The 57,671-nt window shown below is 31.8% G+C and carries 55 protein-coding genes and 6 pseudogenes (2 of these 61 cut by a window edge); 48 read left to right on the top strand and 13 right to left on the bottom strand.

What is annotated here, in order from left to right; genetic code table 11:
- The 9 genes from DET63_RS18040 to DET63_RS18000 all read left to right on the top strand — a co-directional run.
- Positions 1-957 carry the 3' portion of a DegT/DnrJ/EryC1/StrS family aminotransferase gene (locus DET63_RS18040; protein WP_113937382.1) on the top strand. The gene continues 201 nt to the left of window position 1, outside the view, so the window shows 957 of its 1,158 coding nt (coding positions 202-1,158); its start codon lies off the left edge, out of view; its stop codon occupies positions 955-957.
- A gap of 6 nt (positions 958-963) precedes the next feature.
- Complete coding sequence (locus DET63_RS18035; protein ID WP_016096897.1) at positions 964-1,887, top strand: NAD-dependent epimerase/dehydratase family protein; 924 nt, start codon at positions 964-966, stop codon at positions 1,885-1,887.
- Positions 1,862-3,103 carry an aminotransferase class V-fold PLP-dependent enzyme gene (locus DET63_RS18030; RefSeq protein ID WP_113937381.1) on the top strand — a complete coding sequence of 414 codons (1,242 nt, stop codon included), beginning with the start codon at positions 1,862-1,864 and terminating at the stop codon, positions 3,101-3,103. Before DET63_RS18035 ends, DET63_RS18030 begins: the two co-directional genes overlap by 26 nt.
- Positions 3,104-3,114: 11 nt before the next feature.
- The gene (locus DET63_RS18025) at positions 3,115-3,996 is read left to right on the top strand and encodes a peptidoglycan bridge formation glycyltransferase FemA/FemB family protein (RefSeq protein ID WP_113937380.1); all 882 of its coding nucleotides are present in this window, start codon (positions 3,115-3,117) and stop codon (positions 3,994-3,996) included.
- A 3-nt stretch (positions 3,997-3,999) separates the two neighbouring features.
- Positions 4,000-4,689: a WbqC family protein gene (locus tag DET63_RS18020; protein ID WP_085313268.1), complete on the top strand. Its 690-nt coding sequence runs from the start codon at positions 4,000-4,002 to the stop codon at positions 4,687-4,689.
- A gap of 6 nt (positions 4,690-4,695) precedes the next feature.
- Complete coding sequence (locus DET63_RS18015) at positions 4,696-5,373, top strand: PIG-L deacetylase family protein (RefSeq protein ID WP_002068796.1); 678 nt, start codon at positions 4,696-4,698, stop codon at positions 5,371-5,373.
- Positions 5,374-5,384: 11 nt separating this feature from the next.
- On the top strand, positions 5,385-6,320 hold the full coding sequence (locus DET63_RS18010; protein WP_016096893.1) for an apurinic/apyrimidinic endonuclease family protein: 936 nt from the start codon (positions 5,385-5,387) through the stop codon (positions 6,318-6,320).
- A gap of 131 nt (positions 6,321-6,451) precedes the next feature.
- A complete protein-coding gene (locus DET63_RS18005) occupies positions 6,452-7,825 on the top strand; it encodes a M28 family metallopeptidase (protein ID WP_012259914.1) in 1,374 nt (457 codons plus the stop codon).
- Positions 7,826-8,345: 520 nt separating this feature from the next.
- The gene (locus DET63_RS18000) at positions 8,346-9,620 is read left to right on the top strand and encodes an MDR family MFS transporter (protein ID WP_085313271.1); all 1,275 of its coding nucleotides are present in this window, start codon (positions 8,346-8,348) and stop codon (positions 9,618-9,620) included.
- A gap of 179 nt (positions 9,621-9,799) precedes the next feature.
- Here DET63_RS18000 and DET63_RS17995 read toward each other — a convergent pair whose 3' ends face one another.
- A complete protein-coding gene (locus DET63_RS17995; RefSeq protein WP_113937379.1) occupies positions 9,800-10,267 on the bottom strand; it encodes an RsfA family transcriptional regulator in 468 nt (155 codons plus the stop codon).
- A gap of 424 nt (positions 10,268-10,691) precedes the next feature.
- Between DET63_RS17995 and DET63_RS17990 the strand changes: the two are divergent.
- The 3 genes and pseudogenes from DET63_RS17990 to DET63_RS17975 form a co-directional block, all read left to right on the top strand.
- A pseudogene (locus tag DET63_RS17990) lies at positions 10,692-11,210 on the top strand (peptidase S8); the annotation flags it as partial.
- 204 nt (positions 11,211-11,414) lie between these two features.
- Positions 11,415-12,536: an IS200/IS605 family element RNA-guided endonuclease TnpB gene (tnpB, locus tag DET63_RS17980; protein ID WP_113937377.1), complete on the top strand. Its 1,122-nt coding sequence runs from the start codon at positions 11,415-11,417 to the stop codon at positions 12,534-12,536.
- Between the two features lie 76 nt (positions 12,537-12,612).
- Positions 12,613-12,990 (top strand): annotated as a pseudogene (locus DET63_RS17975) (peptidase S8); the annotation flags it as partial.
- 281 nt (positions 12,991-13,271) lie between these two features.
- On the opposite strand, the gene DET63_RS17970 reads toward DET63_RS17975, so the two are convergent.
- A complete protein-coding gene (locus DET63_RS17970; RefSeq protein ID WP_113937376.1) occupies positions 13,272-13,490 on the bottom strand; it encodes a hypothetical protein in 219 nt (72 codons plus the stop codon).
- A gap of 1,134 nt (positions 13,491-14,624) precedes the next feature.
- On the opposite strand from DET63_RS17970, the gene DET63_RS17960 reads away from it, so the two are divergent.
- The 12 genes from DET63_RS17960 to DET63_RS17900 all read left to right on the top strand — a co-directional run bounded on the left by DET63_RS17960 (position 14,625) and on the right by DET63_RS17900 (position 28,250).
- Entirely contained in the window at positions 14,625-14,777 is a 153-nt protein-coding gene (locus DET63_RS17960) for a type A lantibiotic (RefSeq protein WP_113937375.1), read from the top strand.
- 280 nt (positions 14,778-15,057) lie between these two features.
- On the top strand, positions 15,058-15,213 hold the full coding sequence (locus tag DET63_RS17955) for a type A lantibiotic (protein ID WP_113937374.1): 156 nt from the start codon (positions 15,058-15,060) through the stop codon (positions 15,211-15,213).
- Between the two features lie 123 nt (positions 15,214-15,336).
- Positions 15,337-16,311 carry a S8 family peptidase gene (locus DET63_RS17950; protein WP_113937373.1) on the top strand — a complete coding sequence of 325 codons (975 nt, stop codon included), beginning with the start codon at positions 15,337-15,339 and terminating at the stop codon, positions 16,309-16,311.
- Positions 16,312-16,323: 12 nt separating this feature from the next.
- Complete coding sequence (locus tag DET63_RS17945) at positions 16,324-19,395, top strand: lantibiotic dehydratase (RefSeq protein ID WP_113937372.1); 3,072 nt, start codon at positions 16,324-16,326, stop codon at positions 19,393-19,395.
- Positions 19,396-19,406: 11 nt separating this feature from the next.
- Positions 19,407-20,723 (top strand): lanthionine synthetase C family protein, encoded by a 1,317-nt coding sequence (locus DET63_RS17940; RefSeq protein WP_113937371.1) that lies wholly within the window; start codon positions 19,407-19,409, stop codon positions 20,721-20,723.
- Between the two features lie 35 nt (positions 20,724-20,758).
- Positions 20,759-21,310: a DUF5823 family protein gene (locus DET63_RS17935; RefSeq protein WP_113937370.1), complete on the top strand. Its 552-nt coding sequence runs from the start codon at positions 20,759-20,761 to the stop codon at positions 21,308-21,310.
- A complete protein-coding gene (locus DET63_RS17930) occupies positions 21,300-23,006 on the top strand; it encodes an ABC transporter ATP-binding protein (RefSeq protein WP_113937369.1) in 1,707 nt (568 codons plus the stop codon). The genes DET63_RS17935 and DET63_RS17930 overlap by 11 nt, the downstream gene beginning before the upstream one ends.
- A gap of 610 nt (positions 23,007-23,616) precedes the next feature.
- Positions 23,617-24,024: a type VII toxin-antitoxin system MntA family adenylyltransferase antitoxin gene (gene mntA / locus DET63_RS17925; RefSeq protein ID WP_098777881.1), complete on the top strand. Its 408-nt coding sequence runs from the start codon at positions 23,617-23,619 to the stop codon at positions 24,022-24,024.
- Positions 24,014-24,427 carry a type VII toxin-antitoxin system HepT family RNase toxin gene (hepT, locus tag DET63_RS17920; RefSeq protein ID WP_016093854.1) on the top strand — a complete coding sequence of 138 codons (414 nt, stop codon included), beginning with the start codon at positions 24,014-24,016 and terminating at the stop codon, positions 24,425-24,427. The genes mntA and hepT overlap by 11 nt, the downstream gene beginning before the upstream one ends.
- 405 nt (positions 24,428-24,832) lie before the next feature.
- Positions 24,833-25,243, top strand: coding sequence for a hypothetical protein (locus DET63_RS17915; protein ID WP_113937368.1), 411 nt, complete (start codon positions 24,833-24,835; stop codon positions 25,241-25,243).
- 874 nt (positions 25,244-26,117) lie between these two features.
- Positions 26,118-27,875 carry a methyl-accepting chemotaxis protein gene (locus DET63_RS17905; protein ID WP_113937367.1) on the top strand — a complete coding sequence of 586 codons (1,758 nt, stop codon included), beginning with the start codon at positions 26,118-26,120 and terminating at the stop codon, positions 27,873-27,875.
- A gap of 159 nt (positions 27,876-28,034) precedes the next feature.
- Positions 28,035-28,250, top strand: coding sequence for an alpha/beta-type small acid-soluble spore protein (locus DET63_RS17900; protein WP_001167047.1), 216 nt, complete (start codon positions 28,035-28,037; stop codon positions 28,248-28,250).
- Positions 28,251-28,325: 75 nt separating this feature from the next.
- Here DET63_RS17900 and DET63_RS17895 read toward each other — a convergent pair whose 3' ends face one another.
- Both DET63_RS17895 and DET63_RS17890 read right to left on the bottom strand, forming a co-directional pair.
- The gene (locus DET63_RS17895; RefSeq protein ID WP_098717920.1) at positions 28,326-28,739 is read right to left on the bottom strand and encodes a hypothetical protein; all 414 of its coding nucleotides are present in this window, start codon (positions 28,737-28,739) and stop codon (positions 28,326-28,328) included.
- A gap of 744 nt (positions 28,740-29,483) precedes the next feature.
- On the bottom strand, positions 29,484-29,945 hold the full coding sequence (locus DET63_RS17890) for a hypothetical protein (protein WP_113937366.1): 462 nt from the start codon (positions 29,943-29,945) through the stop codon (positions 29,484-29,486).
- Positions 29,946-30,949: 1,004 nt separating this feature from the next.
- On the opposite strand from DET63_RS17890, the gene DET63_RS17885 reads away from it, so the two are divergent.
- On the top strand, positions 30,950-31,276 hold the full coding sequence (locus tag DET63_RS17885) for an ArsR/SmtB family transcription factor (RefSeq protein ID WP_113937365.1): 327 nt from the start codon (positions 30,950-30,952) through the stop codon (positions 31,274-31,276).
- Between the two features lie 1,027 nt (positions 31,277-32,303).
- Positions 32,304-32,729 (top strand): DUF4879 domain-containing protein, encoded by a 426-nt coding sequence (locus tag DET63_RS17875; RefSeq protein WP_002017095.1) that lies wholly within the window; start codon positions 32,304-32,306, stop codon positions 32,727-32,729.
- Between the two features lie 100 nt (positions 32,730-32,829).
- Here the strand turns inward: DET63_RS17875 and DET63_RS17870 are convergent, their stop codons facing one another.
- Both DET63_RS17870 and DET63_RS17865 read right to left on the bottom strand, forming a co-directional pair.
- Positions 32,830-32,943 (bottom strand): YjcZ family sporulation protein, encoded by a 114-nt coding sequence (locus DET63_RS17870; RefSeq protein WP_113937363.1) that lies wholly within the window; start codon positions 32,941-32,943, stop codon positions 32,830-32,832.
- A gap of 549 nt (positions 32,944-33,492) precedes the next feature.
- Positions 33,493-33,603 (bottom strand): YjcZ family sporulation protein, encoded by a 111-nt coding sequence (locus DET63_RS17865; protein WP_113937362.1) that lies wholly within the window; start codon positions 33,601-33,603, stop codon positions 33,493-33,495.
- Between the two features lie 247 nt (positions 33,604-33,850).
- On the opposite strand from DET63_RS17865, the gene DET63_RS30710 reads away from it, so the two are divergent.
- On the top strand, positions 33,851-33,985 hold the full coding sequence (locus tag DET63_RS30710; RefSeq protein WP_002016520.1) for a hypothetical protein: 135 nt from the start codon (positions 33,851-33,853) through the stop codon (positions 33,983-33,985).
- Between the two features lie 217 nt (positions 33,986-34,202).
- Here DET63_RS30710 and DET63_RS17860 read toward each other — a convergent pair whose 3' ends face one another.
- Positions 34,203-34,667, bottom strand: a complete 465-nt coding sequence (locus tag DET63_RS17860) for a hypothetical protein (RefSeq protein ID WP_016093847.1) — start codon at positions 34,665-34,667, stop codon at positions 34,203-34,205.
- Positions 34,668-34,810: 143 nt separating this feature from the next.
- Positions 34,811-35,374: an excalibur calcium-binding domain-containing protein gene (locus DET63_RS17855; RefSeq protein ID WP_078205658.1), complete on the bottom strand. Its 564-nt coding sequence runs from the start codon at positions 35,372-35,374 to the stop codon at positions 34,811-34,813.
- Between the two features lie 800 nt (positions 35,375-36,174).
- On the opposite strand from DET63_RS17855, the gene DET63_RS30300 reads away from it, so the two are divergent.
- The 4 genes and pseudogenes from DET63_RS30300 (at position 36,175) to DET63_RS17840 (ending at position 37,372) form a co-directional block, all read left to right on the top strand.
- Entirely contained in the window at positions 36,175-36,333 is a 159-nt protein-coding gene (locus DET63_RS30300) for a hypothetical protein (protein WP_181777931.1), read from the top strand.
- On the top strand, positions 36,324-36,518 hold the full coding sequence (locus DET63_RS17850; protein ID WP_113937361.1) for a hypothetical protein: 195 nt from the start codon (positions 36,324-36,326) through the stop codon (positions 36,516-36,518). Before DET63_RS30300 ends, DET63_RS17850 begins: the two co-directional genes overlap by 10 nt.
- Positions 36,515-36,728, top strand: a pseudogene (locus DET63_RS17845) (hypothetical protein). Before DET63_RS17850 ends, DET63_RS17845 begins: the two are co-directional and overlap by 4 nt.
- Positions 36,729-37,036: 308 nt before the next feature.
- Complete coding sequence (locus tag DET63_RS17840; RefSeq protein ID WP_016093844.1) at positions 37,037-37,372, top strand: hypothetical protein; 336 nt, start codon at positions 37,037-37,039, stop codon at positions 37,370-37,372.
- 152 nt (positions 37,373-37,524) lie between these two features.
- Here the strand turns inward: DET63_RS17840 and DET63_RS17835 are convergent, their stop codons facing one another.
- The gene (locus DET63_RS17835) at positions 37,525-37,740 is read right to left on the bottom strand and encodes a spore germination protein (RefSeq protein ID WP_113937359.1); all 216 of its coding nucleotides are present in this window, start codon (positions 37,738-37,740) and stop codon (positions 37,525-37,527) included.
- Between the two features lie 253 nt (positions 37,741-37,993).
- On the opposite strand from DET63_RS17835, the gene DET63_RS17830 reads away from it, so the two are divergent.
- The 10 genes and pseudogenes from DET63_RS17830 to DET63_RS17785 all read left to right on the top strand — a co-directional run.
- Positions 37,994-38,116 (top strand): DUF3983 domain-containing protein, encoded by a 123-nt coding sequence (locus tag DET63_RS17830; protein WP_087943100.1) that lies wholly within the window; start codon positions 37,994-37,996, stop codon positions 38,114-38,116.
- Between the two features lie 309 nt (positions 38,117-38,425).
- Positions 38,426-38,692: pseudogene (locus DET63_RS30705) on the top strand (ArpU family transcriptional regulator); the annotation flags it as partial.
- A gap of 243 nt (positions 38,693-38,935) precedes the next feature.
- On the top strand, positions 38,936-40,306 hold the full coding sequence (locus DET63_RS17820) for a lytic polysaccharide monooxygenase (protein ID WP_113937358.1): 1,371 nt from the start codon (positions 38,936-38,938) through the stop codon (positions 40,304-40,306).
- Between the two features lie 578 nt (positions 40,307-40,884).
- Positions 40,885-41,631 carry a zeta toxin family protein gene (locus DET63_RS17815; RefSeq protein WP_113937357.1) on the top strand — a complete coding sequence of 249 codons (747 nt, stop codon included), beginning with the start codon at positions 40,885-40,887 and terminating at the stop codon, positions 41,629-41,631.
- 566 nt (positions 41,632-42,197) lie between these two features.
- Positions 42,198-43,121, top strand: a complete 924-nt coding sequence (locus DET63_RS17810) for an HNH endonuclease (protein ID WP_113937356.1) — start codon at positions 42,198-42,200, stop codon at positions 43,119-43,121.
- A 57-nt stretch (positions 43,122-43,178) separates the two neighbouring features.
- Positions 43,179-43,541 (top strand): hypothetical protein, encoded by a 363-nt coding sequence (locus tag DET63_RS17805; protein WP_016096864.1) that lies wholly within the window; start codon positions 43,179-43,181, stop codon positions 43,539-43,541.
- 68 nt (positions 43,542-43,609) lie between these two features.
- Positions 43,610-43,939 (top strand): nucleotide pyrophosphohydrolase, encoded by a 330-nt coding sequence (locus tag DET63_RS17800; protein WP_113937355.1) that lies wholly within the window; start codon positions 43,610-43,612, stop codon positions 43,937-43,939.
- A gap of 145 nt (positions 43,940-44,084) precedes the next feature.
- Positions 44,085-45,767 carry a DUF2075 domain-containing protein gene (locus DET63_RS17795; protein ID WP_113937354.1) on the top strand — a complete coding sequence of 561 codons (1,683 nt, stop codon included), beginning with the start codon at positions 44,085-44,087 and terminating at the stop codon, positions 45,765-45,767.
- Between the two features lie 296 nt (positions 45,768-46,063).
- The gene (locus tag DET63_RS17790; protein ID WP_235661800.1) at positions 46,064-46,342 is read left to right on the top strand and encodes a hypothetical protein; all 279 of its coding nucleotides are present in this window, start codon (positions 46,064-46,066) and stop codon (positions 46,340-46,342) included.
- A gap of 211 nt (positions 46,343-46,553) precedes the next feature.
- Positions 46,554-46,948: pseudogene (locus DET63_RS17785) on the top strand (IS3 family transposase); the annotation flags it as partial.
- Between the two features lie 83 nt (positions 46,949-47,031).
- Here DET63_RS17785 and DET63_RS17780 read toward each other — a convergent pair.
- Positions 47,032-47,436: a DUF3221 domain-containing protein gene (locus tag DET63_RS17780; RefSeq protein ID WP_113937353.1), complete on the bottom strand. Its 405-nt coding sequence runs from the start codon at positions 47,434-47,436 to the stop codon at positions 47,032-47,034.
- A 1,200-nt stretch (positions 47,437-48,636) separates the two neighbouring features.
- Between DET63_RS17780 and DET63_RS17775 the strand changes: the two genes are divergently transcribed.
- From DET63_RS17775 to DET63_RS17760, 4 genes are all read left to right on the top strand, one after another.
- Positions 48,637-49,257: a DsbA family protein gene (locus DET63_RS17775; protein WP_113937352.1), complete on the top strand. Its 621-nt coding sequence runs from the start codon at positions 48,637-48,639 to the stop codon at positions 49,255-49,257.
- Positions 49,258-49,542: 285 nt separating this feature from the next.
- On the top strand, positions 49,543-50,364 hold the full coding sequence (locus DET63_RS17770) for an MBL fold metallo-hydrolase (protein ID WP_113937351.1): 822 nt from the start codon (positions 49,543-49,545) through the stop codon (positions 50,362-50,364).
- Between the two features lie 4 nt (positions 50,365-50,368).
- A complete protein-coding gene (locus DET63_RS17765; protein ID WP_085313303.1) occupies positions 50,369-50,761 on the top strand; it encodes a nuclear transport factor 2 family protein in 393 nt (130 codons plus the stop codon).
- 154 nt (positions 50,762-50,915) lie between these two features.
- Positions 50,916-51,443: a nuclear transport factor 2 family protein gene (locus tag DET63_RS17760; protein ID WP_113937350.1), complete on the top strand. Its 528-nt coding sequence runs from the start codon at positions 50,916-50,918 to the stop codon at positions 51,441-51,443.
- 538 nt (positions 51,444-51,981) lie between these two features.
- On the opposite strand, the pseudogene DET63_RS17750 reads toward DET63_RS17760, so the two are convergent.
- Both DET63_RS17750 and DET63_RS17745 read right to left on the bottom strand, forming a co-directional pair.
- A pseudogene (locus DET63_RS17750) lies at positions 51,982-52,209 on the bottom strand (IS4 family transposase); the annotation flags it as partial.
- A gap of 55 nt (positions 52,210-52,264) precedes the next feature.
- Positions 52,265-52,834, bottom strand: coding sequence for a TetR/AcrR family transcriptional regulator (locus DET63_RS17745; RefSeq protein WP_113937349.1), 570 nt, complete (start codon positions 52,832-52,834; stop codon positions 52,265-52,267).
- A gap of 400 nt (positions 52,835-53,234) precedes the next feature.
- Between DET63_RS17745 and asnB the strand changes: the two genes are divergently transcribed.
- Positions 53,235-55,061, top strand: coding sequence for an asparagine synthase (glutamine-hydrolyzing) (gene asnB / locus DET63_RS17740; protein WP_113937348.1), 1,827 nt, complete (start codon positions 53,235-53,237; stop codon positions 55,059-55,061).
- 168 nt (positions 55,062-55,229) lie between these two features.
- Here the strand turns inward: asnB and DET63_RS17735 are convergent, their stop codons facing one another.
- Positions 55,230-55,679 carry a MarR family winged helix-turn-helix transcriptional regulator gene (locus tag DET63_RS17735; protein WP_000798525.1) on the bottom strand — a complete coding sequence of 150 codons (450 nt, stop codon included), beginning with the start codon at positions 55,677-55,679 and terminating at the stop codon, positions 55,230-55,232.
- 258 nt (positions 55,680-55,937) lie between these two features.
- On the opposite strand from DET63_RS17735, the gene DET63_RS17730 reads away from it, so the two are divergent.
- Positions 55,938-57,212 carry an alpha/beta hydrolase gene (locus DET63_RS17730; RefSeq protein ID WP_113937347.1) on the top strand — a complete coding sequence of 425 codons (1,275 nt, stop codon included), beginning with the start codon at positions 55,938-55,940 and terminating at the stop codon, positions 57,210-57,212.
- Between the two features lie 385 nt (positions 57,213-57,597).
- Positions 57,598-57,671, top strand: the start of a protein-coding gene (aiiA, locus tag DET63_RS17725; protein WP_113937346.1) for a quorum-quenching N-acyl homoserine lactonase AiiA. It continues 679 nt past the right edge of the window; 74 of the gene's 753 nt are visible here — the first part of the coding sequence; it begins with the start codon at positions 57,598-57,600; its stop codon lies beyond the right edge, outside the window.

The following is a 57,671-nucleotide window of genomic DNA, read 5'->3' as shown; positions in this document are numbered from 1 at the left end:
TTGGGGATTGGATTAGAAGATGAAGTAATAGTTCCAAGTTTTACTTTTTGTTCAAGTGTAAACGTTATTATGCATGTAGGTGCAAAACCAGTATTTGTAGACATAGATGAAGAGGATTTATGTCTTGACCTCCATGATGTTAAAAGAAAAATCACTAAAAAAACTAAAGCCATTATTGCAGTTCATTTTGCTGGATACCCAGCCAAATTAAAAGAACTTCAAAAGATATGTAAAGAACACGGCTTATTTCTGATAGAGGATGCGGCTCATGCATTAGGAACTAAGTATGATGATACTTTGATTGGTACACATGGAGATATTATTTGTTTTAGTTTTTATGCTACTAAAAATATAACAACAGGTGAAGGTGGAGCGTTAGTCACTAAAAATGAGGAGATTGCTGAAAAAGCTAGATTATATGGTTGGCATGGCATCACCAAGAATGCATGGAATCGTTATGGCGAAAAAGGAAGTTGGCGTTATGATGTTCTATTACCTGGATTTAAGTATAACATGATGGATCTACAAGCTAGCTTAGGTATTAGTCAGTTAAAAAGAGCTGATAAAATGATTGAAAAACGAAAGAGAATAGCGGAAATATACCAGGAAGAATTAAAAGAAATCCAAGAGTATATAACATTACCTAACTATGTAAACAATCCAAGTATAAAACATGCATGGCATTTATTTGTTATAAAGATTAATCCTAATTCTCCTATCAGTAGAGATCAGATGATTCAAGAAATGAAAAAGAGAAATATTGGGCTGAGTGTTCACTTTATTCCCGTTCATATGCATCCATATTATCAAGAGAGATTTAATGTACATTTACCCAAAACAGAAGAAGTATTTGATCAAATTATTTCATTACCATTGTATAGTGCACTTACAGAAAATGAGGTTGAACATATCGTTACATCTTTAAAAAGTTTATACCAATTAAAGGTAGGGAGGTAAATATTTATGAAGATAGGAGTTATTGGTGGCGGTGGATTTATTGGTAAACATGTTACAAAGGAGTTAATAGCAAGAGGTTATGAAGTAATTATATTTGATAAATTTAAACCAAGTATTGATGTTCCTTTTGAAGAAATTGATATCTTAGATATTGCGACATTAAGAGAAAAGCTTATTAATGTGGATGGGGTCATACATTTAGCTGCATTAGTAGGTGTTGATAATTGCCGTTCAAATGAAGAAGATGTAGTCAGGGTGAATTTTGAAGGCACGAAAAATATTGTAGAAGTTTGTATAGAAAATGGAATAGATAAGTTATTATTTTCTTCTAGTTCCGAGGTGTATGGGGATGGTGTGAGTGTTCCGTTTAAAGAAAATGATGTCAAAATTCCCAAATCAGCTTATGGAAAAGCTAAATTAATGTCAGAAGATTTTTTGAAAGAATATGCTAATAATAGTTTTAAAGTCAGAGTGGTACGTTATTTTAATGTATACGGTTCACAACAAAATGATAACTTTGTGATTTCTAAGTTTTTAAAACAAACTCATAACGGCGAAAATATTACTATTTATGGGGACGGACAGCAAATTAGATGCTTTAGTTATATTAGCGATATTGTTAACGGAACTATATTAGCATTTGAATATGAAGGAGAGAATTTTGCTGATTTTAATATAGGAAATAACAAGCCTATATCTATGGAGGAATTAGCGGGAAAAATCAATGAGTTAATGGGAAACAAAAGTGAAATTGAATTTCTTAATTTAGGAGATGAGGGAGTAAGAGATTCTAACATAGAAATATTTAGAAGAATCCCTTCGATAGAAAAAGCTCAATTATTATTAAACTATCAACCAGTTATTTCATTAAATAAAGGGTTAGAGATAATAATAGAGGAGAAATATGGAAACACAGTATCTATATCCTAAAAACCCCAAAAAAATTAAGTATCCAATATATCCTTCTTTTTGGAGTATATTTGATCATATATATTTTTTGAAAAGTATATATAGATCCAATCATTCTAATCTAAAAGAGAGTTTACAAACTCTCTACCCTAATTCCGAAATTATATTAACTAATAGTGGTTCGTCGGCATTAGTAGCAGGGTTAAAGTATCTAAAGATAAAAAAAGAGGATGAAGTAATTTTATCAAATTTTAATTGTCCTAATGTAATAGAGGCTGTATTAACAGTAGGAGCAAAACCTGTATTAATTGATTTGACTACTGATTACTCACTTTCTCTTAATAAAATAAAAAAATACTCAAATGAAAATACAAGAGCAATTATTCTTACACATGTGTATGGATGTCATGAAGATTTAGAGGTTATTAATTGGGCCAGAGACAATGATATTTATATAATTGATGATGCAGCACAAGCAATGTTCTCTTATCAAAACGAAAAATTAATTGGTAGTTTAGGTGACATTGGAATTTTAAGTTTTGGGGGAACTAAACCCATCCCAAGTATAGGGGGAGGAGCATTACTTCTTAATCGTACGGTAAATGACTTGTGTGATATGGATGAAGAAAAGAAAGAAGAAGTGCTTTTAGATTATAAAAACCACCTGAAAACGCAATTAGCTTTAAGAATTAAGAAGAGTAGGCTACTGAGTTTATTTACTGATTATTGGGAAAAGTCAGGGATTATTCCTTCTTATAATGATAGCAAATTGGATTCTTTGCCAGAGGAAACGGAAGTTATATATCCAAAAACAATGTCCACATTACGCTCATTGCTAATTGATAAACACTTAAAGAGAACGAAAAAGATTTTAGAAATTAATATATGTAATGCCAGTTTGTGTTATACGATGCTGCAATCAATTGAAGAAAAGTACGGGGTAAAGATTATATTTTCAGCTCAGAATGTTTATTTGAACTATTTCACTATTATTTTCAAAGAACCCTCTGATAGATATGAGTGTTCCGTATATTTGGCGGAAAAAGGAATACAAACTTGTTGGAATTATCTACCTTTAGGTGAAATCCCTATCTTTTCCAATTATGCCACAGAGTCAAAAAATATAGAATTTTTATGGTCTAGAGTATTATCAATACCTTTTAAATATCCTTTAAGGAAAAAAGACCTTAAGTATATATGTAGTCAAATTCTAATATATTTAGAGAAAAAGAAGTAAAAGGTGATTATATGGAAATCGAAATATGTACTGATGCCCAATATTGGGATACTTGTATGGAAGAATATAATGGTTCCGTATTCCATTGTTATGAATGGGGAAAATTAATGGAATTATTACCTGGTGTTCAATTTTTTCCAGTATTAATAAAAACAAGGGGTACAGTAGTTTTATCTCCTATATATGTACAGGATGGTAGGGTGCTGGGAAGTTTAATTGGTTATGGAGGCCCTGTAATCATTGGCCAAGATAAAATAGATTTTGCATTTTATGAATCGATAATAAATAGGAAGTTTGAAAATAAAATTCAAAAGCTTTTATTACCTATAACAATAAATCCTTTTCAAAGTTATAGTGATGAAAAGTGGGAGTATAAAGAAACTTATATGTTAGATCTACCAAATAATTTTGAGGATTTATGGACATCGTGTTCAGGAAAAGCTAGGACAAGTGTTAGATATGCCCGTAAACAGAGTGTTGAAATTCGGCCTATAGCCTTAGAAGAATTAGATGAATTTTACAATTTATATCAGGAACATAATAACAGTATAGGAGCGAGTTATTCATTTAGTAGAGAGTTTTTTTATTATTTATTTATAAATTTAAAAGAAAGAATCCTTTTCTTAGGAGCATTCTTAGAAGAAGAACTAATTAGTTCCAGTATATTTATAATGGATAAACAAGTTTTATATTACTGGATTAATATTAATAATATCAAAGGGAAAAATACACAATCTTCATACTTACTACTAAATGTTGCGTTTGAATTAGCAATTCATAATAAATTAAAGTATGCGGATTTAGGCTATTCACATAATAAAGGGATTGCTAGACCTAAGATATACTGGGGAGCAGCTTTGAAAAAATGTTTTTGTTTAAAAGAGAGGATTTAAACTATGATTATTAGTGGCCACCAACCAAGCTATTTACCTTGGTATGGTTTTTTTGAAAAAATTCATAAATCGGATGTGTTTGTATTTCATGATATAGCACAATTTGAAAAGAAAGGTTTTTTAAATAGAAATCGTATTAAAACTTCCCAAGGAGTATCCTGGTTAACGGTTCCGATGCAAATGAAAAATTATAAAGAAATCCCATTGAATAAGTTAAAGATAGATAATACACAAGATTGGGAGAGAAAGCATTGGAAGACAATAAGAATTAATTACTCTAATGCGCCCTATTTCAATGTATACAAGGATTATCTAGAGGGTTTTTATTCAGAAAAATGGGACAATCTTAACAGTCTAAATATGAATTTTATTCATTTTATTATTCGAGAATTAAATATTGATACGGAATTATATTATGCATCAGAGATAGAGGGTATTACAGGGAAAAAAAGTGATTTTGTACTAGAGCTTTGTCAAAAGTTTAATGCCAGTACTTATTATTCTGGAAGTTTAGGTCAAGATTATTTAATAGAAAGTGATTTTGAGCATGAAAATATAGAAATCATGTACCAAAGGATAAGAGAGTATTCTTATCCACAGTTATTTGGTGAGTTTATACCGCATTTATCTATGCTAGATGTTTTGTTAAATTGTGGTCCAGAGGAAACAGAAAAATTAATTAAAGGAGTTTAAAATCATATGAATGTACTAGTATTTGCTGCACACCCGGATGATGAAATTATTGGTGTTGGTGGAACAATAGCAAAACACGTGGAACAAGGTGATGATGTACATGTTGTAATCCTTGCAGAGGGGAAATCTTCGAGATCTAAAGAATACAGAGAACTAGATTTAGAGGTTAAGAGCCTGTCTTATAAAGAAACGGAGGGGGCATGTACTACACTTGGTGTAACAAGTTTTGCGAGGTTAGATTTTCCTGATAATCGTCTTGATACATTGCCATTACTAGATGTTGTAAAAGAAATTGAAGAGCACATTAATAAAATAAACCCTACGATTATTTATACTCAATATGGTGGAGATATAAATATCGATCATACTGTTGTTTATAGAGCAGTGATGACAGCTACACGACCTCTACCAAATAGTAATGTTAAATGGGTGTTTGCATATGAAACCTTATCTTCTACTGAGTGGAATTATAATGAGAAAGATAAGTTTCTTCCTAATTATTTCGTAAATATTGAAGAACATTTGGAGACAAAATTAAATGCGATGAAACATTATGAATCGGAGTTAAGGGAATTTCCTCACCCACGTTCAATAGAAGCAATGAAGCACAATGCTTTTGTATGGGGAGCAAAGTCAGGATATAAAGCGGCTGAAGCATTTATGTTAGTAAGAGGAACATGGTAGGTGAAGAGAATATGCTAATACCACAGGTACCATTCTTTGGATTAGATAGCAAACAAATTGATTTAAAATGGGTTGAACAAGGTTATGGATTAGAAGCAAATATTTTTGATGGAGAATCTTTACATGATAAGTCATATACAACAAAGTTTTCAGATGTACTTTCTTTTGTTCAAACACTTAATCCATCTTTATTAACCTTGCATTTTCCAACTGATAATGCAGACTATTTAAATAGTGAATTTATAAAAAAACAGTTATATGAGTTTATTAATCTTGCTATAAAATATAACGCAGCAGGTATAACAGTTCATGCTAATCAATTTATGAACATAGCAGAATTTCAAAAGTATAATCTTATTGATAATAGAAAAAGAATTATAGAGTTCTTTAAAATGATAGATGAGGAAATAAAAGGAACCAATATATGGATAGGTGTTGAAAACTTACCCATCATTGGAAACTTAGGTGATGACTTTGATCCTATATTTGTATACCCAGAAGATTTTAATGACTTGGTAAATTTAGATTTATCTAATGTTGGAATAACGTGGGATATATGCCATTGGTCTATCACTTATCTTACACGTCTAGGTATTTCTAAATTATTAAGACAAGAGGAAATTGAGTATAAAGACTTTCATAAGTATATAAATTTAATGAATCATATCAAACATTTACATTTTAGTTCTTTTAAACATTTGACGATTCCTTATAGTGAGGTACGCTGCTTTGAGGGAGAAAGTCCGACTAATGGTTCTATTAATGAAAATTTATTACATGAAACTTTATTAAAAGTAAAGAATCAAGTTTCAAGTAGAAATATAGGAATTGTATTCGAAGTACAGGAGACTGATTACACAAATAGAGTGAAATCATGGGAGACTCTTAATTGGTTCCAAAAGAATATTACTGGCATACAAGCAAACTCGAATTTTTTAAAGATATAAAAAGAGTTACTGCTTTAATATCATATCAAGTAATTTAAGTTAGAGATGATTTTAGTAAACCTTTTCTTCTAAATAAGTATGTTAGAAGGGAAGGTTTTACTATTAATGTTTTCTAATAAAAGGGAGGACAAATGAAAAAATTAGCTATTACAAAAAAAATCATTGTAAGTTTTGGAATTCTATTGCTTTTCTTTTTTAGTAATCCATATGGAGAACCAGTAAAAGTAAATGCTATGGTTAATAATAATCTGTATTCTCCTGTGACAGAACAAGTTCGTGCTAGTCGTGCCATTGAACATATACGTTTTCTTTCTGAAAAAATTGGTCCAAGGCCAAGTGGGACTATGCAAGAACATAGAGCAGCTAAATACATTGGAGATACATTGCAGAAATTAGGGTATGAGGTTGAATATCAAGCACTTCCTGTACCTGATCAATATATTGGAAGTATTTCTTTTAGTATGTATGGGGAAAAAGATTGGCAGGTTGGGGCAGCATCTAATGCATTTATATCTAAAAATCCGGTGGTTGGCTCGGTAGTTTTTATAGGAAAAGAGACCAATATTAATAGTTTATCTGAGTCAATCCATGGGAAAATAGTATTATTAGAACAAGCCGATACTATTGAAAAATATAATGAACAGGTTGAGCATGTAGCGATAAAGGGAGCAAAAGGTGTGTTGTTATATAGTACGATTGGGGATAGAGGGAACTATGGAGAAGCTTTTAATCCAATTTTAAAAAAGGAACAATCGATACCTGTATTTGGACTTGCCTATAATCAGGGGATTAGAATGAAAGAAAAGTTATTACATAATCAAAATGTAGTCAGTTTAAAGGCAAAGCAAGAAGTAAATTTGCGCTCATTAAATGTTATTGCGAAAAAAAAGCCTAAACATACGACAGGTGATGAGGAAGTAGCAATAATGAGTGCTCATTATGATAGTGTTATCGGGGCACCTGGAGCAAACGATAATGCTTCTGGAGTAGGGCTTTTATTAGAGTTGGCTTACAATTTTAAGGATATAGAGACTAATAAAGAAATTCAATTTATTGCTTTTGGAGCGGAAGAAAATGAATCTTTAGGAGCTTATCATTATGTTAATCAGTTATCTGCTAAAGACAAAACACGTATTCGAGGAGTGTTTAATGCAGATATGATTGCAACAAGTTATCATCAGGCTAAGGATTTATATGCAATGACGTTAGATGGCTCTCAAAATGAAGTAACAAATACTGCTGTAGCTACTAGTAAAGAATTGAGGAAATCGGTTGTGTTAACTGGAAAGTTTGATTCTAGTGATCATGTACCATTTAATCAAGCTGGAATTCCCTCTGCTTTATTTATATGGATGGATGTAGAGAGTTGGGATCCTCTTATTTATCATGTTGAAAGGGTTTTCCATACACCTCAAGATACCGTTTTAGAGAACATCTCGGCTCAACGTATGCAAGATGCACTGGAGATTATTGGTACGAGTTTATATTATTTTATCAAAAGATAAGTATTTTTATGAATTGGTAGCTTATTTTGCTAAATTTAGATTTTGGTAAAAGTGTTATAAAGCTCTTTACTTGACACTCCCACCCCTAAAGGGGCCAGCTGACTAACGTCAGTGGGATTCTTGCTACCAAAGGCGAAGTCCATTTCTGGTATCGCTGACGTGCAAGATTGCGGTGTGCCATCACCACTCCCACAACAGACCATATAGGTTCGTGGGCTACGGTACTGTGACCATACCATACAGATTATTGGTTCTCAAATGTTTTTACGTCTTTTGCATGACGACTTAATACATTTTACGGAGTAGAAGAATTTGCTACCCCAACCTCATATGTATTCTGTTTTCAGAGAACAGTCGTTTTAGAGTCTTTTGCATGACTATAAATAAAGTATACCATGTTTTGCTATGCAAAAACGCTGCTTTCATCCCACGTCTAAAGACGGACTAAAGTCCTGCGTGGGCTTTCACACTTCATAAATTTTGTAATAAAAAATATACAGTGAGCATAGGTGAGATATATATGAGAAGTACATGGAAAGAGTTCAAGGGGATGGACCTTAATGTATGGATTCGCTTTATTGGAGAAGCTTTAAATGGTATTGCAATGATGATGTTAATGCCATTTTTCGCATTATATTTAAAGGATAAAGTAGATTCTTTGCTTGAGGTAGGTGTGATCATAGCTTTATCTCCAATTGCAGCAAGTATAGGCTCGTTAATTGGAGGACATATAGCAGATACTTATGGCCGGAAACCAACTATGGTACTCTCTATGGCTAGTAATGGGTTATTAATGCTGTTTTTTTTGTTCATAGATGGTTTTATAGCATATGCAATCTTATCTATCGGTTTAGGGTTATGTAACTCTTTTTTTGAACCAGCCGCATCTGCGATGGTTACGGATGTAACAGAACCAGAAAAAAGAACTGAGGCATATGGATTACTTAGAATGGCTCATAATATAGGAGCAGCGATAGGTCCTATAATTGGCGCAGCAGTTGTAGTTGTATCAAAAGATGTCATCTTTTTGATTACTTCTGGAACCATGCTGTTTTATACAATATTAATGGTACTGTTTTTAAAGGAAACAAAACCTAAAAATGTCATGATACATGAAGAAACACCTGGAAATTCAATAAGATCCACATTAAGAGTTGTTATAAGGGATAGGATATTACTTTTCTATATAGTTACAGGAATCATTATATTTATGGGATTCTCGCAATCGGAAGGTATGTTACCGCTTCATTTTAGTAATGAGAAGACAATGATTTTTGGGAATAGTAATCCATTTCCATATTTAATGACGTTAAATGGCCTATTAGTTGTTTTTTTTCAATTTCCCATTTCAAAATGGTTAACTCACAAATCGATTGGGAAATCAATGCTATATGGCGCAATTCTTTTTGGTATTGGTCTTTTGGCAATAGGATGGTTACCAAAGTGGTTTCAAGTAATAAACACAAACGATTTAGTTATTTTAGTTTCATTATTAATAGCTTATACAGTTTATACTTTAGGAGAAATGATTATGTCACCTGTCCAAATGACTTTCGTTGCTAATTTAGCTCCAGAACATTTGAGGGGTACTTATATGGGAGCCGCTAATCTGCAGTGGATTACAGGTAATATATTAGGGCCTCTTTTAGGCGGTTTATTACTGGAGCATCTTCTAGGGCATATATTATTTACAATCTTAGGTGTGGGATGTGTTATGTCTGGATTTGTTTATTTATTATTAGATAAACTTGTTGAGAATAGAAGTAAACAGATACCTATAAAACAAACATCTTAATTTTAAAAGTGTTATCAAGTTGAAAAAAATTTCTATTTTATGAATTAAGTAAAGCGCACGTTTATTAACAATAAACGTGCGCTTTGCTTATTATCATTTATAGTGTATTGAAATTAATTCATACATAGTAACTTTGACAGGCTACGGTTTTAATATGATAAAAATTAATTTGATTCTTCTTAGTCGACTACAATCAGATTTCTTGTCTTATCGATATGGTTAATTAACATACGATACTCTTCTTCGTATGTAGTTAACCGTTGGAGAAGGGATTTATTCTCTGCCGTTAAATATTCAATTTGCTGTTGTAAATCGTTCACTTCACTCACTGCTTTATAATTTTGTAGAAAGATAATAATGTCATCTAATGTAATAGATAAAGAGTTTGTTTCTTTTGTTTGTTGGATGGGGGACTTGTTATTTCCAGTTTTTTGATTTTGTTTAGCCTGTTGTATTTCTTCTTCGTATTGTTTTCGTAAGCATGAGTTCCAACGAAATCCGCAAGCAGCAGGTGTCCTAGCTAATTGCTTAGCTACCTCTTTAAATGCAGCTAATTGTGTTCCACCGTCACGAATATTTTGAAGTACTATTGTTGCGAGAAGTGAATCGTTATCGTTAGTCCAGGAATCTTGTCTTGAAATTACCATTTTTCAATCCCCCTTATATGCCTTTAATTACATATATGCAATTACTTAAAATGATAGAAGTCCAATTTCTCTTAAAATGTAAAGGTTTTATACTTAAATAAGAGATCGGTTTAATATGAGGAGAATAAGACTCAAATTAAAATAATTAGGAGTAAGTTGATAGAAGTATACCCTCTTTAAAATGCGAAATTGCATAAAAAATAAGGTTGACTATTTATTATAGTTGTAACTATACTGGTTACAGTTATGTAACTAAAGTAATAGATTTGAAGGTATGAACTAGTTGTATTAATGATATATAAGTGAATATAAAAAATGAATGGAGTTGAAAATATAACCCTAAATATAAGACGCTTGTATAAAAAAGAAGTTAGGTAATCTATAGTTTTTTATAATCATATATAAATTAAAAGAGGTGCACGATTTGAAAATTTTTAAGGGAATTCTAGTTTCTTCAATTGCATTAACAGCATTTAATGGGGTGGGTGGACTACTCCCAAGTGAAAAATCAGAAGTTGCCTACGCAGCTAGTTACGATTATTCAAATAAGCAATTGAATTCTATTGTACATAAGCAAGTTACTAAACAATTAATTTTGAAATTTAAAAATGAAGCAAATTTGCCATATCAGGATGGGATAGAAAAATTCATTAAAGAAGAAAAACAAGACCCTGAATTAATTGGAATTTTAGCCGAATATCAAAATGTAACTATAAATCGACTTTTTAGTTCTTTAAATCCTAAAGAAATTAAAAATCTAGGTAAAGAAATAAAAGACTCTGATCATATTTCTTCTAATTTGCTAAACTATTATATTGTAGAAACCCAAGGTGATATTGATGTACAAGCATTGCTTGTACAATTTGAGAAATCATCTCTTGTTGAAACGGCATATTTACAGGAAGAAGAAGCTCCATCTGAAGAGTGTTTATCCAATTTATCATTTTAGCCAAGAAGACTCCTTCCTCAAGGAACGTGAAGGGCCACAGCCTAGTGAGTAGGTGGGAGATGAATGGGATGGCAAGAGCCATCTTAATTGTTCGCCAGGTAGTAAAGTGTTACTTGACAAATTGTCATGATCATTTTACTATATGTCGAATGTACGTTCGTTGTATAGTAGATATATATCGAAATGGAGGTGAAACTTATGATTATCAATAAAGCATATAAATTTCGTATATATCCAAATAAAGCACAAGCAACTCTAATCAATAAAACGATTGGTTGTTCTCGTTTTGTATTCAATCATTTCCTATCTCTATGGGATAATGCATACAAGGAAACAGGAAAAGGTTTGACATATGGTACATGCTCTGCCAAACTCCCTGCCATGAAGAAAGAGTTTGTTTGGCTAAAAGAAGTGGATAGTATTGCGATTCAGTCGTCTGTTCGCAACCTTGCGGATGCTTATACACGCTTTTTCAAAAAACAAAACAGCTCCCCGTGTTTCAAATCTAAGAAGAACAACGTACAATCTTATACCACAAAACAAACAAATGAAAACATTGCCGTTGTAGGCAACAAAATAAAATTGCTAAAACTAGGTCTTGTTCGATTTGCCAAAAGTCGTGAAGTAAAGGGACGTATTTTAAATGCTACGGTTAGAAGGAACCCTTCTGGTAGATACTTTGTGTCATTGTTAGTGGAAACAGAAGCGCAAGAACTCCCGAAAACACTTTCTTACATTGGAATGGATGTAGGGCTAAAAGACTTCGCGATTTTGTCAGATGGAACAACCTATAAAAACCCGAAGTTTTTTCGATCGTTAGAAGAGAAGTTGGCAAAAGTACAGCGTGTTCTTTCTAGAAGAATGAAAGGATCTTCTCGCTGGAATAAACAAAGAATTAAGGTAGCTAGAATTCATGAATATATAATGAATTCTAGAAAAGATTACTTGGACAAAATCTCAACTGAAATCATCAAAAACCACGATGTTATCGGTATAGAAGATTTGCAAGTATCGAATATGTTAAAAAATCATAAGTTAGCAAAAGCAATTAGTGAGGTATCATGGTCACAGTTTCGAACCATGTTGGAATATAAAGCAAAATGGTACGGCAAACAAGTCATTGTCGTATCGAAAACATTTGCTTCAAGCCAATTATGTTCTTGTTGTGGATATCAAAACAAAGACGTTAAAAATCTAAATCTACGTAAATGGGACTGCCCTTCTTGTCGTACACATCATGATAGGGATATTAACGCAAGTATCAATCTAAAGAATGAAGCGATAAGGCTTCTAACCGCAAGGACTGCGGAGATAGCCTAATAAATTAGAGTTCGATAGAACTCTTTACTTAGGAATCCCCCACTTTCACTTCTAAACGAAGTGAAAGTGGGGGTAGTTCAAGACAAATCTATATACTTCTAGCTTTAGTGGAACATCTAGTGCATCACCTATCATTGCTGCTGCATCAATTCAAGGAATTACAAAAACTAATCTGGGAAAAGTATATACACCAAGCCAGCTTAGAGATATTTTAAGTGATCCTAGTACAGGAACGAAATCCAATGATCCAGCCTCTGATAAAATTGGTGTTTTACCTGATTTAAAAGCCATTGTATCTAAACTTGGCTTTTCGCCAAACTTAAGCAATGATTCTCCCATTGTATTTCCAGAGGAACAAGAAATAAATAAAGGAAATGAAGGAACTACTATTACATTTCCGATAGAGGATTCCACTAATAGTGAAGGGAGCTCTAACTTCATTTTCCCAGAATAATTGTAGAAATCTCTTCTATTTAGTATAAAAGAATCTTATATAGCTAGTTGTTTATGATCCTATCTGTTGTATTTTTAGTTAAAAGAGAAAAATGTTTTAATCAATTTTTCTAAATGGATTCTATTTACTGTAAAATGAAGGTTGAACTATATTGGAGTGTTTGATCTGAAGGTTTTGTTATTTTATATCAGATAAGGATGCTTTTAATATGCACAATAGAGAATCATTCCAACACTACTTATTAATGAGAGATTTTTGGTTTAAACTTTTTTCATAATTTATTACATCATCCATTTTTTAAATACTAATACATCAAAGATTACTTTTTCGTTGCCAAAAATAATGACATATCCATTACTTGTTTGTAGTACTCTTCCTATATTTCCGTCTGGGAGTGGGATCTTATTTTTGGTTGTAGTATCGCTATTATTTGTTGTACAACCGATTAAAGAAGTAAATAATGTTTCACAAATGATAAACATTGAATATCTTTTAAACATAAAACAATTTCTCCATTCAGTATTCAGTGAGTCAACGAATTAGAATAGCAAATGTATACGGTTAATTTTTTATAATATGTCTGTCATAAATATAGAAAATATGTTTTTTAAGGGGGGACTCAAAATATTAAAGTAAAACTTTATTCTTTCTTAATATAAGAATATATTATAGATCATAAAATTTTAAGAAAATAGCAAAATGATTGAAAAGATTTCCTTTTTTCTTTAGGGGAGTGCGAATTTAAAATAAAATCACCATGATGGAGAGATTACTTGCATATATGAAGCTATTGTAACAAAGTCTTTTAAAGTTACTTGACGATTACATTTGTAAAAAATATCCTCTGATTTTTATTATATTATGCTAGGTTTTATTGCATAGTTTTTAAAAGTAAGCTAGAATAATTCCTAGTAGAATATTTTTAATATTCGAATAAGTTTTTTAGTGAGCATATAATCTTTTTATCAAATTATTAAAATTTAATTTATAAAGTGGTAAGATTATATCTTTTTTTTTTGAATTTTTATGTTGAATTATTAGATTATTAACAATATAACAATTCTCGTTCGAACAAAAAATACTTATTTGGGGGAAATTAGAAATGAATAAAGAACTATTTGATTTAGATATTAATAAGAAAATGGAAACACCTACTGAAATGACTGCACAAACTTGAGGAAGTATTCTTAAAGTATCAAGGGCTGTTTGTAAAACAGGAACTTGTATTTGTACTACTTCATGCTCTAATTGTAAGTAAGACTAGTTATCTAATTCATTAGAATTTGGGAGCCTATAAAAGAGCCATTCTTTTATAGGCTTTAAAGTTTTTATATACATATCCGTAAAATATTTTTAATAAATAAACAAATATTAAGAGCGCATATAATCTTGTTATCAAGTTATCAAGTTATCAAAATTTAATTTATAAAGTAGTAACATTATATTCGTTTTTTTATTTGAAATATTTTAACAAAAAACTTCTTTCCCCTATAAAACTTCAAAAAATTTCAATAAAAATACTTTTTAAGGAAAAAAAGTATAAATTTTATTATTTTTATGTTGAATTATTAGATTATTAACAATATAATAATTCTTGTTCGAACAAAAAATTACTTATTTGGGGGAAATTAGAAATGAATAAAGAATTATTTGATTTAGATATTAATAAGAAAATGGAAACATCTACTGAAATGACTGCACAAACTGTGCCAACTATTCTTATATCAAGGACTATTTGTAAAACATTAACTTGTGTTTGTACTACTTCATGCTCTAATTGTAAGTAAGAAGAGTTATCTAATTCATTAGAATTTGGGAGCCTATAAAAGAGTCATTCTTTTATAGGCTTTAAAATTGAATTTATAAAGTAGTAACATTACATTCAGGGTTTATTTTTTGAATATTTCAATCAATATTATCTCTATAGAACTTCAAAAAAATTCAATAAAAATACTTTTAAAGGAAAAAAAGTATAAATTTTATTATTTTTATGTTGAATTATTAGATTATTAATAATATAATAATTCTTGTTCGAACAAAAAAATACTTATTTGGGGGAAATTAGAAATGAATAAAGAACTATTTGATTTAGATATTAATAAAAAAATGGAAACACCTACTGAAATGACTGCACAAACTTGGGGAACGGTTGTTAAAGTATCAAAGGCTATTTGTAAAACAGGAACTTGTATTTGTACTACTTCATGCTCTAATTGTAAGTAAGAAGAGTTATCTAATTCATTAGAATTTGGGAGCCTATAAAAGAGTCATTCTTTTATAGGCTTTAAAAGTTTTTATATACATATAAGAATATTTACATGGATTTATAGGTAGGTGTTAATGTAGATGGATACAATCAGGGAAAAGTTAAGTAGTTATAAACCAAACATTTACTGTTGGAATACAAGTAGATTAAGTGAGCAATTCAAAACTTATGATATCGAAATTGGTCACCCAAGTATAAAAATTGCTATTTTGGATAGTGGCTGTGATTATCTTCATTCAGAATTAAACGATAATATCCTTATTAATAAATCTAAATCAATGATACCTTATGAAGATAATATTGAAGATTACACTGGTCATGGGACAGCAGTAATTAGTTCTATTATAGGTAAGAAAAATGTTAAGGGAATTGCTCCTGCAGTAAGCATCCTTAGTTATAAAATTGTAGATAAGAATGGATATGGAGAATTAAGATGGACTATTAATGCTATTAAACTAGCTATTCAAGAAAATGTTCACATCATAAATATCAGTTATACATCTAATAAAATAGATGATATCGATATGATTTATGAATATAAAGAAGTTGTTGAGGAGGCAATTAATAAGGGGATATATGTAATATGCGCTGCTGGAAATGAATGCAAAGAAATAAAACAAGATTCTGAAAAAATTCCAGCTTATTTATCGGAGGGGATAGCTATAGCATCTACAGACTATAAAGGAGAACTGTCCTCTTTTAGTAATTATGGAGTAGGAATAGATTTCTCCATGCCATCAGGTGGATTTTCACAAGGTTTTCCTTCTCAGTATGGACTTGTTATTGTGGCAAAACCTCGTTCAATGGCAAGGTTACATTTAGAGGATCAATACCAAGTTCCAAAAGACTATACTCTTACTATGGGTACTAGCATATCGTCTGCGTTGTTTAGTGGAACCATCGCTTTGTTATTGAGTAAATACTATAGATTATATAAAAAGTTACCTAAGAGAAATGAAATTTTAAGCTTAGTTAAGTTAAGTGGTAAACAAATAAACAGGCATTATTCAATGGTTGAAGTGAATACGTATAGAGCTCTAAATGAGATTAAGTAAGGAGGAATTAATGTGAAGCAGCAATTACTAAATACATATATGTATCGTAAACCCATTTTAACTTTAAATGAGTATCAAGAGCTTTTTGATTCAAAAATATCAACTTTAGAATACGAAAATAAGATAAAAGAGATATTCTCAGATGATAAATTACAATTAGCTATATATATATCAAGTCCTACTATGTATGAAGCTTTAAATAGGTTAGAGAGTTTAGACTCTAAAAAAAAGAGGAATTTTTTACATGGTATTACTAAATTTCTAATAAGAATGTCTACAAGGCCAACTCCTTTTGGTCTCTTCGCTGGTATGGGAATTGAATCTATCAATAATAATGGTAAAGGATCATTCAATATAGATGCTTATTTTAGGTTAGATTTTTCCACAATATATAAAATCGTCGAAGTGCTAGAAAATCAGGATGAGATTTTGAAAAAAGCGAATATTAGATTAAATAATCTTCTTTACAAACATGGTAATAGGATGAAATTACCATATCAAAGTAATGTGCATAATAAGGATAATATAGATGAGCATATGAAAATTATGACTGTTAAAAATAGTCCAGTTTTAGATTATATATATAAAATTACAAGGAATGATATCAATTTTGAACAACTTGTAGATAAAATTAATCAAGAGTTTAATACTGAAGATACTACATCTAAAGGTTATTTAAAAAAATTAATGGATAATGATATTTTATTCTCTGATTTAAGACCAGCATTATCTTCTAATGATCCCTTTAAGTATCTCATTACTATCTTAGAAGAAAAGAATATTAATCACGAATTATTGGGCAATTTAAAACAAATTGATTTTTCATTAGATAAGTTTAATTTAACTAAAGAAGAAATTTCTGTTGAGGAATTAAGTGATTTTAAATCACTTTTAAAAACCTTTAAATTATGTGGAGAAAAAGACATAAGAGTAGATGCTAAATTAACTAATAGCTCGGAGTTAGCTTTAGGAGATGAAGATATAGCTAGCTTAGAAGAATTAAGTAGAATATTTAGCTATCTAGGATGTATAAATCCACTTCAAGTTCTTAATTCGTATAAGGATTCTTTTATTGAGAAATATGGTCCTTATCAAGAAGTGCCGATATTGGAACTTTTAGACGAAGATTTAGGTTTAGGAAAGCCTAATGATTACGTAACGAATGGAAACTCTCAACCACAAATAAGTGAAAACCTTAGAGCAGTTAGGAACTTAATTCAAAAATGGCAGACCGAGGCTCTTATTAATAATGAAAATATTATTCTTGATGAAGACAAAATTAAAGAAATTAAAAAACACATCAGTAGAAATGATATTGAAAAAGAAAATATTGATTTAGAACTCTATTTTAACTATTTTCAATGCAAAGGTGCAAACAAATTTTATTTAGTTCCTAATACAGGTTCTACTCAAATAGGTAACACCTATGGAAGATTTAAATATATGTTTAACAAAAATGAAATAAATCAATTAAAAGATTTTAATGAATTCATAGAAGATCAAGATAGTAGTATAAAATTTGCAGACTTAAGGATAAATCCTGACAATAGCAGTTTAGCTAACATTATGAATTCACCTAGTGTATATAAGAGTGAAATAAATCTTTGTACTAATCCTAGTGAAAGTTGCTCTAATAATATTGATATAGAAAATTTAGTTGTTGGTATTAATAATAATAAATTTTACATTAAAGATTCCTCTTCGAATAATATTATTATACCTAAAATAAGTAATATGTTTAATTATGAGAATGCAAATCTTATATATCGATTTTTAGCCGATATTGGTGCTCTATACAGTGGAATATGGGGAAATATACATCACCATTTTTATGATAGCCACGTATATCCTAAGATAGTCTATAAAAATATTGTTGTTTCTCCAAAACGATGGATTTTCCATCATACATTTACTCAAAAGATGTCTGAAGAAGAATTCATCTCAGTTTTCTTAGATTGGTGTACTAGAAATAACATCACAAATTATATTTACCTCGCCGAGTATGATAATAAATTATTGCTAAATATAAAAAATAAATTACATTTAAGTATAATTTTTCAAGAATTCTCAAAGTTAAAGATGAATGATAGATTAAGCCTTTTTGAATGTGAAGAAGATATATTCGTTTCTTCAAATAAACGTTTTGAAGAATGTGTCTTTAGTTTTAGGCAAACCGATCGAAAAAAAATTAAATTTACTAATTCTTTAAATAGAAATTATCAATACATTAATGATAGGAACCGTGTAAAGTTATTAGGAAGCGATTGGATTTCTTTGCGTGTAAACTATGTGGATTCCAGAGTTGAAGAGTTTTTATCTTGTGGATATAAAGAATTTTATAAACATAATAAAGATATCAACAAGATTGAAAAAGGGTTTTTCGTTCGTTATGCAGATCCTACTCCTCATCTAAGAATACGTTTTAAGCTTTCGAAAAATGAAAAGTATAATACATTTTTAGGTAATATTACTGAATGGTTAACCAATGAGAGAGAAAAGGGGTTAGTCAATGACTTTCATTTAGTATCATATAACCCTGAAATAGAAAGATACGGGGATTTTTTAATAGATAAAGCCGAAGATATTTTTAGTATAGACTCATTAATTGTAGCAGATAGCTTTGAAGGGGATGTACCATTAAGCAGGGAGCTATTTTGTTGTTTAAACATTATGAGTATCCTAAAAGGTTTTAAGTTAAATTTTGCAAGTCAATTGGAAATTTTAAATATGGCTATAGATCCTAAAAAATATAATGAAGCCTATCGAGAAAATAAAGCAAATCTAGATCCTATTATTACAAACATCTATGATTATATTGAGATTCCAATGAGTGAAAAGCTTATTATTCCTACTACATTTAATGATAGAGACAGTGTTATAAGAAAATATGTTGAACTTATAGATGCAAATGAAGATGTTCTTACTAATGTGAAATCTGATATTATTGCAAGTATCCTTCATATGCATTGTAACCGCTTAAATGGAATAAACAGAGATTTAGAGAATAAAATTTTAGGTATGTGTTATCATACCATAAAAAAATATATGAATATAATTAAATATAAATACAATGTATTAGTATGAGGGGTTATCAAATGACTATTAGACTAAATGAAAATGAATTAAAGACATTAAATGAGATTAATCAAAAGTTAATTAAATTGTATAGTGACTTTGAGAAGGTTGAAAGCTATATTAACGATTCTGCTTCTCCTGGGCTTGAGGCTATAGAACTAGTTTCTCTTGCTGGAGGATATGCTGGAATAGCTTTAGCTTTAGGAGTTTCTGATGACGTAACATCCAACCAAAGTACGGATGAAATTTCATATGAGTATATAAAGAGATGCATAGCAATAATTCAAAGCAACCCTACTTACTCATTTTCTTTATTTTCTGGATTAACAGGAATTTTAATTTCATTAAAATTTAACTCCAAAAACGGACAAAGATATAAAAATATAATTGAGCAACTTCTACAAGTAATTACACATAATTATAAGGAATTATTAAGTATAAGCCAGGCTAATCTTATTAATAATACAGTAACCACAGATGATTTCGATGTTATATTAGGGTGGTCAGGTATACTAAGGGTCCTTCTGGAGTTTGATAATGATCTATATGATACAGAATTAAGTAAGAGTATTGAAGATATATCGTTATATCTCATAAAATTAGGAACATTTACAAATAATTCTAAACCGCGTTGGTTTATTGAATATGAACAATTAAGTGATATTGAAAAAGAAGCTTTTGTAGAGGGGTTCTACAATAATGGGATGTCACATGGCATATCAGGGGTATTAGCCAGCCTTTCTATCTTATATATAAAAGGTTATAGATTTAATGGCTTAGAGAACAGTATTAATAATATCAGAACGTGGTTGTTACAAAATATTTTAGAACATAGAGGCATAGAATATATTCCTAATGTTACGGTAGATACTATTAATACTAATACGTTTAATCACCGAGATGCTTGGTGTTACGGAACTCCTGGTGTATCCACTGCCCTTTTCATTTCTGCTATGACAGATGAAAATCTGTATATTAAAGAAAAATCCATAGAACTTTTTAAAACCTTTTTAAAGAGAGCTAGTGAGGAACACAAACTTATATCTCCTACTATCTGTCACGGTTTTGCGGGTATTCTAATGTTATGCATTAGATTGATAAAATATGGTGTAAGTGACCCAGAGATATTAGAAATAGCAAATAATGTTTTCCAAAAATTAATGAGTTTCTACAAAGATAATGAATTGATATTATTTCCTGATTATGAAATAATTGAAAAGAAACGAGTTGAAATTCATAAAATTGGATTATTAGAGGGGGTAACGGGTATATTTCTTATCATTCAATCTTTGCTTCATGACAAGAATGAATGGGATCAAATATTTCTAATATCGTAACGTTTAGCAAATCAAGGCAGCTGGAGGGGTTCGTGATGATTGAAATTTTCAAGACACTAGTTAATTTTTTAATTTCTCTATTTTCAGGAGAATTACCAGGGATATATTATATGTGGATTATTGCTCTATTAATAGTTCATATAATCCAGTCTACACTAAATTATTATCTCTTCAACAAAAAGGAAAAGTTTTCCGATTATACAATGGAAGGATTATTGGCTTTTCTAATTATATTGATTGGAAGCATGTTATTATCTAAGTTACTTGCTTTCATAATTGAAGACTCAGTTATTAATAAGACAGAGTTAACACATTATTTTGTCTCTCTTATAGTGTTAACTATATTTGTGGCTATAGGCTGTATTAAAGAGTTAATAAGGCATACCATAAAAAATAGTAATATGTCTCTTTTAACATTTATAATCGTTTCCTTAATAGCTAGTATACTTTCATTTAAATTATTATTACCTTTAACAGGTGGTTCTTTTACGCTCTCTAAGTCTTTTATTAATACTTTAATTATTGTAGTTACTGGGATAATTGTTCTACTAGTTAGCTTGGAGGAGAAACATGTAGATGAAAAATAATTCGTTAATTAAGACTTTAAAGATTGTTAATTGGCCAATCGCAAAGGTTATAATTGCAATCTTAATATCAATTATCTCTGTTTTTGTGAGTTTACTTGTTCCTATATATATAAAAGAAATAATAGATAAAATTGATTTTACAAATCTTCCCGTAAAAATAATTTTATTAGTCATCTCGTTTTTTATAATTGCATCTTTTCTACAAGGGTTATCACAATACCTTCTGAGCTATATTGGAGAGCTTACTATAAGGGATTTACGTGAAAACATGTGGGAATATATAATTAACTTACCTGTTAAATATTATGATGATAAGGAAACAGGGCAGATAATGAGTAGATTAATTGAGGATAGTTCTATAGTTAATAATTTTGTTTCTATGAAACTTCCTATTATGTTATCTCAATTAATTCTATTTTTTGGAGCTTTGGGTCTAATGGTTTACATGGATTGGAAAATAACTCTTTTCATGTTAATAACAGTAGTTGTAACTACTGTTATTATTATTCCATTAGGCAATAAGATTTATGTTTTATCTACTAATCATCAACAAACTATTGCCGAATTTAGTGGCATCTTAAGTAGAGTATTATCAGATATAAGACTGGTCAAGATAGCTAATGCAGAAAATTTAGAAATTAAACGTGGGAATGATAAATTAGAAAGACTTTTTGGATTGGGTGTAAAACAATCGAAGCTATATTCCTTTATTAACCCTTTAATTACTTTAATTATAATGTTTACCATTATTGGTATACTAAGTTATAGTGGTTATAGATTATCTGTTGGTACTCTTTCCACAGGAACATTAGTAGCTTTATTGTTTTATCTATTACAAATAATAGAACCTTTAACTGGTTTGAGTAGTTTTTTTACAGATTATAAAAAGACTTTAGGAGCTACTGACAGGATACAAGAAATCTATAAAAATCAATTAGAGAATAAAGCTGGCTTTGTTCCCTTGTATGATCAAGATATAAGTTTTCAAAATGTATCATTTTCTTATGGTGAGAAAGAAATATTAAAAAACGTAAGTTTTGTAGCTAAAAGAAATAAGGTAACTGCATTAGTAGGCCCTTCAGGAGCTGGAAAAAGTACAATCTTCTCTGTATTAGTAAAGTTGTATGAGTACCAAGATGGAGATATAATGTATGGAGATCAGTCTATTAATAATATTGATTTAGCTTTATGGAGAGGTAAAATAGGATACGCAATGCAAAATGCTCCAGTTATGAATGGAACTGTTCTCGATAATATTACTTATGGATTAACAAGATCTTATTCTATGGAAGAAATTCACACAGTTGCCCAAATTGCTAACGCATATGACTTTATTATGAATTTTGAAAACCAGTTTGATACCTTAGTTGGAGAAAGAGGAATTCTATTATCTGGGGGACAAAAACAGAGATTGGCTTTATGCAGAGTATTTTTACATAATCCAGAAATTCTCTTGCTTGATGAGGCTACTTCTAGTTTAGATAGTGAAAGTGAAAAACATATTGAGAGAGCTATAAATTATGTAAAATCTAATAAAACAACTCTCATTATTGCTCATCGTTTATCTACTATCATGGCTTCTGACCATATAATTTTCCTTGATGATGGCAAAATAACAGGTCAAGGTACTCATGAGGAACTATTGAATAGTCATGAACGTTATAAAAATTTTGTAACCTATCAAACAATTAAATAGTATGTTTTAACAGAATGCGCTAGCTTCCATACTTTGAGGGTGGAAGCTTTTTTAATGAATAAATTATTATTTGTTTTTTTGTATGAGAAGTAAATTTTAACGTTAGTATTATTTTAATTGTAGAAGGACAAGGTTATGTGTATATTTATTAGATTTTATTATTATTGCTAATTGTAATAAGTTTTTTTACTTATGCACCAGCTATCTAAAAACCTAGATATAACATAATTAATAAGTACCTTCAATTTTTTTGAAACAAAAATGGTGTCAAAGAGCTTTGATATAAATTAAAGTTGTCACCTATTTTTGTTACGGTGCAAACAATCGTTAGCGTGGGTTACATGTTAGTGCGTTGGCGGCACCCCCCGTATTAAAAATTGAGGGCACTTATAGGTCTTATAAATAAAAAAGTACATCACTAAAATAGTTAGTGATGTACTTTTTTATGTGCTGGAAAACATAGATGATCTGAAGGGCATCAAAATACAAGAATTGTGGTGATTTTTGGTGTCAAGAAGATTTATCTCTTTTTTTTCATTTTTTTGTAATCCATAAGGTTGGGGAATGATTATGATATAATAAAATAAAACTTGTAAGGGGGATTGATCAAATGATTTTTCAAAGCATAATCAAGGCTATTATAGAAAAATTACAAGAGACAGTGAATCCCTATTGGATAATTGTGTTTGGATCAACAGCGGAGAACAGAGCACGGGAAGATAGTGATATAGATATAGCCTATTTAAGTGACATAACTTTAGGGAATTATGAACGTTTTTTATTAGCACAGGAGTTAGCAAACATTGTTCATAGAGATGTTGATTTAGTTGATTTATCAGAAGCTTCGACAGTTTTTCAAGCTCAGATTATACATACAGGAAAGACAATATTTTGTTCAGATGAAGAACGAAAAGTTATTTTTGAAATGAAAACTTTAAAAATGTATTCAAAATTGAATGAAGAACGCCAGATAGTATTTGATGATATAAAGAAGAGAGGTTCTATATATGAAGAATGAGGTTATTTTAAATAAAATTTCTACAATAGAGCGTTGTATAAAAAGAATCCAAGATGTGTATGGAAATGCCCCTGAAAATTTAGAGGATTTTACAAAACAAGATTCAATAATATTGAACATACAAAGAGCTTGTGAAGCGAGTATTGATTTAGCGATGCATATTGTTGCAGGAAAAAAATTAGGACTACCCCAATCTAGTCGAGAAGCCTTTGATTTGTTGGTTACAGCAGGATTACTTAGCGCTGATCTAGCAAATAAGTTAAAGGCGATGGTTGGATTTCGTAATATTGCTGTTCATGATTATCAAAGTGTAAATTTAGATATTGTTCGTCAAATTATTGAAAAACATTTAACTGATTTTAAACTATTTACGAAAGAAGTAATGGGGATATTGGAATTTTAGGCGAAAGAACAAAATAATAGAGCTGAGAAAGAAAGTAATTTATAACAGCTATTGAAACAATTACTTAATTTCGTAAAAAGAAAAGCGGTCATAAGATGAATTTGTTCATGTTGAAGTGAATCTTTGCATGAAATGTATGTAGATAATAGTAGGAGCAATATCCATATACAATTTTATCAACAAATAAGTAAATATTTTTAAAACTAATTTTTATACATATAATGTATACCAAAAACAAAAAAGTTTCCATAAGGAAACTTTTTTGTTTTTGGTAAATTTACAACAGTTAATTAATATACAGTTTTTGAGAAAAATGACGAATCATGTCAAATCATCTTCATTTACACAAACATAAACGTAGTATAAAAATGAAGCATATCCAAAATAATTAAAGGGGCTGAAAAATTGATTAAAAAACTTATTATTGGTTCTATTGCTTTAGGCGCAACAATAGGTGTGAGTATACCTACATTTGCTGCAACACTACATTCTTCATCACAGCTTAAAGAAACTCAAAATTCCCATGTACAATCTCTACATTCTCCATGGCAGTATTTAGGGCAAACTTCAAGGGAACTTCAAATTAAAAGTAACAATCCAAAAGTACTAGCTTTTGAACTAGCAAAAGAAGCGCCATTTTACGAAGAAGAATTAGTAGACATATGTTCTGTAATTTTAGATGCAAATGTAGATGTTGTATATTGGACAAGTAAGGAATGGGTTAGATTTGAAGAAGGAAATTATGAGTTTAAACATGAAATTAAAATTTTTAGAGATAAAGAACGTCAGCAATTAATTACTGCACTAGAATCTTAGATCTTTTACAAAAAAGAAGCTATGCTATACTCCCCTTATAGTAGATAGGATAAAGAAAATACATTAACCTGTTTACTATGGAGGGGATTTTTCTATGAGTAAAATTAGAACCACTGATGAAGTAGAATTTAAGAAAAAAGCAGTCGATTTATATTAAAAGAAGGAATGAGATATAAATAATTGGGTCTTTTTTTGTTTAACATGTGTACGTTTATTACTGATGAAAATCGTAATGTAATTAAATCCATGGCTTATATTTTAGGAGTATGTCCTTTAGTATTTATTAATACAAAGGTTTCGTAATATGAATTTACTAATTGTGCTATTTCATATGACTTTAAGATAATTGAAGAAATATATTGGATTAGGGTAAAAGGGTTTAGGCTAACTTTGTACAAGTGGATATTAAAACACTATAGAAAAATAAGGAAAATAGTTATAAAATAGGAAACTGAACGGAACCGTTCGGTTTGTTTTTGTTGTGCAAGATAAAGATAACCAAAGATAAGGGCTTAGGAATTCTTGTCTTTGGTTAAAACAAACACTTAACAAAAATAATCTAGAAGGTATCAGTACAAATGGAAAAGGTGAAGTAGTAGAAGGTTAACGTCTTCCTACTAATAGATTTCCAAAATCAGCTGGATATATAAAAGATGAGATTGCAAATGGGAAAACTGATATTTGTACAATAGATAAGAATTGGCTTCAAAAAATAGAAATTAAACTTTAGCATTATTATTCAAAAGTGTCATAACTAGTATTTCTTTAGTGCAGCTATATAAAAGAGTGCTGAAAATTAGCTGCATTTTAATGCTAATCATAATGGTATCATGCTTTTGTTTTTGTATTGTTGAAAATAAGAAAGGTGAAATCAATGAAAAAATATTGGCATAAGCTATCGTTGCTTCAGAAAAATGTATTACTAACGGTAGTAGTAATTCTAACGCTTGTGGGAAGTATGGGGTTGTTAAGCTTTAACATGTTTCAAAATAGTATGATGTCTATATTTGAAAGGCAGTCTTTTGAAACAGGAGATACAATAATAAATCAATTAGATCTAGAAATAGTAAGAGATGTAGCAAAAGACCCTACAGCACAAGGAGTGAAGAAAGAAAAATTGACAGAGCAATTAGATAAAGCTATAAAAAATATGAAAAGTGTCGGACAAATATATGTTACAGGGGCTAAGCTAAATGATAAAGCTGAATTACAATTAGTTGCTTTGGATACAGAATTAGCAGATACGGTTTCTGTAAAACTAGGTTCTGTAAAAACAGGTGACTATTATGAGCATCCTACTCATTGGAAGAAGACATACGACCAAGTAATGAAAACGAAACAGGCACAAATGACAGAAGTGTATGAAGATGTACTAGGTACATGGGTAACAATTTTAGAGCCAATTACTGATGAAAATAATAATATAATTGCAATTGTTGCAGCGGATTTAGACGCTTCTATTATTCCTCTTACAAAGAAAGAATTTATAGTGCACGGTTTACTATTTATAATCATTTCATTAACAATCGCAATTACAATTCAAATATTCATCTCACAAAAATCTCTATCGCCTTTAAAGGATTTACAAGAAGGGTTACGTAAAGTTGGTGAAGGGGATTTAAGAATTAAGTTGAATGAAAGGTCTGATGATATAGGGATAACTAATATCTATTTTAATAATACTATTAAAAAGTTTAATAGTATTATAGATAAAGTAAGGCAGACTGCTGAACAAGTTTCAACATCCTCACAGGAATTGTCGGTAAGTACCAAAGAGAATAGCATAGCCTTTAAAGGAATTGCAAGTGCTATTACAGAATTAAATTTAGGAGCACATTCTCATGAATATGTAGTGCAAAAATGTTTAGAAATTGTTCAAGAAATGGAAAGTAAGATGGAAGAAATTAAAAGAGCTGCAAAACAAGTTGCAACTGCTTCGGAAGATATGGAACAGCATTCTGTAGAAAGTAAAGATTTGATTAAGCAAATTGTGAATCAAATGAAAAGAAGCCGAGATTCAATTCAAAGTGTATCTTCTAGTATTTATGCATTAGAAGCACGATTTAAGGAAATTAGTGAAATCATTACTGTAATTACAAATATTTCAAATCAAACAAATTTATTAGCTTTAAATGCTTCTACTGAATCCTCATACGCTGGAGAGATGGGGAAAGGATTTTCAGTTGTTGTGGATGAGGTACGTATATTAGCGGAAAGAACTGAGGCATCTGCAAGGGATATAGCTAAATTAATTGGTGAAACCCAAGCTGAAACAAAGGAGGCTGTAAGATCCATACAGAATGGTTCAAAGGAAATAGAATCAGGAATAACACTTGTTCAAAGTAGTGATGCTTTGTTTGAAAAGATTTCAGAATCTGCACAATCTGTTACAAATCAAATTAAAGAGACTTCGAGTAATTCAAGTGATATTTTAAAAGATAATCAAACTATTGTTCAGATTGTAAATGAATTATCATATATTGCAAATACATATGTGAATAGCAGTAGTAATGTAGAGATAAGTATGAAAGAGCAAGAACTGTATGTACAAGATATTGCAGAGTTGGCAAATTCTTTAAATTGGCTCTCCCAAGAGTTACAGGAGTTAATAGGGGAATTCAAAAATAAGTAGGATAGGAGAAGGTATGGGTATGACCTATACCTTTATTTATTCCCATATAAGGGATGAAAGCTTAGGTATATATGTAAATTAGCTAAAAGAATAATTTTTTTGCATATTTTGTTGGAAATAGAGCATGATATTACCAAATTCAACGGAGGTGTTTAAAAAATGCAAATTCGCGAAAATAATAATTCAAACGAAATCTTAATAGCAGCTGCAGCAAGTGCAATTGAACAAATGAAATATGAAATTGCACAGGAGTTTGGTGTTACTCTTGGGCCGGATTCAACAGCAAGAGCAAATGGTTCAGTAGGTGGAGAAATTACAAAACGTTTAGTTCGTATGGCGCAAGAGCAGTTATCTGGTCAATATAAAATTCACTAAAGTTAAAGGTATATCCCATGGAAGGGATATACCTTTTTAATTTGCCTTTAAAGAGGATAGTGAAAATTTTTACTGCTAGTTAAATTTAGACACTGCAAATTTGGCTGTGAAATTCATCTTCTTCATGTAAGAAGAATTTACTCCTGCTTGAAATTGAACCGAAATATTACCGTCTTTTTGTGCTTTGAATACGCGACCGTATGGTGAATTCGCATTGTATGTGCCAATTACTTGATCATCTGCATCAAAGACTGTATAAGAAATTGGGAACCCGGAATTTTGTACAAAGACCGTAAGTTCTTCCCCTTTATTAAGATTAAATGATTCTTTTTGAGAAACCTCATAGGAACTCATAGAGTAATATTTTGTAACTTCTTGAATTTCTAAATTTGTAGTTGCTGCACTCGCTTTAGGTGCCTCTGCTCCTGGTAAGTTCATACCTGATAGTACTGCAATTCCTAATGCCCCTGCTAAAATAACTTTTTTCATAATGCTAGTTCCTCCTTTAATATATTGTGAGATTTGAAAACGAAGTGAAAATACCACCTCTCGAAACCATTATAGTTACAACGAGAATGATTTTCAATGAGATTTAATATGTAATTTTGCATACATAAGATGTCGATATAAGGTAATCTATCCGAAGTTTAAAGTATTCTTAAAGAAGGAGAGAACAACTTTTCAAAACTATGAATGTGATGGTAGCTGGTTTTTACATACGTTGGTTCTATAAGTGAATATTTTGTTGTTTTTTTATTGTGCATTCATTGTATGTAAATAAACAATTAATTATTGATAAATTTTTATAATTTGGAATTATTAAACAAAATAAGAGGTTATATGTTATAATAAAGCTGCAATAAGGTTTAGCATCCTAATCTTATTGTGTATATTTAGCCTAAGTATGTCGTTTGTATTAAAAATAAGAAGTCTCTCAAAAAGAGGCTTCTTATTTTTGGTATGGAGGGGGATTACAGATGATTGATTATTATCAAATTTTTTTATTTACTATGGCAGGTATTGCCTTGTTTTTTTATATACAACATGCTAGAAAACCAACGAAAAGAAACAAGTGGAAATTCTTTGTTGTAGTGTTTTTATTTTTCCTTTTGAATTATTTATTTCTTAGATTTATATAGGTAAATGTAAGAGGGGATACGTTTTTAATTTTAAAATATAAAAAAAGGAAGGTGTAATCCTTCCTTTCATAATCTAGTTTGTCAATGCGAATATTTAATTAACTAATGTCATTGGCGCTGTGTAAATTGTGTCAAAAGATCCGTCAGCATTCGTAATTTCAACTTTATAACGGAATGTGCCTGCATCCCCAATATCTTCGCCATTGCCTGAGAAAGTAACTATTTCTTCATTTGAACCAGCTGGTAACATAGAGTTCCAATTGAACCAAGTTTCATAATAGCCCCAGCCAGTTTCATATTGTTTTTCGATAGCAACTTTGTAATTCACACTTTCAGCTCTATTATTTGTAACTTTTGCAATGACATTTTGTCCAAATCCGTATTCCGTAGCGTGTAATTGAATCGTGAAATTGTTCACTGTTTCGCTAGGGCCACAAATGTAACGACAATATTCGCTCGCTCCATCGGCATGAGCTTTAGGTGTTTCTATATTCATTGCTGTTAAACTACCAAGAGCCAATGTTCCCATTAATAATACTTTACCAAATTTTTTCATATAAAATCCCCCCTGAGTATGTTTTCAATTTGTTTAATAGTTGTCACATCAAGTAGTTATATGACATTAAGCAAATTGAATGTTCTTTTTCCCTGAGTACATTTGCTACCATTCTTCCATCTTGTAGTAATTTAATCTGTACATAAGATTCCATGGTTTTAAATCCTAAATATGTATCTGAATGTACATTGAATAGATCCTTTAATATATCGATGATACATTTGGTTTATTTACTTGTATCATCTCTTCATTACCGTTTATTGGTAAAAAGGTAATGTTATTATACATAATATTGGAATCTACTGACAAGAGCTAATAATTTTGATTTAGTCATTAACAGGAAAGAAAAGTATTAAATTAGGACGGTGTTCAAAAAGAAGATAAAAACATTTGAAATGTGTGAGAAATGATTTGCAGAACAATTAGAGCACAAGTACTGTGGGAGTTTGTAAGTACTGTAACAGAAGAGAATATGAAGCAGAATCAGGAGTTAGAGTCTACACCAGGTTTATTAGTAAATCTATTTAAAACTTGTAAAAGAAACCATTCAAAATCAAAAGAAAGCGAAATAGAAAGGATATTTAAGGGAATTTAAAAGGCCTTGTCATTTTAGACAGGGCCTTCCAAAAAGGGACACAATTGACAACTGAAGTTGACTTCATATTACCATTTTTGGTATTTTAATTCCAGGTATTCATATTGAGAAATAAAATGATTATTTTGTAGAGTGTGAGATGGGGAATACTGCCTATCAATTTTTCAGGACGGGAAGGCATAAGCTGAATTTTTTATTTGCTTTAAACAAGGGATAGAAGAAATACTTTTGCTTAGTAAAGTGAGTTAATCATAGTTCAAATTTATGTGAAAAACTGTTTTCAGGATAGGTAACCTTTTTGTTTTAAAAAGAGAATATATTTTCTCAACAGGACAAATGGTAATCATCTATAAGTACTACTTATAAGGATAATAGGAAAATAGAAATTAATAATAAAGGAGAATGCGAAATGAAAACAGTAGTATCTGATAGAAATCTAGCTGAAATCCGCGAAGAAGATGTAGAAGTCTTAAAGGTAATGGCACATCCGGTTCGGTTACAAATTGTGAATGAATTAATGCACCATAAAATGTGTAATGTTACGCAGTTAACGGAAATATTAAGACTCCCACAATCTACTGTTTCACAGCATCTATCAAAATTAAGGAGAACCGTACTCCGTGCAGAAAGAAGAGGGTTAGAGGTGCATTATTATATAGATAATGCTAAGGCTCGTCAGATTGTAGGAATTTTAGGTTTGTGGGGAAATAATAAGCAAAAAAGTTCTCTTCTTTAACGAATTCCCCTTCCTCAAGCGTGTGAAGGGCGTAGCCCAACGGTAGGTGGGAGATGAATTTCGGTTTGGCATAGCCAAAAACTTTTGATAAACTAGCTATATGAAGTTCTTTGATAACTTGATATATGAGGTTGCAGGAAGAAAATAGAGTGCGAAAACCAAGCCATTCGGTTCCTGCGTAAAATATCAACCGTGCCAAAAGAGCGTCCAAGCGTTGGACATCTAGGGGTGGAACACCCCGAAGTAACGCTCAGGGAGACGAAAGGGTACTTTCGTCGTGGAACTGAGAAGCTCCCACTTTAAGCTTTGCTAAGTGGCGAGTAGTTCACAAGGAACTGTTATAAACGGTGGACAGTTATACGAGTTATATGAACCTGAATATTGTTAAAGAAAGGACACTCATTTGAGTGTCCTTTCTCCGACTTGAACCATCTTAATTTTATTGTGTTGTTATCATATAAGAAAAGAAGACATCGATTAAGATGTCTTCTTTTCCTTGTACAATTGGTGTTAAGAAGGTATTGTATTACTTAAAAATATAACAATCATCGAGTAAGCTTATTATAGCATCAATAAATAGGATTTTTATATGTAATATTGCATATATATAGATTTATTGAAGTTTTATCTATATAGTTTAATTGTCTGTTATTTGTTTTAATTCATTTACTTATATTATTTTTTGAGCGCTCCAGCAATGGAGCCTTTTTTTTATGCAATAAAACATTTTCTTTACATTATTTAGTCGATGTATATTAGCTTTTCCTTCTTAAAAGTTCCCTATATTTTACCAAAACATTGTATAGACGACCAGTCTTTTTATGAGAATTTAGTGAGTTAATAGTATTAAATTTGAAAATAGTTTTTATATCAAAAGTAGTAGATGGATTATTCTGTATGTCAATCGATATGCTAAATTGCATATCGAAAAAAGTAGAATTTGTTAACGTTTTCAAAATAAGGGATATTTTTATAAATTTCTGCTAATATCAAACTTGTACTTATTATAAAACAAGGGGATGTTTATATGTTTAAAAAAGTTACATTAGGGATATCATCATTAGCGGTGGCGGCGGTAGTTGGGTTAGGAATGGCATCGGAGGCATCAGCAGGACCAGCAGCACCTCTAACTTCTTTAAGTGTAGTAAAAGTAGAATCACAATTGGGTGGAGTTGAATACATTAATCCTAATAGTTTTAGTACAACTAAAGATCATGGGGGAAGTTACTTATATGTTTACACAAAAGAAATAGGATATGGCCAGTTTCCTTTTGCCAAAATGAATGGATTTGATGTGAAAAGTATTGGTTCACAAATAATTGGTGGTAATCCTATTGTAGGTTGGGAATATAAATGGGACGCATCAAATCATCAAGAAGGGACTTTTGAATATCAAAAGACTTCAATAAATTATCCAAGAGATACGTGGCGCACTTCATTATATATTAAATAATTAGTTTTATATATTCGTAGCATGAAAATTCCTGCACCTTGTGTGGAGATTTTCATAAAGAAAAGGCACCCTTATGTAGGTGCCTTTTCCAATAGTTTGTTTAGCAGAAGCAGCTAGCTCCAACTATGATTAATAAAATAAATAGTACAACTAATAAAGCAAAGCCTCCAGCAAAGCCGCCGCCACAACTACCGCAACTACCACCAAATCCCATTTTAATCTCTCCTTTGAGTAGGAGGGGAAAATTAAGGTCATTCATGTATTTTAACGGGTTCACTTTACCCTATGTTTTTACGGATTAATTGAGCAGGTCCTTTTGAAAATAAAAAAAGACACCCTAAGGTGCCTTCCTCCGACTTGAACCACTTTACTTTTAATAATATGTATTGGACATTAAGTAAACACATCCTATAAAACAGAATCATTTATTTTTACCAGATTGTTAGTGTACAAATACAAGAGAATCGAGATCGTTTGTTTGGCTAGATTAAAGCAACGCCACATCTATATGGTTGAGATGTGTTACGCCTTCTAATCGGAGAATCTGCTTTATAGAACGTGTCCACAATTTATATTTTACTACATGTAATATTTATTTAGTGTAATTTTTTACAAATATGTATAATTGCATAAAGTTTACGAAAAAATGAGAGTATAATTTGGTATTGTGTAATAAAGATAAAGTCCACCTACGGAAATAGGTGGGCTTTTTAATGCATAAAGAAAAGACACCCATATAAGAGTGTCTTTTCCGATAGTTTGTTTAGCAGAAGCAGCTAGCTCCAACTATTATTAATAGAATAAATAATACAACTAGTAAAGCAACTCCTCCAGCGAAGCCGCCACCACCACCACAACTTCCACCAAAGCCCATAATAGTTCCTCCTTTAGATAAGAGGATAAAACAAGAGGTCACTCATGTATTTTAACGGATTCAATTTACTTTATGTTTTTATGCATTAATGGAGCAAGTTCTTTTGAAAAAAAGAGAAAGCCAATCTAAGGCACTTCTCCTGAATATTAATAAATCGCATATATTAATAAAAACAGACTATTTAATTATATCAATAATAAGATTATTTAATATAATGTATTAATCCTAACAGAAGGGAGGAATAACCATGCAATTAGTTTGTTTCCAAGTAGTAAGTGGACAATACTTCTTAGTTGTAGAAGGTATCCAGATTCCTGTACCAATTCCAGCGTTTGCTGCAGCTCTATTAATTGGTTTAGGAGTAATCCCACTTTGTTCTTAATTTAAGGAATTGTAAGCAGTTTTACCTTTCAATCGATAAGCCCCTAAGTATATAAATGCTTGGGGGTTTTCTTATAAAAAAAAGACACCCTAAGGTGCCTTCCTGCGATTTGAACCAACGTAATATGGTATTGGATGCCAATCCAATTATTATTTTACCACGTTAGATAATTTCGAGTATTGAGAAATAGTAAAAGCACTCTTTCGAGTGCCGCTATTTACTTCACTACTTTATCCATAACTTCTTTATACTTATTAAACTCTTCATCTTTCATATCGCCATTCATCTGTAAAAGGAAATTCCCCTTAGCATATGTATGTGAGAAAAGCATTGGAGCTGAGTTTCCTAGCTCATCATAGTACTTCTTAGCTTTTTCTAAATCTTCTTTCTTACTAAATTCAAACACACGGCCACCTTTATCCTCACCTAATTTAGGAATTAGGATTCGTTTACCATCTTTACGCATGTTACCGAACTCTTTTTGTGGTAGATCCGTAGCATTTTCAGCTTCTATACCAGCTTTCTTGAACTCGCTAATAAGTGAAGTTGTAGTAACCGGTTCAGGCTTTTTAGCTTCTTGTTTAGGTTTAGATTCAGTTGCAGTCTTCTCATTTGAACCACAAGCGGATAATCCCATAAGTAAGGCGCTACATGCTAATGCTGTAAGTAATCTGCGTTTCATTGTGTTACCCCCAGTATGTATTAGTTATATAAGCTGAAATGTAAGATTTCTTATCTCATGGTAGCAAACAAGTTATTTGTATTTTGTTATATTTTGTCGAATGAGAATAAAAAAAGCACTCACAAGAGTGCTTAACCATAAATCTAATGTTTTTTACTAGATTTTTTATGTCCTTTATTTCGTTCACAAGCCACGCCATCGCCATCGCGATCTAAATGTGAAGCATAAGCTGGGCTATCTGGAGTTATATCATAGTAACCGGCATTATTTGCATCTGTACAGTTTGCAAAGTGTACTTTCTCTTGTTTAGGTACAGCTTGTTGCTGAGGTGCTGTATTAGCAGTAGTTTTTTGTTGCTCCTGTTCTTTTGCCCGAGCTGCTTCTTGTTGTTTCTTTTGTTCTTCCTGTTGTCTTTGAGCCTCTTCTTGTTTTCGTTGTTCTTCTAATTTCTTTTGCTCTTCAGCCTTTTTCTGTTCTTCTAATCGTTTCTGCTCTTCAACTTCTTTTTGTTCTTCGGCTTTTTTCTGTTCTTCTATTTTCTTTTGTTCGTCTTCCTGTTTTTGCTCATCTAGTTTCTTTTGTTCATCTTCTTTTTTAGTTTCTTGTTTTGGTTCTTCTGATGTACTTGCTTTATCACTTGAACCACAAGCAGCCAATCCCATAAGTAACACGCTGCATGCTAAAGCCATTAATAATTTCTTGCTCATAATTTAATTCCTCCAAGATATATAAAATGTAATATTTCTGGACAATCTTATCAAAATAATTATCCGTATATTGTCATATTTTGTCGATTAGAAATAAAAAAAGAGAGCCGTAGCCCTCATTGGTTAATTTGGTACAATCTTCACATAATTTTATCCCTAGAAAATGGAAGGAAGTACATTCTCGTATTTTATGATACTGGTACTAGTTATCGGAATTGCAGGATTCATTTACCTGATGGATCGGATAGACAAACGGATTATGAAGGATGAAAAGTGATGGATAAATAGCAGCCTGACAAAGAAGAAATAGCAAACCTAATCAAAATGATACGAGATTTAAGAGCTAAAGGGTTACATAACAGCGCAGATAAGGTAGAGGAAGCACATAAACATATTACTTTAGCTAAATAAAAAAGCCTCGCAGGGGGCAAGGCTTTAAACAGGGTAAAAGAATTGTCGAGTAAATAAGAATTACTTCTTGAGAATGGCTTAATTTTAACACGATAACTCGTATGCATGTGTTACGGAATTATGAACTATTCTGATGTGCGAAGCATCATAAAGGGTGAGAAAAATGCATCCGCTAACTAAAATTAGCATAGTAAAAGGCCTGTGCAGATGCACAGGCTGGTTGATACACATATCGGTAATTAAATGTTAACAGATTTATTGAATAATCGTTATTGAGAAAATAAAAACAGTCGATTACCCCTAATTAGCTATTTCATGAAACGACACAATATTTTGTCCCTCTATTATAACATGGTCGTTTCTTCTAATTAAACAAGGAGTGAAAGCCTATGTTAGATAAAAATCAATCAAAAGTCTTCCTTCCTTCATGGGTATGGAAGGAAGGAAGAAATGAAAAAGAAGCAAAAGAAAAAGCGATTGAGTACATTACTCCCAATCGCTATCCAGGATACAAAATCATTGAAATAAGAGGCGATATATCGCTTTAGAAGGATTGGACCTAGTGTTTGATGAAAGCGAAGTGATTCAATTACGAGAAGTGTGGGATGAGGATAAAGATATTCTTGAAATAGCAAAAGGGCTAGGAAGGAATCAACTAGAAATCGCCACATTAATCATGGATCAGGCAGATAAGAACAAAATTAAATCTCGTCCAATGGGGTTAGGGGCATGAAACAACTACCACGGGAGGGATATAGTCGAAATTTTTGATTATACTGCAACAAGTACAGCGGACAAATTTTTGAAGCGTAATAGCGTTATGACGTACTCATTAGAGTTTTATGACAAAGACGAAAAGTGGAAGCGTCGTTGGCTTGAGGCGAAGTCCGAGAGAGAAGCTATAGAAATCATAGGATTACCAACGGATTACCATAATAGGTAATATATTTCCAAACGCTAGGTGTTGAGAAATCTTTTTATAAATCCTTCATTCGGCTCAACAAAGCAATCAGCTTAATTAGCTAACTGCTTGTTGTACAAAAGAAAATTAGGCCCTGCAAGTTAGGATGTGTAACGTTAAGTTACAGTTATAGTGTTAGCAGGACCGGAAATGTTATACGGGGATTAATGTAATGAAAATTTCATTTTGTCGAACTCTATTTGAATAAAGTAACTAAAATTAATTGATTGTATCCAATGCAAGGGATATTTTTGAATAAAGTAACTTTAATCAAAGGGGAGATATATATAATGACTGGACAAAACAATCGTGGTGGGAAAAGAGAAGGAGCAGGACGTAAAGCGATCGGTGTAACAAGAAAAGTATCGTTAACTTTACCAACTGAGTTATGGAGTGAGATTGAGTTTCTGTGTGAATACGATGGGGGGAGTCAATCTAAAGTAATTCGAAAAATGTTAGAGACGCAGATACCGAAAACTCAAATGGTACGGGATATAAAAGAACTTCAGAATGCCAACATTGGTGCAAATATTACAAGTGATGAGGATGCCGTAGATTTTTGCGTGAAACTGGTTCACGAGATCTTTATACAGAAGAAGCATAAATATGAACCGGATTTAAAATAAAAGAGCAGCTAGCAAAAGCTAACTGCTCAGTCTTGAAGGAGATCTCGATTAGTACGGTTACACATAAGAGATTTCCGGCTGCTTAAAAGCCTAGCTACAGTATTGACGTGATTTTTAGTTTTATTCAGGGGGGTAGAGGGAAATGAATAAATTTATGCTGTTCCAACTTGGTTTTGGTCTGCAACATCAGTATCAAATGTGTTTGTCGCACTAACACCACTAAAGGTATTAGCAACAAAAGCAACATTGGATGAGCCTGAACCATTATAAGCTTTTGTATTTTCCTTTGGAGAGACGTTATAAAAATCACCTAAGTTGAAAGAACCGTTACTATTTTGTACAACCATGTTTCCAACAATAGATGGCATCAGTTTCACCTGCTTTCTTAGGAAGCGTTTAAATTAGAATATGGTCTATGAGTCTAGATGTTCATCTGAATCTGAAAATTTTAAAATGAGGGATGTTAGAAAACCTAATAAAATAATCCTTTTGTGGGGAAAAAGAATTTATAAAATAGGTACAATTCACGTTTAGATCATTTTTGAATGTAATAAGGTATCAAAAGGAGTAAAACGCTCCAAAATGGAAATGAGAGACGTTTGCATGAAAGGGATGAGAGGAATGGCAAATGCAAAGAAAAAGAAAATAAGAAAAGCTATCGTTCGTCGTGCGATATCCGTTGATAAATACCAAGTTAACAAAGCTTGGAGAAACATCTTTGTGCAGGCTGGTATTATTAAATAAATGAAAACAGAATACAGTCCGGCTAGAAAACTAGAGGATACCAATTTTTAGAGCAGCAATAAAGCTGTTTTAAGAAATGGTGTCCTCTTTATTTTTGAAAGGGGATGTGGGAAATGAAGGTATTAAAAGATCAATTACATGAATGGAAAAAGCAATCCAAACAAGGAAAGAAGAAAAACAAAAAAACAAAAAGAGAAATTAAGTACTCGTGAAATTGAGGATTTAATGGGGAAGCATAGACCTTGTTATGAACGTAGACGTGGAACGTTAAGACAAAAGTAATTTAAAAATAAAAAGGAGTGGTCTTACATGAATAAACAATTATCTTTCTTACCAAAAATTGATAGAACAGCAACGCAAGAGAAGTTAGAGGGTGTTCTTGAAAGTGTACGCATATATAGACAGTTCGGAATGATTCGTAAGGAAATGAAAGTCACTTCTTCTTATGAAATGAGAGAACACGGTCCGACACATACCGTTGGAAAGCCTTTAGAGGATGTGGCAATCGCTAATTTGCAGCAAAGTGAGCATGAAGAGTGGTTGGAGTTAATGTCATTCCGTATTAATCAGTTTTTAATAGTAGATAAGAATAGAAGAAAGTTCAAAAACTGTGCACAATTTCAGTATAAGTTTAATGAATTATCATGTAATAATTTAATTATAAAGCTATTTGGATGTAAAGGAAGTTAAATGAATATTTAAGTATGAAGTTATGAGGTTTCGTTTTTATTTATTTAATCTTTGTAATCTATGTTTTATTATTCTTTTACATCAATGCTCTTAATATAGTAAGCAAATTAATAGGAGGGGACTATTAAAATGAATAAAAAAATTCTAAAGCAGTTGAGAAAAATGACTACAAATAAAAAGGGATTAAGTGCTGCTGTAGTAGCAGTGGGAATTATGAGTACAACTTTAATTCCTCAAAATGCTTATGCACATGGGTTTGTTGAAAAGCCAGGTAGCCGTGCTGCTTTATGCAGTCAAAATTATGGAGCTTTGAATTTAAATTGTGGCAATGTAATGTATGAGCCACAAAGTTTAGAAGCGCCTAAAGGATTCCCACAAGGTGGACCGGTTGATGGGAAAATTGCTTCAGCAGGAGGCCTGTTTGGTGGGATTCTTGATCAACAAACAGCGGATAGATGGTTTAAGAATACGGTTAAGGGTGGAGAGAATACATTCACTTGGAAATACACTGCTCCTCATTTAACAAGTCAATGGCACTATTACATCACAAAAAAAGGATGGAACCCAAACAAACCTCTAACAAGAGCGGATCTTGAATTAATAGGAACTGTAAAACACGATGGTTCTGCAGCATCTAATAAATTATCACATAAAATTAATGTACCAACTGATCGTAGTGGATATCATGTCATTTTAGCGGTTTGGGATGTAGCTGATACCGTAAATGCTTTTTATAATGTGATTGATGTGAATCTAGTTAATAATGAAAAACCAGATACAGAAGCACCAACTCAGCCATCTGGACTACAAGTAGTAAAAGCCACTTCAAATAGCGTAGAACTTAATTGGAAGCCTGCAACAGATAATGTAGGGGTGAAAGAGTATCAAGTGTTACGTAATGGAGAAGTAATTAATACTGTAGCGGGTACTAGTGTAGTTGATAAAAAATTAAGCCCAAACACAGATTACACGTATACAGTAAAAGCAGTAGATGCTGTAGGGAATATATCTAAGGAAAGTGAAGCATTAGTTATTAAAACAACAATGGAAAAACCAGATACAGAAGCGCCAACTCAACCTAAAGGGTTACACAGTATGGGAATCACTGCCAATACTGTTGACTTAATGTGGAGTCCGTCTGAAGATAACATAGATGTGGATCATTATATTGTATACAGAGAAATTGCGGGGGTTACGAAGGAAATAGGTACTGTTAATACCACATCACTTATGGACAAGAATTTGCAAGCAAATACAACATACAAGTATGCAGTTTCTGCAGTTGATACGGGTGGCAATGAATCAATGAAAAGTGATATCTTAACAGTTACTACGAAGGAACAAGAAAACGCTTATGAGAAATGGGATTCGTATAAAGCATATAAAAAAGGAGATAGAGTAGTTCACGAGGGTAAGGAATACGAGGCGGCCCAAAGCTATCAAGGGAATGGGGATCCGAATTGGATCTTTGCTTTATCTTTATGGAATGAAATAAAATAGTAATTTAATTAGTAGCTCATTTTTCATGTAATCAAGTATATTTGAAATGAATAATTAAGAGGAGAAAAAATCAAGCTTTATATTATAATTAAGCGCATCCTCTTAAAAAGAGGGGCGATTATTAATAGATCATCTTGATAATAATAACTAAATTATGTAATATATAGGTATATTGTTAGTTTAATTGATTCCGTTTATTCCCACACCTTATGTGTTGTGGTTGAGTTGTAGAAGCAAGTTGTGTTCTTGTTTCAATTTTGAAAGGGCTTCTTTGAGCCGATTGGTGTATATAGCTTATTTTGCTATGCACAATTAATCGACTTAAAGGAGTCCTTTTTTGTTTGTTTAAGTGGATATATAGAGTAGGTATTAAGTTAGAGAGAAATATGGTTGTTTAGAAGGAATGTGTAATGATGAATTGAAAAATATAGCATCTAACTAAAAGAGCTATATGGAATCATAGTAAGAATGATCTCAAGTAGAGACGAGAAATCAAAGTTATAAGTACAGGGTTAGAGTAAGTACTCTAACTTTTGAAGGGAACCTAATAATTCATTTATAGAAGAGGAGAAGACGAATTGAGAACAACCCGAGAAAGATACGTAAACAATGGGGAGTATGTAATAGAACGTAAGGATCTACATAATGAGATTATTGAATCATTTTTAAATGAACATTCACAGCAAGAAAAAGAACCTGAAGCCATATTACTTGGTGGTGGTTCTGCTGCTGGAAAAAGCTCAATTGGAGAGTTAGTAAGTAAGGGGTATAAACGTAAGAAGAAACATATGATTTGGATAGATTCTGATAAGATCAAAGAAAAAATACCAGAATATCAACAATTAATGGAATCAGGGGACACAGAACTAATAAAACAAGCAGCCTTTTTGGTTCATGATGAAAGCAGTGATATTACCATGGAAATTTTAAAAATCTGTATGAAGAGAAAAATAAACTTTATGTATGATGGTACAATGAAAAATGTAGAGAAATATAAAAAAGTGATTCAACAATTAAGACAAGCTGAATTCAGTATTAATGCAATCATTGTAGATGTTCCAATAAAGGTTGCTTTAGAACGATCAATCATGCGTTTTAAACTAACAGGAAGATTGGTTCCGGAACATATTATTGAAGAAAGCCATATGAAAGTAGCAACTACATTTTGTAAAATTAAAGATTTGATAGATTGTTATAGCTTATATGATAATACGGGTCAGCAACCAGAAATTTTTGCTTTTAAAGAATCAAAACAAGCAAAAGAAATTATTGTTGATGAACCTCGAAATAATCAATTTAACGAAAAATCAGCTCTTGTTTTTTAGGGGATATACATTTAATAAATTTTATAAAATGATAAATAGATTTAATTTCTATAATCTCCTGACAACTTATAATATTATTGATATAATAAGTATAGGAGGCGATATGAATGGAATTTAAAGAACTTATGAAGTATATAGAAGAAAACAAAGAAGAGCATTTTCATGATTTAATCGCTAAAAATGAACGGGAAATGGAAAAAAAGGAAGAAGAGAAATAAAGAATTTGAAGCAGAGGAGTTGACCTTTTAGGTCAACTCTTTTGTTTGCATAAATGAGTATTTAGTTAAAACCCTCCATTTATCACAAAAATCAATAATAGCGCATGTGCTGCTTTTGTAGATATTTGTGTGATATGTACTTTATATGTAAAACTACTATATTATTTTCACATGTTAACACCATTGTGTGTGGGATTTAATTTATGAGAAAAAATCGTATGAAATAAAAAATGTATAATTAATTATTAGTAAAAACTTAAATAGGTTATTTGCTAATCGTAGGAGAGTTTTTTAGTATTAAATTAAATAGAAATCAGTGTAGTAAATATACGCTTTAGGAGAGAATATATGAACCATTTTATTGTTATGCAGGGACATACTTATCAAGAAGAAAGGGAATTAGGAATTATTTGGTCACCAAAAAAAGATAGAGGTGGTAATGTACCACATTCATGGAAAAGAATGATGGATATAAAAAAAGGAGATCGAATCTTTCATTATGTAAAAGGGAATATTGTAGCGGTTAGTATTGCTGAAGAAGATTGTAAGGAATCGAATAAACCATCGATTATGAAAAGTCATGATCAATGGAATGATGAAGGCTATCTGGTGTCTTTAAAATATCATGAGTTAGAAAAAATAATTAATATACGTGAGAATTTTGAAGAGATATCGCAGCTTTTACCAATTAAATACTCTCCTTTTCAATCAGATGCAAATGGAAATCAAGGTTATTTATACCCATGTAATGAAGAATTAGCTCTTAAATTAATTGAACTAATAAGTGATTCAAACATTTATGAGAAGAAAAATGAGCAATTAGAATTATCAGTTGATGAGGTAAGAAGGACTGAAAATAACACATTAATTCCTGTTATATCTGAAACGGAATCTGAGGTGAAAGCTACAATCCGTATTGGACAGCAAAAATTCAGGAAAGCATTAATGGAGCTGTGGAACGGGAAATGTGCATTATGCGGAATAAATTTACCAGAATTATTAAGAGCGAGTCATTCAAAGCCATGGAAAGATAGTACAAGTATGGAGCGTTTAAATTCTTATAATGGTGTGCTCCTTTGCTGTAATCATGATGCCCTGTATGATAAAGGGTTTATTACATTTGATGGCCAGGGGCGATTGCATATTTCTCCATTGATAGTAGAAACAGATTATTTGATATTTGGATTAACATCCAAAGCTAAGATAGAAATTCGCCCAGAAAATAAATTATACTTTAAGTGGCATAAGAGGAACATTTTTAAAACAAAATAGTATAATTTATAATTTCAAGAGTATGAAGAATATAAGAGAATTGAAGGAGATTGTTATATGTATAACTGTAATCAATGTGGTACAGAAATGATTATACAATTGCAAGATAGATATAGAGAATATTGTCCAAAATGTCAAGATCTCAGGCCAAGTAGCTTAGTATATTATAATTTATATGAACTATTAGAATTTATGGAAGCAAATGAATACATGAGTAAGGAAAGTATGTTACATAACTTTCTAAAATGGGAGTTTGAATTAACGAAAGGAAGTATCTTTAAGTTATATTTAGAGGTAGATAGATATGATCAAATCGGTGATGAGAACCTATCAAAGCAATTAGATGCATATATGAAGGGAATCCGATTAAAATTAAATGTTAAATATGAGGACGATTATATCTGGATTAAGGTGAATTAGTTGAGATTCTATATATAATGCGTTTTATTTTGAAAAGATAGTATGAATAAGAGAGGAGATTAATAGTGATGCAAGATTTACAAAAGGCAGTAATAAAATTTCGAGATGAGAGAAATTGGGGTCAGTTTCATAATGCAAAGGATCTGGCAATTTCATTGAATTTAGAGGCATCAGAGTTACTTGAGGTTTTTCAATGGAAGTCCAGTGAAGAAGCAACAGAAACTAAAATGCAGGAAATGAAAGAAGAAATAGCTGATGTAATGATTTATTTGCTTATGTTAAGTGATAAATTGAATATTGATTTAGAAGAGGCAGTACATGCTAAGTTATTAAAGAATGCAGAGAAATATCCTGTCGAAAAAGCATTTGGAAGTAATAAAAAATATGACGAACTGTAAAGCGATAATCGTTTTACAGTTTTTTGAAATGTTTTTGTGAAAGAGGATGGTTGGGATTGTGATTTGTATGTGTGGATTGTATTCAGCGAGTATACAATCCACACACTCAAATATTATTCAATTTAAAAAGTGGGGAGTTATTTAAATGATATCATTTGCAGCAAAATTATCTTCATTTGAAATAATTAAGAAGAAGCGAAAGGCGTTTGAGCAAGGCTGTACGAGAGACTTTGAAATTGATAGTGTACCAGTAGTCTATATTCAACGAGATAAGAAGAATTTATATGTAGGTAAGTCCACAGATATATATGAGCGTTTCGTTGCACATTTAAGTGATGAAAGTAAAACATTCAATGAAGTTATTGTAATAAAAAGTGAATTATTTAATGAAAGTTCGATTAAGCATATTGAAACATTGCTAATTGAATATTTATCTGCAGATGATAAATTTAACTTACTGAATAAAGTTAGGGGCCAAAAGATTCATTCTTATAACGGGATTGAAAATGTTCAGATTATGTTTAAAGAAATTTGGAATCAGTTAATTGAAGAAGGGGTAGCTAGTGAGAATTTAGGTGAGATACATAATAAATTTATTTATAAATATTCACCATTTAAAGAGCTATCGGCTAATCAAATTGAGGTTGGTAAAGACATTTTTAATACGATGCTTACCACATCAAATAGTCGACATTTGATTACAGGGGACCCGGGTACCGGTAAAACAATTGTATTAACAAATATCTTATATGCGCTTGCTTACGACAATAAAACTGGTAAAGCACGAGAGGGCTTGAATTATGAAGATATAGCACTTGTAGTTCCGCAAACTCACTCATTAAATTTATATAAGAGTTTAATGAACAAACTAGGTCTACAAAGTATTACAGTACTGTCACCTTCACAATTTATTAAGCAGGCAAAAAGTAGGGGTACAAAATATAAATATGTTTTTGTGGACGAAGCGCATCGTCTGAAACAATATTTTGGTAAACAAGCACGTGATTTAAAACATTTAGTCACTGATAATGGTTATACAACTGAGTTGGAGTTAATAGAAACATATGCATATCACTTAACTGTGGTTTATGATCCATACCAAACAATTCGACCTGCAGATATAGATACAGATGTATTTCAACGGTTGACAGTGAATTATAAGAGGCATCCCTTACATAAACAATTTCGTTTGAAATCTGGAGACCAATATCTAGCATGGCTGCGTAAATATCTACAAATAGCAAATAATGTTGGTGTTTATGAGGAAGGATTATTGCAGGGCTATGACTTTAAAGTAATGGACTCTATTACAGAATTAAATGATTCCATGAAATCTTTAAATAAAGACCATGAATTATGTCGCGTAGTCGCCGGTTATTCTTGGAAATGGGCTACACAAAAGGATAAGAATCTATATGATATAAAAGATCCTGTTACAGGTAATACATTTGTATGGAACTCAAAGGTAAAGGACTGGATTAATTTTAAGAATAGTGTAGAGGAAATAGGATGTATTCATACTACCCAAGGTGCTGATTTAAATTATATTGGTGCGATCTTAGGAGCTGAAATTGATTGTAATTATACAGGTGAAGAAAATGGAGACTATGATTTGAATAAAGCAAAGATCATCGTCAACCCAAAAGAGTATAAGGATCGAAACGGACTTCCGATTAAGGGAACGGATTTAAATAATGAAGAGTTAACATCCTATATTAAACGTATTTATTACGTATTATTATCTCGCGGGATAAATGGATGTTACGTCTATGCAGTAAATCAAAATATGCAGAGATATCTAAAGGAAATAGTAAAAGTAAGTCAATAAATAAAAAAGAGCTTTGATAGTAAAAAAGAGCTGGAAATTTAGATAAGTTATGTATAAGATGAGTAAAAATAAGGGGATGTCCTAGGGCGTCCCTTTTTGCTTAAATTTTATTATTGCAAATGTAAATTGTAAACGAAATCTTTATAAATGAGGGGCTAGGTGGTGATTTAGGCCTAGTGAGCTTGGATCTAATGCCGAACCATGTAAATCCTTTTCTTCTGACAAACACCTCCAAAGTTATTAATCATACCTATTGGACGATACGTGGAACAACAAAAGACAAGGGGCTGAGAAAGGTGCAAATTAAATGTAGTAATTGCGGATTTGAACAATATATGAAAGATCATAGATTCAATAGAGATTATAAAGATGATTATAATAAAGCTTTATTTGTTATGTGTGGAAGAAATGCTTGCGATACTTCCAAAATTAAAATCCCGAATGGTTATATCAGAGAAACAATGTGGCTTGGTTCGTGGTCAATTGTTAGAGATATAACTTTAGACGAATACAAAGGTCTTAAAAGAGCTAAATTTCTTAGGGACTTAGCTGAAGAACAATCTACCAAATTGTAATAGTAAAAATCAATCTACATTCTACAATGAACAAGCTTCCATTTGCTATATAAAAATGATGATATAACTCCCTTAGCTTTTCAAAGTCTTTTATACTATGCGCAAGTTTTTTATCATACATAATTCTCTAATACGATAGTCTTATGAAAATTAACTTAGAAATGATGATTTTCATAAAACTATTTTTGGAGGGTAAATAAAATTTAAGCGGTTGGCTTACCATGTTTTAGAACAGATGACATTAGGCCTCGTAACGACAATCCTTCATAAACTAAAAAGGAATCAGAGGATTCGATTGACTGAAGGTGCATATATTCATTCAGATCAAGGATCCCACTACACAAGTCCTACCAATCAAAAGCTAGTCAAAAAGCTAAATCTTGGACAATCCATGTCAAGAAGAGGAAACTGTGGGGATAACGTCCCACAAGAATCATTTTTTGGTCATCTGAAAGATGAAGCACATAAAAAATCTTTCGTGTTCTTTGTTGAGTGGAATCAAGAGATAAGAAATATATAATGTACTATAATCACTATAGATATCAATGGAATTTGAAAAAGATGACTCCTGTTGGATACAGAAATCATCTTTTTGATGTTGCCTAACTTTTTTTCAAAATGCCCTTTACAAAGGATACAGGTTAAATGACTCCTTTTATATGGGGTAGCTTTATTATCGGAAACTTTACCTACTGAAATACTTTTTCAATGGTAGGCATAACAGCAATTGGTGGTAATGATGCAGTCCAACCAACTGCATATACGTTTAATTTTTCACCTAACTTGTAGTCTTCTCCATTGGAAACTGGAACTCTTAAAATCTTATTTTGAGAAACTAGATCCCACCAATCATGTTGATAAGCGAGCGCTTCATCTTTTGTAGAAGTAGCAGCAACGACTAAATAATTGTTATCTACTGAAATGACATATCCAGTAAAAGGTTCTTGTTCTTGTTTTTGAATAGAATGAATAGGTGTAGTGCCTACGGACACCTTACTAGAATCAGCAAAGGCTGGTGTTAATCCGAAAGTAAATCCACATCCTAATGTTAAAGCTGTTACGGTTGTTACTAATGTCTGTTTTTTTGTAAACATAATATATAGCCTCCTTATATTTTATCACTACACTATCAACTTTCAAGATATATACCTATAAAGCCTTTTAATATTAAGATGCTTAACAATTTTGTAACAAAAAAACCATAAATGTTAATATTATCTATTAATAGGAATGATTATGTGTTATAATTCACTAGGTGAACTATTTTTGTTCTTTTCATCTCTTGATGAATGGATGCCCGTCCTTAATTGTAAATATGTTTGATTTTATTGGTGAAGAGGGGAGAGATCCCTCTTTTTTTTACTTTATTAATATAGGATTCTATGTAATGAACAGAAAAAGAACCCTATAGGTTCTTTTTCCAGGCATATTAACAGTAAGGAGAGTAATGAAATGCTAATTTCAAATCTTTAGTAGGGATAAAATTTGAAAAAGCTTATCATGTTATTATTTTTACATATATGTAATATAAAGTGAATTGATAATATTTAGACTTATTATTACTAATATTCAAACAAGATAGTTAATACTATATTTATGGTGTTAACTATCTTGTTTGTTATGGAATACTTTAAGAATACAATAATAAATTTAAAATTGTTTTTTCTTTTTTGAATTTATTATTAGTTGCACACGATCAAAAAATAAAAATAATGAATAAAGACCCTGAAGAAAATACAGGGCTAGGGGAACGTATAGCTTTTTATCAACATAATAGTATATATATTTTGAGGGGATTACTAAGGGTTTTAACAAACTTAAGAACAGAAAGCCACCTGTTAATACTAGAATTATAAAAGCGTTAGGGTAGAGATTTAATATTTTTGTTAAAAAAGAATTGACTTCCATCTATGTTGTAACTAAAATAGTTACATGAAGTTGTGATCAATCCAGTTACAACTTAAACCTATTTAAAGTGAAAATTAGTTGTATATATTTAATTAAGAATGGTCGTCTGCATGTTGTCGCCCAATGTAGAAAGTTACTAACGTATAAAGGCTAATGTATATACCGAACTTTCGTATCTTCTATTTTGAAGCAATAATGTGCAGCACTATCTTTTGTTAAAGATCTTATCTGATCTTTTTTGGAAGGGTTAGTTTTGAAAAATATAGTAAGGTGGCTCAAAAAAGAACAAGATACTAAAAAAGAGGTACTTTTACAAACCAAAAAGTTGGCTGAGCATTTTAAGTGATAGCTGGACTGGTTAATAAAAATAAAGGTAGGAGATTTAAATGGAAACGAAACAAGAAAACCTTATATATGTATGGGACGCATATTGTGGATGGTGCTATGGCTTTTCAGAAAGTATTAAAGGATTTTACAAAAAACACACTGAAGTGCCGTTAACGGTTTTATGTGGAGGGTTATTTTTAGATAATTTACCAATGAAAAATTTCTCATATATAGAAGAGGGAAATAAAAGAATTAATCAACTTACAGGTGCAGAATTTGGCCCTTCATACCAAAAGTTGGTGGCAGAAGGTACTTTTAAAATGAATTCGGAAGATGCTGCAATGGGCTTTTCAGCTTTACGCTCATTAGCGCCAGACCGTTTGTTAGAATTCACTTCGGCTATGCAAAAAGCGTTTTATTATGAGGGACAAAGTCTAAGTGATCCTGAAACATACCGTAAGATTGCGATTGAGCTTGGTTTGAATCCTGAACAAGTATTAGAACGTTTAAACGCTCAAGAAACAATAATAGATGTCCAAAACGACTTCAATAAAGTTCGACAGCTTGGTATTAATAGTTATCCTTCTTTGCTTTTACAAAAGGATAATCAAATTATCCCTATTGGTGGCGGGGTAATGACCCCAGATAAAATTGAAGCGCGTTTTAAAAATTTATATTAAAAAATTTTAAGTTAAAGTATATAACATTTAACGTTTTAAAGAAGAATAGAAGTAGATGGACTTAAATCTTTCTGATATCAGTTATATTTTCAATTTGTTTTTGACGAGGGTCCAATTTTAATTTTACTAAAACTTATTAGCTTACGCCAACCCGACATTCATCTCCCACTTATTTGCTGGTGCAATCAAACCTTCACGGAAATTGAGGAGGGAGGAATTCTGGTGGGACAAGATAAAAATGTGTTTTCTATTCAATAACTTTAACAAAAAGGAGAATAACATACTATGTTTAAAACAATCGATACAAATCAAAAAGATGTGAAATTAACGGTGTTTAGTTCGGATGAAAAAAGTTTTATGGTAACTGCAACCTTGGTTGAGAAAGCAGGACATGCATTCTTAATAAATTCAAAATTCACCCAATCTGATTCGAAAGAAATTGTTGATTACCTCAAGAAAAATAACTTATCTTTAGAGAAAATCTTTATTATCCATGGAGATCCTGACTACTATTTTGGTTTAGAGGGCATTAAAGCAGTATACCCAGAGGCCATTGCTTATGCTACAGAATCTACTGTTGAACATATTGTTCATTCTGTCTTAGGTAAATTAAAAGTTTGGAAAGACGCTCTTGGAGAAAATGCACCAAGCAATGTGGTATTACCTCAAGTGTTTAGGGGTAAATCTATTGACTTTCAAGGCTTAACATTTGAACTTGTAGGCTTAGATAATTACAGAACTAGCTTATTTAATAAAGAGTTAAAACTATTAATTGGTGGTATTGATGTATTTAACGAAATCCATGTGTTCTTAGCAGATACTAGTTCAAAAGCAGCAATGGAGGCATGGATTGAGAACTTGCAAGTATTACAAGCGTTAAATGCTGACATTATTGTACCAAGCCATGGATCAATCGAAAAATCCTTAGATAATCAAGCGATTATTGCAACTATGGATTATCTAAGCACTGCAATTCAAGCTTCTGAAGAAAGTAACACTTCAAAAGATTTTGTGGCAAAGCTTGAAACAGCATATCCAGGCTATGCTAATAAAGGTGTATTAGAATTAAGTGCAAAAGTTGTAACAAAAGAAATGCCATGGGGTTAATGCTATGAATAAATATCAAAAACTATTACATGAAACGTATGTATTGACTGGTGAAGGGAAAATGGATGCTTTCAAAGCGTATTTAAATGAGAATGTATCTTGGACAGAAGCCGCTGGATTTCCATATGCAGGGACTTATATAGGTCCAGATGAAGTAGTGAAAAACGTACATGAACGTCTTGGGACAGAATGGAATGACTATAGTGCAAAGGATGAAATCTATGCATTTAATGATAAAACTGTAATCGTTTATGGAAAGTATAGTGGGACATATAAAGCAACAGGAAAATCATTTGTAGCAGATTTTTGTCATCTTTACGAATTTGATGAGAATGATAAGGTTAAAAAGTTTATTCAAATTGTGGACAGTGCAACTGTTAATGAGGTATTGAGTTAGAGTTAATCGTTTCTAACATACCTTGTATAAGGAGTAGTGTTAGGATAAACGGATTTTGCTAACATTACCCCTTATATCACATTTTGGGGAAGGTTTCTCCTTCTTCAAGTATGTTATGGAATATAACTTATATGATTAGAAGAGGTAGATGTATATGAAATTAGATAAAAATTTAATAATAATAATTATTTCTGTGTTTATTTTAGGAATTGTGTCGACTTTGATATTTCAAGCTTCCACAGGTAAAAACAAAGGTAACGCAATAAAGAGCGGGAATGTTGCATCAGTATCGAAAGATAATGTGACAGAAAAAGAAAAGAATAAAAAGATGGTAGTTGATTTCTATAATGAAGTTTTTAACAAACATAATATCGATATTATACCTAAATATGTAAGTGAAGATTATAAGCAACATAATCCTTTTGTGGCTGATGGACGAAAAGCTTTCATGGATTTCTTTAAGGAGGATTTTGTTAAAAACTCTAACTCTTCTGCAGAGATTAAACGTGTAGTAGCTGAAGGAGATACAGTTGCTCTTCATGTACATTCTCGTACTAATTCTCAAGATAAGGGAGTTGCTATAGTGGATATATTTCGTATAAAGGATGGTAAGATTGTCGAACACTGGGATGTAATTCAAGAGATTCCAAATGAAACAGCTAATAATAATACTATGTTTTAGATAGGAGATATATCTAATTATTATTTAATTGATAGAGATGTATAGAATTTAGAAATTTAGAGAAGTTATGTATATATGATTAAAATGAAGGGGTGTCCTAGTAGATATGGTACTAGGACATCTTTTTTTGCTTGAACTAGATTTGTTTAAATTAAAGGTTTGTTATTAGATTAGTGAACTACTCGCCACTTAGCAAAGCTTGAAGTGGGAGCTTCTCAGTTCCACGACGAAAGTACCCTTTCGTCTCCCTGAGCGTTACTTCGGGGTGTTCCACCCCTAGATGTCCAACGCTTGGACGCTCTTTTGGTACGGTTGATATTTTACGCAGGAACCGAATGGCTTGGTTTTCGCACTCTATTTTCTTCCTGCAACCTCATATATCAAGTTATCAAAGAACTTCATATAGCTAGTTTATCAAAAGTTTTTGGCTATGCCAAACCGAAATTCATCTCCCACCTACCGTTGGGCTACGCCCTTCACACGCTTGAGGAAGGAGAATTCTTTCGGGGAATTCGTTAAATTAAAATCATATTGGCTAACGTAAAGAATACCAATCATTTACTTCTCCTATCAGCACAAGTAAATGATTGGTATTTCTCATTAATATTGCTAAAACTGAACTACGAGCAGAATACTTTATTTCATTCTTTTTTCCCTTACAGTTTGATCTTGTAATCGCTGTTGTTCTTTTATCAGTCATTCCTACATAAGCGTTGGATATTTTGCAGGTTTGTCCAGACTGAAAAGAGCTTATTAAACCATCCATTATTCATGTTCTTCTTCATATATTTGTACCGCAATTTTTTTGTATGTGGTTAAAACTAGTTTTTAAGAAGCATATGTTTTAGCAACTGCAGAAATTCTTTATCACTTTTATCATCTTTTATGTAATCCTGTTCGTAGTTAAAAATCATTCGTACTAACATAAAAGCTGTAAGTGGTAATGGTACCTTATGCAAAGCTCCTTGCTGATAACCTCTTTCGAGCAAATTACTTATCATTTTAATTGCTTCTTCTTCAGACTTTTTAAAACAAGCTGTAATTTCAGGTGAATGGTACTCTTTATATTCTTGAAAGAGTGTAGAAACAAACGGATCTTGATGATATTCTAGGCTGATATAATGAAGGATTTTTTGTATTCGAAGTAAAACATCTTTTTCCTCTTTATATAAATCAAATAATTGTGAACGTATAAGCTGAATATGACGCATATAGCAGTCACATAATATTTCAGTTTTATCTGTATAGTAATAATAAATAGTACCTTTACCAACTTTAGCTTTCTTTGCAATTTCATCGACCGTTGTGTTACGGACACCACCCGTAGAGAACAGTATTGTGGCAGATTGAATGATTTTCATTTTTTTATTTTCTTTTTCTAATTTGATCATTGTCTACACCCTATCCTTGAAATATTTAGCGAAGTTTTCTTTCATTACATTCTGTATCAGTCCATTTGTAATTTTTTAACTCCTAATAGAAAGTCCTCTATTTGCTTCTTATAGAATAACATACACCATTCTCATTTCTAGTATATAACTATAATAGAATGCAACTTTATAACTTAGGATAAAAATGAAAGTTTAAGGTAATAACTTTTTAATCGGACGATGAGAATTCAAGTGAAAGGGGACAGTGATTTCTTTCTTGATTGAATTATTTGATTTTTTATTCAATTCGTTTTATTATATAAACATGACTAAAAGATGTTTTTAGTCGGATTTTTTACGGAAAACCGACTGATATTTAATTTTAGTCGGTTTCTATACTATTTGAGAGAAGGTAGACACTATGTGTGGAATTGCAGGGTGGATAGACTGGTCTAAAGACCTGTCTCATGAACAAGAAACGTTAAAAAAAATGACAGATGCTATCACTCACCGAGGGCCTGATGCAGAGGGGCATTGGCTTTCAAAACGAGCAGCATTAGGTCATCGACGTCTCATCGTCATTGATCCTGAAGGTGGCCTTCAACCTATGCTGTATAAAGATGGAAATGATACGATTGGCCTTACGTTCAATGGAGAAATTTATAACTATCAAGAATTACGTAAAGAACTTGAGGGGAAAGGTCATGAATTTCAGACAAAGTCTGATACAGAGGTATTACTACATGCTTATTTAGAATGGCAAGAAGATTGTGTTCAACACTTAAATGGGATTTTTGCTTTTGGTATTTGGGATGAAAGATTTGGGAAATTGATGCTTGGTCGTGATCATCTAGGTGTGAAGCCTTTATTTTTCGCTCAAAGAGGAAGCGCAATTCTCTTTGGTTCAGAGTTAAAAGTTTTGCTTTCGCATCCGCTTGTAAATGCAGAAGTAGATAAAGAAGGACTTTCTGAGGTATTTTGTCTTGGACCAACACGTACTCCTGGTCATGCGATTTTTAAGGATATACATGAAGTACGTGCGGGTCATTATATGACGTTTACCTCTAATGGTTCAAATACGACACAGTATTGGAAACTTGAAAGTAAAAAACATATAGATGATATTGATATGACAGTGGAGACAATCCGCTCCATTTTACAAGATACGGTTAAACGTCAGTTAATTGCTGATAGGCCAGTGGTATCTATGCTTTCCGGAGGTTTAGATTCAAGTGGTCTAACAGGTTTAGCAGGAAACGAATTTGGGAATAAAGGGGAACACCTTCATACATATTCCCTGAATTTCATCAATGATGAAAAAGACTTTGAGCAAGACTTCCTTCGTTTTGATCGTGATGAACCTTGGGTGAAACGTGTGGCTGAATATGTAGGAACAAAGCATCACTCTATAGAGTTGGGATCAGATAGTTTAATAGAGCATTTATTAATTCCAATGCGAGCGCGTGATCTACCGGGAGTTGGGGAACTAGAAACGTCTCTTTATTTGCTATTTAAGGAAATGAAAAAAGACGCAACAGTTGCACTTTCAGGCGAATCCGCAGATGAAGTGTTCTCAGGATATCCATGGTTCCATCAAGAGAAGTTTTTAGATGCAGAGATATTCCCTTGGAGTGTTAATTTATGGTATAGTACAGAAATTTTATCAGAGGATTTTAAAGAAAAGATTAGCCCTGAAAAATATCAAAAACAAAAATTTGAAGATGCGGTTGCTGAGGTTCCTTTTTTAGAAGGTGAAAGTGATCTGCAAATGAAGCAACGTCAAATGTCTTACATGTTTATTACACGTTTCTTGCCATTTATGCTAGAACGAAAAGATCGTACAAGTATGATGAATGGCTTTGAAGTACGAGTTCCATTTTGCGATTACCGGCTTGTAGAATACTTATGGAATGTTCCATTCGAAATGAAAAGCATAGACAATATTGAAAAAGGTATTTTACGTCGAGCTTTTGAAAATGTACTTCCAGAGGATGTACTTTATCGCAAAAAAAGTGCATATCCAAGCACAAAGGATGCTTCTTATCTACAAGGTATTAGTGATTGGATGTTACATGTGTTGAACAATCCTCAATCACCTATTTTACCATTAATAAATGTAGAAAGAGTTCGTGCTATTGCAGAAGGAAAAGACGAAGTAATTTCAGGTAATGATGCACGAGGTATAATAGATTATTTACTTCAAGTTAATAGTTGGCTTCAGGAATATAATATTAAATTAGTATGGTAGATGTAATTTTCAAATAAAGAGAATAGCTGAAACATCAATGACCTAAGTGAACCGCACCTCAAATGTATTAGATAGTTATCTAATACTTGGAGGTGCGGTTTTATTATTTTGGGGTAACTAGTTCTTTTAGCATAATAGCGATGTGTTAGTTCTAAAAACTCAATACTATTATAGTTGGTCAAGAACATGAACTAGACATCTAATTATTTCAGAGGATTTCTCGATTTGCTCTGGATCAAAATCTGAAAGGTTCGCATTAAGAATATGTTTTAGTTTTTTCTCTCTTTCTAAGTGACAGTTTAAACCACTAGGCGTAAGTTGGACATTGACAACTCTCCGGTCGTTATTTGAACGAACACGCTCAACGTAACCAGCCTGTTGTAATCCATTGATTAATTGAGTAATACCAGCGGCGGTAGTTTCTGCTCGATCAGCTAATTCTTTGACTGACAATTCGCCTTCTTCAGCTAATACTTTAAGGGTTCGAGCATGGACCATTGAAACTGCCCCTAATGTACGAGTAGCTCGCCCTCTTAAACGTCCATCGGCTGCAGTCAGACTATATATAGCCTGACTAAGTTCGTCTATCGCAGTTAACTTATTTGAAGAATTTTTCATAACATCACCATTTTCCCGTTAACTAAGTACTTAATTATATGGTGTTAACATTAACATATGAAAAAGAGTAGAGTCAAATTAAGTAGAGACTGGCTATTCATTTTCCAAGCAATATTATATATGCTCACCTTAAATCATCAATAAAATAATAAGACGACTTGGTTTGTAGTCTTGACAAAAGTATATATTATACTTCATTATTTTAATTAAGTACTTAATTGTTAAGTACTTAATTAAAAAACGTAAAGGATGATTATTATGACTCAACGTTCACAATCTCAAGGATGGGCTTTAGATATAGCCCTTGCACTTGGTGGGTTTGATGCTTTGCATCCTGAAGCAAAGGCAACTATGGAACAGTTAGGACACGACCACACTGATTTTGATAAAGTTTTTTCTCAAGTAAAGAGTGGAGCAATGATACCAAAAGCATGGGCGACGGTTGCTTCTCAGGCTCAAGAACGTGCAAAACATTATGAACAAAAAGGATTTACAGTTACTGCCCGTGATTTGTATCAGCGAGCTGCTGTTATGTGGGGACGTGCACAATATTCATATTTTAATGATGATCCACGAAAGTTAGCGTTTCGAGAGCGTTGTAACGAATGTGTGGCAGCTATTTCGTCACTTGGAGGGGGAACGGTACAACGTATAGTATTAGAATTTGAAGGCAAACAGATATATGCACTACTTCATTTACCTTCAGGTGAAATTCGTAATGCACCAGCAGTAATATTAGGCCCAGGTATGGATATGATTAAGGAAGACTATATACAGATTGCGCAACGCTATTATACGTCTCGTGGTATCGTAGCTCTATCAATTGAAGGACCAGGTCAAGGTGAATCTGTATCAGGAGGTCTAAAAGTTGATTTGACTAATTACGAACGCGCCGTTAGTTGTTATATCGATTTTCTATCCAAACGACCTGAGGTTGATTCAAATCGGATTGGATTTTTTGGTATCAGTATGAGTGGGTATTGGGGGATGCGCGCTGCTGCGAGTGATAATCGTATAAACGCTATAGCCACTTTTGAAGGTGTATATGGTGAATTTGATACCATCTTTAACAGAGCTCAGCCGAGTTTCAAAGCCAATTTTATGTACATGTCTGGTTACACTGATGAAGTTGCTTTTGAAAACGAGTTGAGTAGACAGATGAACCTGTGGAAATTGGCGCCAAAGATTACTTGTCCAGTCTTCATGGGAATAGGAGAATTTGATGAACTTACCCGTTTGGAAGAAGCATTAAGTCTTTATGAGTTTGTAGAAGCACCAAAGGAGATACGCGTCTATGAGAATGAATTTCACCCGCTTGGTGGAGTAGCTGCAGAAATTTTTCGTTTTGGTGCAGAGTGGGTGGAACTTGCACTTGAAGGAAACTTTAAAGCTAACCATGATGAGCGTTATTACATGCATCGTGATGGGGGTGTTACTGAAGGGACAGCTTTTCCAACTTATTGGCTTGGTACTCAACCGGAGGAAATTAAAGCACGCAAAAAGTGTAATAAATTAAACGCTTGTAATAATTAACAAATTTATACTGATTAAAAAAGAAAACAACAAAAATAGTATGTAGCTTTTTTACACTATTTTTGTTGTTTTCTTCAAATTTTTAGACTCCTCATAATTATGGACATTGATGAGGATATTCAAAGTGCGGAAGACTTCGAATTGCTGAAAAATACGGAGGAAAGTTACAGGAAATGTTAAGGGATTTATAATTTTATCCTATTCCTAAAGGCGGATTGAATTCCTGCATAGGCTTTCCAGTATCACTGAATTTGTAATGAAAAGTTGTGAACAATTGAAAAAATAATGGTTGAAATAATGAAAGGTGAGAAGGAGTTTATTTCTAATAAGCGAAATATTATATTGTAATGTTTTATCCTAAATTATTTGTAAAGGTGGATACATAATGACAGTAAAGAAGCTTTATTTCCTCCCAGCAGGTCGTTGTATGTTGGATCATTCTTCAGTTAATAGTACACT

The organism is Bacillus sp. DB-2, from assembly GCF_003315125.1.
Lineage (GTDB): Bacteria > Bacillota > Bacilli > Bacillales > Bacillaceae_G > Bacillus_A > Bacillus_A mycoides.
Note: the sequence above shows the minus strand (reverse complement) of the source record. Positions and strands in the feature narration are given on the sequence as shown.

Bases quoted from the DNA above. Each gene is read 5' to 3' on its own strand.
- DET63_RS18035 (WP_016096897.1), top strand. From the start codon at position 964: ATGAAGATAGGAGTTATTGGTGGCGGTGGATTTATTGGTAAACATGTT.
- DET63_RS18030 (WP_113937381.1), top strand. From the start codon at position 1,862: ATGGAAACACAGTATCTATATCCTAAAAACCCCAAAAAAATTAAGTAT.
- DET63_RS18025 (WP_113937380.1), top strand. From the start codon at position 3,115: ATGGAAATCGAAATATGTACTGATGCCCAATATTGGGATACTTGTATG.
- DET63_RS18020 (WP_085313268.1), top strand. From the start codon at position 4,000: ATGATTATTAGTGGCCACCAACCAAGCTATTTACCTTGGTATGGTTTT.
- DET63_RS18015 (WP_002068796.1), top strand. From the start codon at position 4,696: ATGAATGTACTAGTATTTGCTGCACACCCGGATGATGAAATTATTGGT.
- DET63_RS18010 (WP_016096893.1), top strand. From the start codon at position 5,385: ATGCTAATACCACAGGTACCATTCTTTGGATTAGATAGCAAACAAATT.
- DET63_RS18005 (WP_012259914.1), top strand. From the start codon at position 6,452: ATGAAAAAATTAGCTATTACAAAAAAAATCATTGTAAGTTTTGGAATT.
- DET63_RS18000 (WP_085313271.1), top strand. From the start codon at position 8,346: ATGAGAAGTACATGGAAAGAGTTCAAGGGGATGGACCTTAATGTATGG.
- DET63_RS17995 (WP_113937379.1), bottom strand. From the start codon at position 10,267: ATGGTAATTTCAAGACAAGATTCCTGGACTAACGATAACGATTCACTT.
- tnpB (WP_113937377.1), top strand. From the start codon at position 11,415: ATGATTATCAATAAAGCATATAAATTTCGTATATATCCAAATAAAGCA.
- DET63_RS17970 (WP_113937376.1), bottom strand. From the start codon at position 13,490: ATGTTTAAAAGATATTCAATGTTTATCATTTGTGAAACATTATTTACT.
- DET63_RS17960 (WP_113937375.1), top strand. From the start codon at position 14,625: ATGAATAAAGAATTATTTGATTTAGATATTAATAAGAAAATGGAAACA.
- DET63_RS17955 (WP_113937374.1), top strand. From the start codon at position 15,058: ATGAATAAAGAACTATTTGATTTAGATATTAATAAAAAAATGGAAACA.
- DET63_RS17950 (WP_113937373.1), top strand. From the start codon at position 15,337: ATGGATACAATCAGGGAAAAGTTAAGTAGTTATAAACCAAACATTTAC.
- DET63_RS17940 (WP_113937371.1), top strand. From the start codon at position 19,407: ATGACTATTAGACTAAATGAAAATGAATTAAAGACATTAAATGAGATT.
- DET63_RS17935 (WP_113937370.1), top strand. From the start codon at position 20,759: ATGATTGAAATTTTCAAGACACTAGTTAATTTTTTAATTTCTCTATTT.
- DET63_RS17930 (WP_113937369.1), top strand. From the start codon at position 21,300: ATGAAAAATAATTCGTTAATTAAGACTTTAAAGATTGTTAATTGGCCA.
- mntA (WP_098777881.1), top strand. From the start codon at position 23,617: ATGATTTTTCAAAGCATAATCAAGGCTATTATAGAAAAATTACAAGAG.
- hepT (WP_016093854.1), top strand. From the start codon at position 24,014: ATGAAGAATGAGGTTATTTTAAATAAAATTTCTACAATAGAGCGTTGT.
- DET63_RS17905 (WP_113937367.1), top strand. From the start codon at position 26,118: ATGAAAAAATATTGGCATAAGCTATCGTTGCTTCAGAAAAATGTATTA.
- DET63_RS17900 (WP_001167047.1), top strand. From the start codon at position 28,035: ATGCAAATTCGCGAAAATAATAATTCAAACGAAATCTTAATAGCAGCT.
- DET63_RS17895 (WP_098717920.1), bottom strand. From the start codon at position 28,739: ATGAAAAAAGTTATTTTAGCAGGGGCATTAGGAATTGCAGTACTATCA.
- DET63_RS17890 (WP_113937366.1), bottom strand. From the start codon at position 29,945: ATGAAAAAATTTGGTAAAGTATTATTAATGGGAACATTGGCTCTTGGT.
- DET63_RS17885 (WP_113937365.1), top strand. From the start codon at position 30,950: ATGAAAACAGTAGTATCTGATAGAAATCTAGCTGAAATCCGCGAAGAA.
- DET63_RS17875 (WP_002017095.1), top strand. From the start codon at position 32,304: ATGTTTAAAAAAGTTACATTAGGGATATCATCATTAGCGGTGGCGGCG.
- DET63_RS17870 (WP_113937363.1), bottom strand. From the start codon at position 32,943: ATGGGATTTGGTGGTAGTTGCGGTAGTTGTGGCGGCGGCTTTGCTGGA.
- DET63_RS17865 (WP_113937362.1), bottom strand. From the start codon at position 33,603: ATGGGCTTTGGTGGAAGTTGTGGTGGTGGTGGCGGCTTCGCTGGAGGA.
- DET63_RS30710 (WP_002016520.1), top strand. From the start codon at position 33,851: ATGCAATTAGTTTGTTTCCAAGTAGTAAGTGGACAATACTTCTTAGTT.
- DET63_RS17860 (WP_016093847.1), bottom strand. From the start codon at position 34,667: ATGAAACGCAGATTACTTACAGCATTAGCATGTAGCGCCTTACTTATG.
- DET63_RS17855 (WP_078205658.1), bottom strand. From the start codon at position 35,374: ATGAGCAAGAAATTATTAATGGCTTTAGCATGCAGCGTGTTACTTATG.
- DET63_RS30300 (WP_181777931.1), top strand. From the start codon at position 36,175: ATGTTAGATAAAAATCAATCAAAAGTCTTCCTTCCTTCATGGGTATGG.
- DET63_RS17840 (WP_016093844.1), top strand. From the start codon at position 37,037: ATGACTGGACAAAACAATCGTGGTGGGAAAAGAGAAGGAGCAGGACGT.
- DET63_RS17835 (WP_113937359.1), bottom strand. From the start codon at position 37,740: ATGCCATCTATTGTTGGAAACATGGTTGTACAAAATAGTAACGGTTCT.
- DET63_RS17830 (WP_087943100.1), top strand. From the start codon at position 37,994: ATGGCAAATGCAAAGAAAAAGAAAATAAGAAAAGCTATCGTTCGTCGT.
- DET63_RS17820 (WP_113937358.1), top strand. From the start codon at position 38,936: ATGAATAAAAAAATTCTAAAGCAGTTGAGAAAAATGACTACAAATAAA.
- DET63_RS17810 (WP_113937356.1), top strand. From the start codon at position 42,198: ATGAACCATTTTATTGTTATGCAGGGACATACTTATCAAGAAGAAAGG.
- DET63_RS17805 (WP_016096864.1), top strand. From the start codon at position 43,179: ATGTATAACTGTAATCAATGTGGTACAGAAATGATTATACAATTGCAA.
- DET63_RS17800 (WP_113937355.1), top strand. From the start codon at position 43,610: ATGCAAGATTTACAAAAGGCAGTAATAAAATTTCGAGATGAGAGAAAT.
- DET63_RS17795 (WP_113937354.1), top strand. From the start codon at position 44,085: ATGATATCATTTGCAGCAAAATTATCTTCATTTGAAATAATTAAGAAG.
- DET63_RS17780 (WP_113937353.1), bottom strand. From the start codon at position 47,436: ATGTTTACAAAAAAACAGACATTAGTAACAACCGTAACAGCTTTAACA.
- DET63_RS17775 (WP_113937352.1), top strand. From the start codon at position 48,637: ATGGAAACGAAACAAGAAAACCTTATATATGTATGGGACGCATATTGT.
- DET63_RS17770 (WP_113937351.1), top strand. From the start codon at position 49,543: ATGTTTAAAACAATCGATACAAATCAAAAAGATGTGAAATTAACGGTG.
- DET63_RS17765 (WP_085313303.1), top strand. From the start codon at position 50,369: ATGAATAAATATCAAAAACTATTACATGAAACGTATGTATTGACTGGT.
- DET63_RS17760 (WP_113937350.1), top strand. From the start codon at position 50,916: ATGAAATTAGATAAAAATTTAATAATAATAATTATTTCTGTGTTTATT.
- DET63_RS17745 (WP_113937349.1), bottom strand. From the start codon at position 52,834: ATGATCAAATTAGAAAAAGAAAATAAAAAAATGAAAATCATTCAATCT.
- asnB (WP_113937348.1), top strand. From the start codon at position 53,235: ATGTGTGGAATTGCAGGGTGGATAGACTGGTCTAAAGACCTGTCTCAT.
- DET63_RS17735 (WP_000798525.1), bottom strand. From the start codon at position 55,679: ATGAAAAATTCTTCAAATAAGTTAACTGCGATAGACGAACTTAGTCAG.
- DET63_RS17730 (WP_113937347.1), top strand. From the start codon at position 55,938: ATGACTCAACGTTCACAATCTCAAGGATGGGCTTTAGATATAGCCCTT.